The organism is Proteus sp. fly-1008 (genome assembly GCF_040140305.1).
In the GTDB taxonomy this organism is placed as follows: domain Bacteria; phylum Pseudomonadota; class Gammaproteobacteria; order Enterobacterales; family Enterobacteriaceae; genus Proteus; species Proteus vulgaris_B.
This window is the reverse complement of record NZ_JBEEWH010000007.1, coordinates 1-57671: the sequence shown is the minus strand read 5'-3', so window position 1 is coordinate 57671 and position 57671 is coordinate 1. Positions and strand designations below refer to the sequence as shown.

Sequence of the window (57671 nt, the reverse complement as noted above, 5' to 3'; positions counted from 1 at the left end):
GTTGCTCAGTGCGAACACTTCGTCTTTACCATCCACAGTAACCGTGATCATTTCGCCAGCGACAGACTTAATAATGCCCTGCCATTTACGGCGGTTTTGCATTGCAATTCGTAATACGATAGCGGCTTCTTCACCGATAAATTGCTCATAATGCATTGCAGTGAATAAAGGTCGTTCTAAACCAGGAGAAGAAATCTCAAGGTTATAAACTGTTTGAATTGGATCTTCAACATCCAGTACAGCACTGACCTGGTGGCTAACATCAGCACAATCATCAACAGTGATACCGTCTTCACTATCAATATAGATGCGCAATGTTGATTCTCGGCCACGAATAAACTCAAGACCGACAAATTCAAAGCCTAATGCTTCTACTGGTGCTGAAATCATCGCTGTTAATTTTTGCTCTAATGTGGACAAACCCACCCCCAAGGCATAAAAAAAGGGCCTATAGCCCAGTATTCTATTCTCTGATAACAAAAAACCCCGAAATTCGGGGCTTTATGCAACTGGACCCTGTAACTTGCCATTCGAGAATAACCTCTTCTTACAGCACATTCCACTCAGGATCATAATCGGTTCAAAAGATGATTAATGAGAAAAGTGCTGTATTATTAGAAGTGGTTGCGGGGGCCGGATTTGAACCGACGACCTTCGGGTTATGAGCCCGACGAGCTACCAAGCTGCTCCACCCCGCGTTCGAAAAACGTGGCAAATTTTACGCTGATAACAAGCAAAACGCAAGCTATCTGGAATAATGGTGCCGAGAACGGGACTTGAACCCGTACGCCCGTTTTATAGGCACTACCACCTCAAGGTAGCGTGTATACCAATTTCACCACCTCGGCACTTTAATGAGACTGTTATTGCGTAAATATTAACAATCTCATTTAAATATTTACTTAGTTTACTGCGGAATATCTGTATTTGCTGGCGCTACAGGCGCTGCTAATTGCTCAGCTTTTTTAGCTTCTTCTGTAGTCTGCTCGATAGACATCCATTTGCTGTCTTCACGCACAGTTTTATTGGCACTTAGATTACCTAAAATAAGGGCAAGTACAATAAAAGCTGTCGCTAAAACAGCGGTCATACGGGTCATGAAATTAGCTGAACCGCTTGAACCAAATACTGTACCGGAAGCACCTGCACCAAAAGAAGCGCCCATATCAGCACCTTTACCCTGCTGTAACAGGATCAAACCAACTAGCCCTGTTGCTACAATGATAAGAATAACAATGAGTGCCGTATACATTTGCGTTACCTTTTCTATGGAACTTATCGTATTAACGATAACCTTCGATTGCTTCACCCGCTTTAGTTCAAGACCTTACTAAGCGGGTGTGAATACTAACCAAAGCTGAACTGACAAGCAAGGTTATTTTGCGACAAAGTGATTGATTGAAGAAAAAATCATCAATTAGCCTACGTGCTTCACAGCGTCGGCAATACGATTAGCCATCGCTGTAACTTGTTCTTCATTTTCGCCTTCAACCATCACTCGAATTAAAGGCTCTGTGCCTGATTTACGTAACAGTACACGTCCTTTACCTGCAAGTTCTTCTTCAACCGCTTTAGCGACTTTCTGAACTTCAGGTGTTTGTAATGGATCATGACTTCCAGTGAAGCGAACATTCACTAAAATTTGAGGTAATAGTTTCATGCCACTGCATAAATCATGCAAACTCATATGGTTACGAACCATTGCACTTAAAACTTGTAAGCCTGCAACAATACCGTCACCCGTTGTTGTTTTATCCAATAAAATAATATGACCTGAGTTTTCAGCACCTAAACGCCAACCTTTTTCTTGTAATTTTTCAAGCACATAGCGGTCACCCACTTTAGCTCGTACAAAAGGAATACCTAGTTGTTTAAGTGCAATTTCCAATCCCATATTACTCATCAGTGTACCAACGGCACCACCACGTAATTGGCCTTGGCGCAACGCTTCTCTTGCAATAATATAGAGAATCTGGTCACCATCAACTTTTAAGCCTTGATGGTCAACCATAATAATACGGTCACCATCACCATCGAATGCTAAACCAACGTCTGCACCTTCTTCAAGTACACGTTGTTGCAACATACGAACATCGGTTGCACCGCATTCAGCATTAATATTAATACCTGTTGGTTCACAACCAATCGTAATAACTTCTGCGCCTAATTCACGAAATACATTAGGTGCAATGTGGTATGTTGCACCATGTGCGCAATCAACAACCACTTTTAAGCCATTTAGGTTATTTTCGTTAGGGAATGTGCCTTTACAAAATTCAATATAACGACCTGCCGCATCCACGATACGATTTGCTCGACCCAACTCTGCTGATTCAACACAAGTAATTGGCTTTTCCATTTCGGCTTCAATAGCTTCTTCTACTTCATCTGGTAATTTTGTGCCATCAATAGAGAAGAATTTGATCCCATTATCGTAATAAGGGTTATGAGAAGCTGAAATCACAATCCCTGCTTCAGCACGAAATGTACGTGTTAAATAAGCAACCGCAGGTGTTGGCATTGGCCCCGTAAATGAAGCTGATAATCCTGCTGCGGCTAAACCTGCTTCTAATGCAGACTCCAGCATATAGCCTGAAATTCGAGTGTCTTTACCAATAATGATTTTACGAGAGCCATGACGTGCTAATACTTTGCCCGCAGCCCAACCCAGTTTTAATACAAAATCAGGTGTAATTGGACTATCACCTACTTTTCCACGGATACCATCTGTTCCAAAGTATTTACGTTCGCTCATTCATTATTTTCCTTTGCAGAAAGAGTCGATTGTACGACTTTCATCGCATCAACTGTCTCTTTAACATCGTGTACACGAATAATTTGTGCGCCTTGCATTGCCGCAATAACAGCACAGGCCACGCTACCAGCAACACGCTCTTGTGGTGGCACATTCAATAGTTGTCCAACCATTGATTTGCGTGACATCCCAGCAAGTATAGGTAGACCAAAGTGATGAAGTTCACTTAAGTGTGCTAATAATTGGTAATTATGCGCTAAATTCTTACCAAAGCCGAACCCTGGATCAAGAATAATTTGATTTTTTTCAATACCAGCATCAACACAACGTTGAATATTTTCTCGTAAAAAACAATCCACATCTATCATCACATTCTCATAATGTGGTGATTGTTGCATAGTTTTAGGGTCGCCTTGCATATGCATAATACACACAGGTAAACCCGTTTTAGCTGCGGCTTCAAGCGCTCCGGGTTCTTGTAAAGAGCGAATATCATTGATAATTGAAGCCCCTACATTTGCCGATTCAGTAATCACTTGAGCTTTGGATGTATCAACAGAAATCCAAACATCAAAACGCTGACGAATTGCTTCAACAACAGGAACAACACGCTGTAACTCTTCATCTATAGAGACATCATTTGCACCAGGTCTTGTCGATTCACCACCTATATCGATGATAGAAGCCCCTTCAGCAATTAATTTTGCTGCGTGGTTAACCGCATCATTAAGTGAATTATGAGTGCCACCATCAGAGAAAGAATCCGGAGTGACATTCAAAATCCCCATAACTTGAGGTGTTGATAAATTAAGTTCTCTTCCTCTAGCAATTAATTTCATTTCATTGATACCTTCATAAAAAAACCCCAGAAACCTGGGGTTTGTATTTATAGCTTACTCAATATGTATAACCCAATGAGGATTAGTGAGTATTTTTATCAGAAGGCGTATCACTTTCTGACTCAGGCTTATCTTTTGGCTCACTTGCCACATGCGTTTGTGTCGGCTGGGCTGTAGTTGTTGCATTACTATTGCCATTATTGCCTTCCCAACCAGCAGGTGGGCGAACATCACGACGATTCATCAAATCATCAATTTGAGGCGCATCGATAGTTTCATAAGTCATCAGTGCATCTTTCATTGAATGAAGAATATCAAGATTATCCATTAAGATCTGACGAGCACGAACGTAGTTACGATCAACAATAGCTTTAATTTCTTCATCAATAGTACGAGCAGTTTCATCAGACATATGCTGCGCTTTCGCAACAGAACGACCTAAGAATACTTCACCGTCTTCTTCTGCGTACAGTAATGGCCCTAATTTTTCAGAGAAGCCCCACTGTGTCACCATGTTACGTGCAATATTTGTTGCTACTTTAATGTCGTTAGATGCGCCTGTAGAAACATGTTCAACACCATAAATGATTTCTTCTGCTAAGCGTCCACCATACAGTGTTGAAATTTGGCTTTCTAATTTCTGACGGCTAGCACTGATTTGATCACCCTCAGGTAAAAAGAAAGTCACACCTAAGGCACGTCCGCGAGGAATAATCGTCACTTTATGTACAGGATCATGTTCTGGTACTAAACGTCCAATAATCGCATGACCGGCTTCATGATAAGCTGTTGATGCTTTTTGTTCTTCCGTCATCACCATAGAACGACGTTCAGCACCCATCATTATCTTATCTTTTGCTTTCTCAAACTCGACCATTGAAACAACACGTTTATTACCACGAGCAGCAAATAAAGCAGCCTCATTAACTAAGTTAGCTAAGTCTGCACCAGAGAAACCTGGTGTACCGCGTGCTAAAATTGCAGGATCAACATCTGGCGATAAAGGTACGCGACGCATATGGACTTTAAGAATTTGTTCACGTCCACGAACATCAGGTAACCCTACAACCACTTGACGGTCAAAACGGCCAGGACGGAGTAACGCAGGGTCTAAAACGTCAGGGCGGTTAGTTGCCGCAATAACGATAATCCCTTCATTTCCTTCAAACCCATCCATTTCAACAAGCATTTGGTTCAGTGTTTGCTCACGTTCATCATGACCACCACCTAAACCAGCACCACGCTGACGCCCTACGGCATCTATTTCATCGATAAAGATAATACAAGGCGCGGTTTTTTTAGCTTGTTCGAACATGTCACGAACACGTGAAGCACCAACACCCACAAACATTTCAACGAAATCAGAACCTGAAATGGTGAAGAATGGAACTTTTGCCTCGCCTGCAATGGCTTTCGCTAATAACGTTTTACCTGTACCAGGAGGCCCCACCATCAGAATACCTTTAGGGATTTTACCTCCTAATTTCTGGAAGCGACCTGGATCACGTAAATATTCAACTAATTCGCTTACTTCTTCTTTTGCTTCATCACAACCAGCAACATCAGCAAAGGTTGTTTTGATTTGGTCTTCCGTCAACATGCGAGCCTTGCTTTTACCGAAAGACATCGCACCTTTACCGCCACCACCTTGCATTTGGCGCATAAAGAAAATCCAAAGACCAATAAGTAATAGCATTGGGAACCAAGACACAAAAATTTGAGTCAGAAGGCTTTGACCTTCAAGTGGTTCACCCGTTACTTTTACATTACGGTTCATTAAAGTGGTCAGCAGGTTATCATCACGCATAGGCATATACGTGCTGTACTTTGAGTTATCTGTTTTAGTTACATTAATATCATAACCACTTATGCTGACCTCGCGTAATTGGTTATTAGTTAACTCATTGATAAAGGTAGAGTAATCCACCTTACGACTATTCGAATCGCTGGGTCCGAAGCTCTGGAATAATGACATCAAAACGACTGCAATAACTAGCCAGAGGATCAGGTTTTTCGCCATGTCACTCAAGGGATTAACCTCATATTACAACTGTGTTAACAAATAGCTTTAGGGTACTAAAGTTTACGCCCTGTGGCTACAATATATACCTCACGAGAACGAGACCGCGAAGCGTCTGGTTTACGAACTTTCACTTTCGTAAACAGGGAGCGTATTTGCCCCAGGTACTCATCAAAGCCTTCTCCCTGAAACACCTTGACAATAAAACTTCCCCCGGGAGCCAGTACATCACGACACATATCAAGTGCTAACTCTACTAAATACATGGATCGAGGAATATCGACCGCGGGTGTACCGCTCATGTTTGGAGCCATGTCAGACATGACAACCTGGACTTTATTTTCACCTACTCTATCAAGCAATGCCTTCAACACAAGTTCATCACGAAAATCGCCTTGAAGGAAATCGACTCCGACGATAGGATCCATAGGCAAAAGGTCACATGCGATGATTCGACCTTTGCTTCCTAACTGCTGTACAACATATTGAGACCACCCACCTGGGGCTGCTCCTAAATCGACAACGGTCATACCTGGTTTAAAAATATTGTCACTTTGCTGAATTTCTTCCAGTTTAAACCAAGCACGAGAGCGAAACCCTTTTTTCTTTGCTTGCTGAACATATTTATCACTAAAATGTTCTTGTAACCAGCGACTAGAGCTTGCAGAACGTTTCTTATTGGCCATTGCGTTTTCCAACTATCATACACTTAGCTATCAAAATTTTTACTCTTTCACTCATTTAACCTCGTCTTAACGACATTTTATGGTGATAAGTGAGAGATGGCGTTAGAATAGTGTGTTTTCAATCCCAACAAAGCAAAAATTAATGATGACTCTTAACAAAAAACAAATTCAACACCTGAAAGGGCTCGCTCATCACCTGAATCCAGTCGTTATGATTGGTAACAACGGGTTGACTGAAGGCGTTCTTGCAGAAATTGAACTCGCTCTGGCACACCATGAGCTTATCAAAGTCAAAATCGCAGGCGAAGATCGAGATGTTAAAAACTTGATCGTTGCAGCGATTGTACGCGAAAGCGGTGCACAGAATGTACAAGTAATCGGAAAAATTCTTGTTCTTTATCGTCCTTCAGAAGCACGCAAGATTATTTTACCGAAATAATACTTGTATTTTTATATAAAAATGCCATAAGTAACTCTATGGCAAAAAAGGCCTTTTAAGGCCTTTTTTATATTACCACAGGATAGCGGCCTAGTTTTCTATAGAAACGTAAAATTATAAATTAAATGTATTCTACGTTTAAAACTTCGTACTCAACTTGTCCACCCGGTGTTGTGATAACGACAACATCATCTAACTCTTTACCAATTAATCCACGCGCAATCGGTGAATTTACAGAGATTAAGTTAACTTTAATGTTTGCTTCATCATCACCCACGATGCGGTAGGTCTGCTCTTCTTCAGTTTCAACATTTAACAATGTCACTGTTGAACCAAAAATAATACGGCCATTGTTATTCATCTTAGTAATATCAATAACCTGAGCATTTGATAATTTTGCTTCAATTTCTTGTACTCGCCCTTCACAGAAACCTTGTTGCTCTCTTGCTGCATGGTATTCTGCGTTTTCTTTTAAGTCTCCGTGCTCACGCGCCTCTGCAATAGCCGCGATAATTTCGGGACGACGAACACTTTTTAAATATTCCAGCTCTTCGCGTAGTTTTTCCGCACCAAGAACGGTCATAGGGATCTGATTCATGTGTTAATACCTCAATACTATTCCTAATAAAAAATAGGTATCATCCTGATTTTTTATACTAACAACACAGAGAAAAGGATCTATTTACTCTTCTCAAGACAAAAAAAGACACAGGCAACCTTAAATTGGGCCTGTCTCTACATATATTCGGTGAATAAGGAAAGACGTTTATTCCCTTATTCATGCTGTTGGGAAGCAAACTTAGCCCCCATACCTAAAACTAAATCTAACACAACAGACGCATTGCTTCACGCCTTATCTCTCTTTATAAATCAATAAACAGATATTTTCTGATAATGCAGTAATCACTCGTTATATCGTTTACTTTTGCCCTCATTGCCCTTTAGTATTAGCCTCTGGCAATCAATACTGTAACGTTTGTACGCTATAGTCACGGACAGAGAAATTATGCGCTTATTATCAACATTTCGACGGATACTTTACACATTAAGTATCATCAGTTTTTCAACCCAAGCAATACCCGTTGAAAACTATACATCCCTTCTTCCTGAAGGAACACAAGTGGGTTTGATTACCCAGCCTGTGGGCGCAGCTTCTCCTAATCTCAATTATCATGCAGATCAATTAGCTCTTCCTGCCAGTACTCAAAAAGTAGTTACAGCCTTGGCTGCATTACTTCAATTAGGGGGTGATTACCAATTCACCACAACAATGGAGACGGAAGGCAAAATAAAAAATGATCAACTCAATGGAGATTTGATCTTTCGTTTCAGCGGTGATCCAACATTAACTCGCCAACAGTTAAGAGGAATGATCGCTGTATTAAAACAATCCGGCGTCACTAAAGTTCATGGCGATTTACTGATTGATACTTCTGCTTTTTCGAGTCATGACAAAGCGCCAGGTTGGGTTTGGAATGATATGACTCAATGTTTTAGTGCACCACCTAGTGCCGCAATTGTTGATAAAAACTGTTTTTCTGTCTTATTGCAAAGTGGCAATAAAGATGGCGATATTGCAACAATACGCAAAGCTTCATTTTACCCAGTTACCGTTTTAAGCGAAGTTGAAACCTATGAGAAAGGCTCAACTCGCACACGTTTTTGCGAATTAGATGTCACTGTCCGTGATTTAAATACCTATGTGATAACAGGATGTATTCCTAAACGTGACGATGCAGTGCCTTTAATGTTTTCTATTCAAGACGGTGCGCATTGGGCAGGCACAATTTTAAAAGAAGAGTTACAAAGAGCTAATATTGAACTTGATGGTTATATAAAACGCCGCTCTTACGTTAAAGCACCTGTTACTGTATTAGCACAAACACAATCTAAGCCTCTACATAATTTGCTCACTACAATGTTAAAAGAGTCTGACAATATGATTGCAGACACTGTATTTAGAACCATTGGACGTGAATATTATGGTGTTGCAGGAACGTGGCGTTCAGGCGCGGAAGCAACTCGTACGATTTTAAAACAAAAAGCAGGAATTGACTTAGGTAATACAGTAATGGTTGATGGTTCAGGCCTTTCTCGCCATAACCTCATTTCACCTGCAATAATGATGCAAGTCCTTCAATATATTGGCCAACATGACAGTGAACTCAACTTTATTACTATGCTTCCCCTCTCTGGGCATGATGGAACGTTGCAATACCGTGGTGGTTTTCATGAAGCGGGTGTCGATGGCAAAGTTTCTGCCAAAACGGGTTCTCTAAAAGGGGTCTATAATCTTGCAGGCTTTATGACGACAGCTAATGGGCAAAAAGTTGCTTTTGTTCAGTATATATCTGCATATTCACCACCAACGCAAAATCGTAATGCAGGGCGCGCCTATTTAGTACGTTTTGAAACTAATCTGTATAAAGATATGTACAATAACCGTTAAGTCTATAATATCAGATAAAAGAAAACGCCTGATTAATCAGGCGTTTTTTTATTTTATTATGATAATAATGATAATTAACGTTGGTAGATAAACTCTATACCATCATCATCTTCTTCATCCCAATCATCATCATCATCTTCTTCAAAATCAGGGTTTTCAAGCTGTTCTTTGTGGTAATCATCCCACATAAAGTCAACTTTTCCTGGCTCTGCAACTGTCGCCACTAAATCTTGCTCACGTGGTGTTACGTTCAGGAATTCCATGATATTCCAGCAAAGTTTTTTCACACCTTCTTGGTTAATGGCCGCTATCATGTAATAGTTTTCATCCCAACCCAGTGCTTCAACAATCGCTTTTGCCTTCTCTTTTGCTTCTTCGGCATCAAGAAGATCCACTTTATTGAATACTAACCAACGTGGTTTTTGTGCTAATTTTTCGCTGTATTTCTCTAATTCAGAGACAATAATTTGCGCGTTCTCAACAGGATCTGATCCATCAATAGGATCGATATCGATCAAGTGTAATAACACACGACAGCGTTCTAAGTGTTTTAAGAATTGGATCCCAAGACCTGCACCATCAGCAGCACCTTCGATTAACCCAGGAATATCAGCAACAACAAAGCTTTGATGATTATCCATACGCACCACACCTAAGCTCGGTACTAAGGTGGTAAAAGGATAATCGGCAACTTTAGGTTTTGCTGCTGATACTGCACGAATAAACGTTGATTTACCCGCATTCGGCATACCTAACATACCAACATCGGCTAATAACATTAGCTCTAAAAGAACTTCTCGAGATTCACCCGGAGTACCCATAGTACGTTGGCGTGGAGCACGGTTAACCGAAGATTTAAAGCGAGTATTACCTAAACCGTGAAAGCCGCCTTTAGCGACCATCTGTTTTTGGCCGTGAACAGTTAAGTCAGCAATAATTTCATTGGTGGCTAAATCACGGACACGTGTTCCAACAGGAACACTAATTGTAATGTCTTGACCACGCTTACCGGTACAGTCACGACTGTGACCATTTTCACCACGTTCTGCGCGATAAGATTTTGTAAAACGGTAATCAATTAGAGTGTTGAGGTTTTCGTCTGCAATCATGTAGACATCACCACCATCACCGCCATCACCACCGTCTGGTCCCCCATTAGGGATATACTTTTCGCGACGAAAGCTCACACAGCCGTTACCACCATCGCCCGCGACGATCAGGATCTTGGCCTCATCAACAAATTTCATGATTTTACTCCGTATAGTAGCCATTAACGTGCTGGATGGCCGAAATTACCCAGAGATGGCCTTTTTTAAATATAAAAAGCCCCGCAACAGACTTGCAGGGCTTTTGACTCGGTGATTAAAGGACCGGTAATTATTCAGCTTCGATGCTGATAAATTTACGGTTGTTTGGACCTTTAACTTCGAACTTAATTTTTCCGTCAGCTAATGCAAACAGGGTGTGGTCACGACCACAACCAACGTTAGTACCTGCATGGAACTTAGTACCACGTTGACGAACGATGATGCTACCTGCTAATACAGCTTCACCACCGAAACGTTTAACACCCAGACGTTTTGCTTCGGAATCACGACCGTTACGAGTCGAGCCGCCAGCCTTTTTATGTGCCATTGAACTACTCTCCTAAACCTTAAGCGATACCAGTGATTTTAACATCAGTAAACCACTGACGGTGGCCCTGTTGTTTACGGCTATGTTTACGACGACGGAACTTAACAATCTTAACTTTCTCGCCGCGACCGTGAGCAACCACTTCCGCTTTAACTTTAACGCCCGCAAGGATTGGAGCGCCAATTTGAATATCATCGCCATTAGCGACCATCATTACAGTGTCAAACTCGATTGTTTCGCCAGTAGCTACTTCAAGTTTCTCTAAACGAATAGTTTGACCTTCGCTGACTCGGTGTTGTTTACCACCACTTTGGAAAACCGCGTACATATAAACTCCGCTTTCCGCACACTCCCAATATGTATAATTTGAGTGCACAATTAAAATATTCACATAGGGCGCGAATTCTACGCAAATTTAGTGCCGATGACAAGTACAGATCGCAAACTAGCGTTAAAAAAAAGAGTTTTTTATACGATATTTATTTCAGCCATTTTTAAAGTACAATCTAAATTATAAGAGAGTAAAATCTATGGCATGATCATTTTTTATTAATAATAACGCGCTCATTGGCGAGCCAAAGTCGAAAAAACATGAATTTAGAATCTATTATAAAACTAACATCCGCTGATATGGCTGCGGTAAATGAGGCAATCCTTTACCAGCTTAATTCAGATGTTTCTTTGATAAACCAACTTGGTTACTACATCATTAGTGGTGGTGGTAAAAGGATCCGACCAATGATCGCAGTGCTCACTGGACGAGCATTGGACTATCAAGGTGACAAACATATCTCGGTCGCAGCGCTTATCGAGTTTATTCATACTGCAACGTTGTTACATGATGATGTTGTTGATGAATCTGATATGCGCAGAGGAAAACAAACGGCAAATGCTGTCTTTGGAAACGCAGCAAGTGTGCTTGTTGGTGACTTTATCTATACACGATCTTTTCAGATGATGACGGATCTTGATTCAATGCGTGTATTAAAATTAATGTCTAGCGCCACCAACGTGATCGCCGAAGGTGAAGTCTTACAATTAATGAATTGTAATGATCCTAACATTTCTGAAGATGACTATATGCAAGTTATTTACAGTAAAACAGCGCGCCTATTTGAAGCAGCTTCTCATGCGTCAGCCATCCTTTCTGGAGCAACACCTGAGCAAGAAAAAGCATTCCAAGATTATGGACGTTATCTTGGTACTGCTTTCCAGCTCATTGACGATCTGCTTGATTATGATGCTGACAACAGTCAGTTGGGTAAAAACACAGGCGATGATCTTGATGAAGGCAAACCTACGTTGCCATTACTTCATGCCATGCATAATGGTAATGAAGAAGAATCTCAATTAATTCGCCAAGCGATTGAACAAGGTAATGGTCGCCATTTATTGGATACCGTTTTAAAGACCATGAAACAAAGTGGATCTTTGGAATATACCCGCCAAAAAGCAGAAGAAGAAGCAGACAAAGCAATTGAAGCTTTATCTATCATACCTGATTCACCTTATAAAGAAGCGCTTATTGGGCTTGCTCACGTTGCTGTACAACGTCAATCGTAATCCTAATAACACTACCCCATTAATGGTATAGAAAAGCCAGCCAGAGCGACTATGTCGACTCTGGTGGGTTTTTTAATTTATTGAGCACTTCTTCATTTTCTCGCTCAATTGCATCTTGATTATCAGCATCAATATAGCTAATGAGCTTTGCTAACCCTTCTCGAAGCACAAACTTCACAATTTTTTCACGTTCTGATTTAGTTAATTGATAATACGCTTCAACCCAAATCAAAAAAGCATCCTGACGCTTTGATAAATACTCGGCGGGAGGTTCATGTGCGGCTAATACACCAATAACCTCATCAGGTAGGCTTTTCACTGAATACTCGACAGCTTTCCCCTGCACACCTCGTTTACGGCGATTTTCCCACCCTTCACGACGCGCCATCAAGTTCACTCCCTGCGGTGAGTTAGGTAACCCCGCAAGCCCCACTAATTCTTTCGCTGTATACCATTCTTTTTTCATGATCTCATCTCACATTCAACTAAGAGGTTAGTCAGATAGATATCTGTTGCGGATAACGCAATAATAGATTCTTTAAACTCGCCTAATCATTGACGAGTTTTTCTAAAAAACTTCTAATACCATCCCGCAATATCAGCTCTGTTAATGTTTTTTGTTCACCATCATTTAGTTGTTGGAATGCTTTCACCCAGATAACGAGTGGCTCCTCTTTTTTATTTAGTTTGTAATGTGCTAATGGTTCATAAAGTTCCAGAGCAATTAAAGTTTTATCTGGTAAACAAGAATAATGATATTCAACACCATTACCTTGCTTATTCTTTATCTTTTGTTTTTGCCAAAATTCACGTTTAGCTTTTGCATTTACACCTTGTGGTGATTTAGGTAATCCACCTATACCCGTCAATTCCTTTGCCGTATACCACTCTTTTTTCATTATGTTTCTCTAAAATTGTTATCAACTTCAAAAAAGAAATTATTAAGAAAAAAATCAGAAATCTTTTTAGAAAAATAATGTTATTTTATTTTCTAAATAATCAGTTTAAATGCTTTAAGACATTTCTAATAAACTGTTATTTATACCACTAACACAGCAATTAATTTTATAGAAAAAGGATTAAAAATGATTTCAAGGAAATCTGATTGGCATCCTGCCGATATTATTGCCGCACTTAGAAAACGAGGAACAACACTTGCTGCCATCTCTCGCCAAGCAGGGTTAAGCTCTTCAACACTCGCTAATGCACTGTCACGCCCTTGGCCTAAAGGAGAAAAAATCATTGCTGATTATCTTGGTGTTGCCCCTTCTGAAATTTGGCCAAGCCGTTATTTTCATCCTGAAACAGGAGAATTACTTGAACGAAAGATACGTGACAAAACTAATAATTAACTAATAATTAACTAATAATTACATGCATTATAATTAATAAAAAAAACCGCTGATACTATATCAGCGGTTTTTATTTAATTTTGCATTATTTTTATAGCAAAAAAAGTATATCTTTATTTATTAATAAATTCTTCACCAAGAATTATATCTTTTTTCAATACGTCTAACATGCCATTAAGAGATTGTTTTTCAAAATCACTTAATTTACCAATAGATAAATATTCCTCTACACCGTTTTTACCTAAAAGAATAGGTTGTGCAAAGAAACGGGCATATTCTCCGTCACCTTCTGTATAGGTACATTCAATAACATTTTTCTCGCCATTTAAAGCGCGAATTAATGAAAGACCAAAACGAGCGGCTGCTTGTCCCATTGATAATGTTGCTGATCCGCCACCAGCTTTTGCTTCTACAACTTCAGTACCTGCATTTTGGATACGTTTTGTCAGTGCTGCGACTTCATCATCTGTAAATGATACACCAGCAACTTGAGAAAGTAGCGGAAGAATAGTGACACCCGAATGCCCACCAATAACAGGAACATTGGTTTTCTGAGGATCTTGGCCTTTTAATTCAGCAACAAAAGTATTAGCACGAATGATATCAAGTGTGGTGATACCGAAAAGACGTTTTTTATCGTAAACACCCGCTTTTTTAAGCACTTCAGCAGCAATAGCAACTGTCGTATTTACAGGGTTAGTAATGATACCGATAAGTGCTTTAGGGCAATTTTGTGCTACTTTTTCAATTAAGTTACGCACAATGCCTGCGTTAACATTGAAAAGATCTGAACGATCCATACCAGGTTTACGTGCAACACCCGCAGAAATCAGAACAACATCAGCGCCTTTTAATGCAGGAGATGGATCTTCGCCGGCAAAACCTTTTACAGTCACTTGAGTTGGGATATGGCTTAAGTCAGCTGCGACACCCGGTGTGACGGGAGCGATATCATATAAAGAGAGTTCACTACCAGCTGGAAGCTGATTTTTAAGAAGAAGTGCCAGTGCCTGACCAATACCACCCGCTGCACCGAGAACTGCTACTTTCATTCTGATACTCCTTAGTTACGAGATAGTGGAACGCCTTAGAGAGACTCACTATTACGCAATACACCTTTTGAAAAACAATTATTTAACAGCAATATTGCATAATAAGGCATTTACAGTGGAAAATAATACTTGGGTTATTCTAAACAAATTGCTTATCTGTTAATGAGATAGCGGGCACTCTTTTGATAAATAATTCCAATAAATTGGGCAAAGTGTTAAGTGGCTCTATCTCCTTACGATAATCATTTAAGCTTATCATTTATTTAACAAATATTTCACTTCCTTAAATTATCACATTCAAAGTCGATAAATAAAATTTTTTTGTAGTACATTCTACTTTACAATTTTCAGTAGATTACCTCTCACCTTTCATCGTCTTTTGTTGCATAAAAATTCACTCCTCTGCATAATACGCAGGTTATTGATAACTCACTAAAGGTGAACTATGCGCGTTCCTTCTAAGCAAGAAGACTTGGTTAAAGCGTTTAAAGCCCTGCTGAAAGAAGAAAAATTCAGTTCACAAGGCGAGATTGTGACGGCATTGCAAGAGGCTGGATTTGATAATATTAACCAATCCAAAATCTCTCGTATGCTAACAAAATTTGGTGCAGTAAGAACCCGAAACGCCAAAATGGAAATGGTATATTGCCTTCCAACTGAACTTGGCGTGCCAACAGCAAGTAGCCCATTAAAAAATCTGGTACTCGATATCGACCATAACCATTCGGTTGTGGTGATAAGAACTAGTCCAGGTGCGGCACAACTTATTGCACGTTTATTAGATTCATTAGGCAAAGCAGAAGGGATCCTCGGCAGTATTGCAGGTGATGACACTATATTCTCAACACCAGCGCCTGGATTTTCAACAGAAGAGTTGCGAGATGCGATCCTAAACCTGTTTGATCAGGAATTATAATCTCTTTACTCTAACGTCCTAAAATAAGCCACTAAACATTCAGTGGCTTATTTTTATTTATGACTAATACTGATCCTCTGATCCTTTAGGCTGAGCTAATTTTTTAAGCAGCTTTTCATGTATCCCACCGAAACCACCATTACTCATAATTAAAATATGATCGCCCGCTTGGGCTTCTTTCGCAATCATATCCACTAAGGCATCAAGGTCAGTACTCCAACGAGCTGGTTGTACGCAATGCTCTGCAATATCACTCACTAACCATTGAATATTCGGTGGCTGGAATAGAAACACTTCATCAGCTCGACCTAATGCTGGAGCGATATCATCCTTGCTAATTCCCATTTTCATGGTATTTGAACGAGGTTCTAACACCGCAATAATACGCGCGGTTCCACCGACTTTACTGCGTAGTGCTTCAAGCGTTGCTAAAATCGCCGTAGGATGATGTGCAAAATCATCATAGACACTGATCTGGTTTACTTCGCCACGTAACTCTAAGCGACGACGCGCATTAACAAACTTATCTAATGCTTCACAAGCGTCAGCAGGTAAAACACCAACATGATGCGCAGCAACTATTGCCATTAAGCCATTTTGCATGTTGTGTTCTCCAGAAAGCCCCCAACACACTTCTCCAACCTGCTCGCCTTTATGAAACACCTCAAAATGACTACTGTCATTAGTGAGTTTTTTAGCTTGCCAATCGCCTGTTTCACCCGTGAATTCTTGTTCGCTCCAACATCCCATTCCAATGGTCTGTTTTAAATTCATATCGTTGTCAGGCATGATGATTTTCCCACTGCCAGGAACGATACGAACTAAATGATGGAATTGTTTTTGAATTGCCGCTAAATCGTCAAAAATATCGGCATGGTCAAATTCAAGGTTATTTAAAATCAGTGTGCGAGGCGAGTAATGCACAAATTTAGAACGCTTATCAAAGAAAGCGCTATCATACTCGTCGGCTTCAATCACAAAGAAAGGGCTTTCACCTAATTGCGCTGAAACTTGGAAATTACCGGGCACACCACCAATCAAAAAACCCGGCTTATAACCACAATCTTCTAAAACCCAAGCTAACATACCTGCCGTTGTTGTTTTGCCATGGGTTCCTGCAACCGCTAATACCCAACGTTCTGGTAAAATATAATCATGTAGCCATTGAGGGCCCGAAGTATAAGGCAGACCTTTTTCAAGTACAGCTTCAACACAAGGATTTCCTCGTGTCATTGCATTACCAATAATTACCATGTCAGGAGCAGGTTCTAATTGTTTAGGGTCATATCCCTCAATCAGTTCAATTCCCTGCTTTTCTAATAAGGTACTCATTGGTGGATAGACATTAGCATCAGAGCCTGTGACTTTATGTCCCTTCGCTCGAGCTAAAATGGCAAGACTTCCCATAAAGGTGCCACAAATACCAAGAATATGAATGTGCATGAATTTCTGTCCAATAGCATGAAGTTGGTCACTATTCTAACGATCAAAAAGCAGATAAGGAACGGATTAACCTTTGAATCATTCGATTCTTTGGCTAAACTTGCCACCACCAAGGAGATTTTCCTCCTTTTTTACTTTACCCACTCACATTCAGGACCTGCGTCATGAAAACATTAGGCGAATTTATCGTCGAGAAACAACAAGATTTTCCCCATGCAACTGGCGAACTTACTGCATTGCTTTCGGCAATTAAGCTTGGGGCTAAAATTATCCACCGTGATATTAATAAAGCAGGGTTAGTCGATATTTTGGGTACTAACGGTGTTTCTAATGTTCAAGGTGAAGCCCAGATGAAACTGGATCTTTACGCGAATGAGAAACTAAAAGCGGCATTAAAAGCACGTGGTGAAGTTGCGGGTATCGGATCAGAAGAAGAAGATGATATTGTAATCTTTGAAGGTGATCGTGCTGAAAATGCTAAGTATGTTGTACTAATGGACCCTTTAGATGGTTCGTCGAATATTGATGTAAACGTTTCCGTCGGGACAATTTTCTCTATTTACCACCGTATTACGCCTATTGGCCAATCTGTAACATTAGATGACTTCTTACAACCTGGTCATCGTCAAGTTGCAGCTGGCTATGTCGTTTATGGCTCATCAACCATGTTAGTTTATACAACAGGTTGTGGTGTTCACGCCTTTACATATGACCCTTCTTTAGGTGTATTCTGCCTATCTCATGAAAGTGTACATTTCCCACCAACAGGAAATATGTACTCTATCAATGAAGGTAACTACATCAAATTCCCATTAGGTGTCAAAAAATACATTAAGTATTGCCAAGAACAAGATGCAGCCACTAATCGCCCTTATACCACTCGTTATATCGGTTCTTTAGTCGCTGATTTTCACCGTAACTTACTAAAAGGCGGCATTTATATCTATCCAAGCACTGCAAGCCACCCTACTGGTAAATTACGTTTACTCTATGAATGTAACCCAATGGCGTTTTTAGCAGAACAAGCTGGCGGTAAAGCAAGTAATGGTAAAGAACGTATTCTTGATATCGAACCTAAAGAGCTTCACCAACGTATGCCTTTCTTTGTAGGTACTAAATCGATGGTTGAGCAAGCTGAAAGTTTTATGGCGCAATATCCAGACGAAGAATAATTCATTGGTCTAGCACCAACATAGATAAACCGGGCTTCTTTTTCGTCCGGTTTTTTCATCTTTGAAAATAGAACTTCTTTTTATTTACTGCTTATTTTTACGTCATAACGCAACATGTTCGGCAAAAAACGGGTATTGTTAAAAACTTTTCGCTATACTACAGGCCACGTAAAATTAATTTTTTTATAGGAAATTTTTTATGAGCCTGAATCATGTTCCTGCTGGTAAAGAACTACCAGAAGATATCTATGTTGTTATTGAAATCCCAGCAAATGCTGATCCTATCAAATACGAAGTTGATAAAGAAAGTGGCGCACTGTTTGTTGACCGTTTTATGTCAACCGCAATGTTCTACCCATGCAACTACGGTTACATCAACAACACATTATCTTTAGATGGTGACCCAGTAGACGTTCTGGTTCCAACTCCATACCCATTACAACCAGGTTCAGTTATTCGTTGCCGTCCTGTTGGCGTACTGAAAATGACTGACGAATCAGGTGAAGATGCAAAACTGGTTGCAGTACCACACACTAAACTGAGCAAAGAATACGATCACATTAAAGATGTGACTGATTTACCAGAACTGTTAAAAGCACAGATCAAACATTTCTTTGAGCACTACAAAGATTTAGAAGCTGGCAAATGGGTTAAAGTTGACGGTTGGGAAGGCGTAGAAGCTGCTAAAGCTGAAATTCTTTCTTCTTTCGAACGCGCTAAAAAATAATTCTGACACTATCAGAATAACTAAGTAAGTTATTATTTAATAATTTACTGATGAAAAAGCTCTTCATTTTATTGAAGAGCTTTTTATTATGGTACGACTCTTTTCTTCAAACACATTATAAGCAATCCACCACTTATCAATGTAATAGCAATGGCGGCTATCATTAATGTATAAACCACTGAAACATCCCCTGTTGAAAAAAATAAAAGTCCTCCCACAATCGGTAAGATCAATTGATTCAATAAGATGATTAGAGATGACACACTTGCTAATTGATTGAGAGGAATAATCTCAATTCTAAGCATTCTTAAAATATTTCCTGAAAAGACTTTCCCAATAATTGAAATTGCATAACTAATAAAAAACAAGATCATGGAACCTTGGAAAAATACTAGGAAAGAAGAGCTGATAGCAATAATCAAAATTGAAATAATGGTGAGTGGCCTTCTACTTATATATTTACTTAAATAGCTATATAAGTATGTACCTAATACACCACAGATCCCCGCTGCAATATCAATAAAACCATAATATTTTATAGGTAATTTCATAGAGCGATCAATTAACGCTGTACCACTAGATTCAATTAAGCCATCAAACATATTGTTACCAAGAGCAACAAAAATAGAAAATAGAATTATCGGTGATGATATAATGTAAGTAATCACCTTATTAGAAAAAGTTATTTTTTCAGAATTATTTTCATTAATTCTATTTTTTTCCTTATAAAGGAACAAAAAGAAACAAGCATTAATAAAATAAAATATAATTGGTATAACAAGTAAATATTTATAGCCATAATCAATAAAAAAAATGCCAATGAGAGGGCCGATAATCATCCCTAAGAAATCCATTCTAGACATCATATTAATATGGTGTTCTTTATTATTACTTATCGATGCTATGATTTTTTCATACGAAATAAGCGTTTGAGAATTTCCAATCGAAATTAAACTTCCAACTAATCCAAAACTTACTGCTATCATCATTTCAGACGTAAAATCTGCATATAATAAAAATAAGCATCCTGTTATTTTAAAACCATCAGAAATAATAGATATAGGACGAACACCTAGGCTATCTATATATTTACCAAGCAGAGGAATTAAAAAAATCCGAGGTAACCACCATAGTGCGTATGTCAATCCTGCATATTCAATACTCGTTGTTAACTGATAGACAATAACAGGGGTAAGAAAAACCATTAACCCATCAGCAGTTAATACAAAAAAAAGCATATAAAAAAAGACAATACGCATAATGAATACTAAACCTTTTCTTTAATTAACACTTTAATTGGCTGGTTATTTTCATCATAAACAATAATTGATTTTGGCGTATGATGAGTGGGCTTATGTTTCATTAACTCTTGTTGTTTAGAAACAAGGAATTGATAATAACTTAAATCTGCTGCTATTTTATTAACACGATAAGATTGATAATTTTTATTAGCAATTTTCCAGTCGATCACATCATGGCCTGGAATATATTCTTTTTCTTTGTCTAAATAGATAACCGGCCGATTAACAGTAATAATATTCGCCATATTAAATAAAGCATGAGCAACACCACAGGGGATCACTAATTCAATATTTGGTGCAGGATTAAAAACAATTTTATCTTCATAAAAAAGCGTGGGTGAATTTTCACGCATATCCACCAGCTTAACGGTAATTTCATGAGATATATCGCCTAAAAAAGTTAAATGATCTTCTTGCCCTAAATGTAATCCATAAGAGTCAAAATCATAATCCTCATGACCATGCTCAACCAGATACATAGGGGATTGCCGCGTTAATGGGACAATCCCACTCTCTTTGCCAGTATGTAGAGTCGCCATTTTACAAAATTTAACACCTAAAATAGTCGATATAGGTAATTGTTGTTTTTGAGCATCTACCATTTTTTCTCGAAACCTTAAATTAATCTCATCGCCATTATCTAAGCGGATTTTACGGGTTTCAGAGTGTAGAAATCGATGTTGACTTAACCATTGTTGTTGTATCTCTGCAATCCGATGATAGACCAGCGCAGAGGCTTCTTCTGTCATTGGTTCATAGCCTTCAATCTCATTAATATCGACATTTTCAGGGAGGTTTATCACATCATTATTAGGTGACCAATTTAATGTTTCATTTGCTAATTGCTCGATTGTGGGTAAAAAAAGAGAATAGCTATTTAAGGTAAAAACATTCTCTAGATGAGAAAAAGTATGAGCGACCCCAGGGGGAATAATGAGTGTTCTTGCGGATGATGGCGTTATCTCAAAACTTAATTCTGATTTAAATGTTGGTGAGTTTTTACGACAATCAATAAATTTAGCTAATATTTTTTGTTTTTCATCACCTAAAAAAGTTAATGTATCTTGTTGACCAAGATGAATGCCATACTGCCCATAGTTAAATTCACTTTTACCATGGTAAACAATATTAATAGGATAGGTTGTTGCGAAAGGAATAACATAAGATTGTTGTTTTCCATTATTTACTCGCCAGCGAGCAATCCAATATAATCCTACAATATTAATATTTTTATTTAATTCATTAATATCCTTATTCACTACTGCCTCCTATGCAGTTAAAAAAGCAGCCTTATGGCTGCTTTTTTTATTAAATACTGACAATTTCAATATCATATCCAAGTAACTTTGCACTTTTTTTTAATGCATCTAAATTAGTTGTATTTAATTTTAAATACTTATCATCGGCGGGTGCATTTTTAATACCGGCAAGATAGGCGAGTTTATCTAATGCATCTGTTGTTACCGTTTTTGTTTGTAATATCATGTCAGTAAAACGATTATTTACTATATTATGTTTTACGTCTTTTGGTGGATTATTATAAAGTTGAGTAATATCATTTAATTTATCCATAAAATTACCTTATTTCACTATATTAATAATAGGAGATTTATCTCTGTTCCTCTTAAGCAAAACTGTTTTAACATTAAATTTATTTTGTTGTCAATCGGGTCTACTATTAATAATATTCATATCATTATAGATAAAAATAAAATAAATAATTACCAACTTAAATTTTAAAGTAAAACAATATAAATATTTATGAGCATTATAAATATGACTACCTCTACTATAAATAATAAAATAGTAATAAAAATTAAAGCTTATTATTAATTTTATAGAAATTATATTTTCACTAAAAATAAAAAACGCGATATAAATATCGCGCTTTCTATCATTACTGAGTCATCTATCGTAATAGCTAAAATTCGCCAATTACTCTTCTTCGTGACGTTTTAGCCAATCTCCGCTTTTGATTTCTCTCAACCCATCAACTGGCTTTTGATACAGATAGATCCAAGCACTGCCATAAGGCGTTGAAATCAATTGTCGCTTGTAATCCTGATCATTCTTTTTCAATTCATCAAGCTCTGTCAAGATAGAGGGAGTTATCCGATAGACTTCGCACTCTATCTCTCCTTCACCTTCAACAACCGCAGGATAGAACCCTAAATCATAGAGTTTGTACCCCACTAACGTATGCTCACCTAAAAGTTGCGCATACGTCATCCAGTGATGGTTACCTTGGTTCTGCCGTAAACTTCCATAAACAATAATTCGCATATAATTTAAAACTCAAATTGATAAAGCAGATCTATTGCCTGATTCATACCAGACACTGCTTGTAAATACAACCTGGGCATCAAGCGATAACGTAAGGTTAACGTCGCTAGCGAATCAAATATACCCACTCCATACTTCACTTGTAGATCGTTCGTTATCTTACCGCTGACCACGACTTGTGAGTTATCCCCCACACCTTGTGTATCAAGCGCTAAATCCGAAACACCAAAGGTTTCACCTATGCGCCCTACAAGCTGGCCACTCTGGCCAACGCCTAATCCTATCAACATTGCTGTCATTTGTGATGAATCAGCATCACCACTGTCTAGACCTTCGCCTCTTAACAAATAAGATAATGCTTCTTGTTGTGTTTTAGCAGGCTCAGAGAAAATCTCCACTTTAGGCTGGTCAGCAAGCCCAGTTACTCGAACCCCCGCAATCACATTATCTGCGGTATTATCTGGGTTACGAATAGCCTCGATATTTAAGTAAGGTTGATCAACGGGTCCAGAGAACAAGATTTGGCCCTTACGGACTTGTAAGTCTTGCCCATAGGCTTTGAATTCCCCTCTTGGAATATCAACTTGCCCATTTAAACCTAGTCCTTGTTTATTCTGATTGACTTTAAGTGTTCCCGTCAATCTTGCTTTAAGCCCAAATGCGTCCAGCGTCACATCATCACCAATATTAATCGCTAAATTGCTTTGAATTGGAATCGATGCCTCTTTTGGTGCTATAGGTTGTAAGTTTTTATCTAGCATCACTTCATCAGAAGATGCCGATACTGCTGATTCTGGTAATTCTTGAACCACAATACGAGCCCAAGGGATATCAATACGACCATCTAATTTCAGTAAATGAGGGCTAGCCTCAAAGACGAGATCAGGATTAACATCAATACGCACCATTGGAGGTAATGACACGCGTAGTTTATTACCATTAGCGGCTACCACTGCGCGCCATTCATCTAACTGACGCCAATCTGCATTCCCAGTAAGGTTTAAGTAACCTTCTGGTGTCTCAATTCTGCCGCCTAAGTCCGATGTTGCGCCATTGAATCGAACATCAACATTACCTTTCGTAATATCAAATGGGATCCAATGCCCGACCACTTTTAATTGATTAATCCCGAATTGACCAAATAACAGTGGCGATTGAGCACTTCCTCCTAAACGTAATTGGGCACCAATATTCCCTTGAGCAATTTCACCTTTACCTAAGAACGGTTTGATTAAATCTAATGTCAAATTATCAATATCAACCGTACCTGATAGTTGGCGCTTTTTCTCAAGATCGGCAACATGTACGTTACCTTTAAAATCACCATTACCTGCAATGCTAATCAGCCATTGCAATGTGGCTTTACCATTATTCATACCTGCATTTAAGGTAATAGCATCAAAATCAATAGGTAAAATCGTTCCTTCAATATTCTGTTTTACCGCAACACCTTGCCCTTTTAGATTGACAGATGCTTTCGGTAATCCACCTTTTGAATTCCATGTTGCAGTGGCATCCCCTGTAAATACGCCTCGAACAGAAGTTTCAGGTGGTAAGAACGGCTTTATCATTGCTAAATCAAAACGTGTTAGCGTAATTGCAGCAGTTCCACTTTCACCCACAGTTATCGCTTTAGGAACACAGACTTGTGCATTTGGGTTCACCCAGCAATGAGAGCCAATCGTAATCTCTTGCTTTTCTGCCAACAAATTCAGCGCCATTGCTTTATTTAAACGCCACTCACCCACTGGGGTATCAAAAGCCGTATTATTTAGCGTTCCTTTCCACTGTTGGTTCTCCTTATCGAATGATCCTGCTAATGTCAGCCCACCAGAAACAGGTTCGCCATCCATTTTCAACGTGAGTTTATGTTGTTTTTCTGTACCTGCTGCATCTAACGTTAAATTACGGATAATTAAATCTGCTTGTCTTAACTGACGTGCAGTAATAGCCAGTTTGCCACCAATCTCTTTATCAGACTGAACATCGCCTTTAATCGTAATAGATCCAACACTCACTTGATCTTGCCATTTAATGCCCTGAGCGTTGATATCAGCAATAATCTTCGGTGCATTAATGTCACCTCGAATATTCACCTTACCTTTTACAACACCAGCAAGTCCTGGCACTAAACCATTTAATCCTGGTGCATTAATATTGGCATCTAATGCCCACTTGTCACCTAGATGTCCTTCTATATCAAGCTTATTCTTACCCAGTATCAGATTTAATTGAGGAATATTCCATTGCCCAGAATCATTACCATAGGCATTCCCTCTCGCCTTGATAAGATTATTTTTAATATTGCCATCTAACGTAATTTCAGGAACACGTAATTGCCAACTTCCACCATACAGGCTTCCCGTTGTAGCAATACGCCCATCTAATTTGGCAGGCATATCAGGATACTGTTTTGCGGTATTAATTCCTGAAATAGTGAGCAACGCATTCCAACTAATTGCTTTACTCCAATCAGCCACACCTGTGATATCAGCGTGGCCTTGTAATGCAGCTAAACGCAGGCGTGTTAACTCTATTTTTTCTTCATTACCTTTTGCATCCAACATTAATTTGGCTGGCGGGATCTCCTGACCTTGGATATCAGAACGCAATGAAAGGGTATAATTATCCGTCTGACCATTGAGACGTAGTCGAGTGTCATTAAGTTGATACTGTACATCCCCAGTTAATGGCCAACGTACTTTTTGACTCTCTAAGGTCAGTTTTAATGGAAGATGTGGCTTGGCGAGCTCAGCCTGTGCATCAAGTGTAGCAGTTACTGTTCCAGTTAAAGAAAGTGCTAATTTAAGCTCTTCGAGCAACGCACCTTGTAAAGAAAGTGTCGCTTTTTGATCTTTAAAATCTTCCAAGCCCACAACATCACGAATGGTAGCGTTGATATCTAAATTAACAGGCCATTGTTTATCAAGCGTGATCCCCCCTTTTAAACTGACCTCACCTTCTGACGCATCAACACGTAATTTAGTGAGATTAACTTGCTTACCTTGAGTATTCGCTTCAAAAGATAATTGTTTGATAGTAACTGGGGCATCCCCACTCACTTGTAATTGCTTACCTTCAATACCTTCAATATTGATATCTACAGGAATAATAATTTCAGGTAATTCAGCCAATAATGGCTTAGCAAAGATCGTTTTAATTGTGTCTGCTAATGCCTGTTCTTTTTCTTCTGGTGTTTTAGGTTCAGCTTTAGGTTTTGCAGTTACGACTTCTTTTACATCTTGGGTAACCGCTTCAACACTACCTTCTTCCGGAGTCTTAGGTAACGCCACCAGCAAATCATTAATAACAGTTGGATTTAATGTGACTTGGCGACCTTCCCACTGTGCACCTGTTTTAAACTCATCCAGCGAGATTGCCATATCGTCAATCTTCACATGCGTATTTTCTAATGAGAGCGAGTTTAAATAGATAGGTAACGGAGCATTAAGCTCAGTTAAAGGATCTGATGGTGGGGTTTCTTCAGAGGGTGGGAAAGCACTAGTATCAACATTAACAACCACATCGCGTGTCGCCAATGTATCAATGCAAACTTGTTTATCCGTTAGGCATGCTAAACGTAATCCTAACGATAACTCACCCACATTCACATCAACTCCGGGCATTTGATATTCAACACCCGTTAAACGCAGATCTTTCCAGCCACCATTAACATCTTTGATAACTAAGCCTGGAACCCAGCGAGCCGCACTATTAATGGCAAAATGCAAACCTGATTGTGTTCCTAAGATCCAAGCTACAGCACCAAATGTAAGCAAAATAATGATAAGGAGTGTTAACGCAATCCATTTCAACCACTTTTTTATCATAACTCTGCTCCTAACCCGATATAAAACTGGAGTCTACGTTTATCAACGTCACTCACAGGTAGTGCTAAATCAAATTTAATTGGCCCAACAGGTGATGCCCAACGTACACCTGCACCAGCACCGGTTTTAAAATCGCTGCGAGTAAAATCATTAACGGCTTCACCACTATCAATAAAGACAGCACTCCACCAATTACCCGTAACGTTATATTGATATTCTACCGATCCAACGAGCATCCTTGATGCCCCTGTTAAATTACCTTTACTATCTTCTGGTGAAATACTTTGGTATTTAAAGCCTCGAACACTTCTATCACCCCCTGCAAAGAAACGTAATTCAGGAGGTACTCGTTCAAAAGCATTGGTTTCAATCCAACCAAAATTGCCTCTTACAACAAAGCGGTGCCCTTCCCATGGTGTACGTATCCACACCTGTTGCGCTTGGAATGCAGCAAACTCAACATCTGAACCCCATATTTTATTGGAGTAGTCTAATGAGTAACGTTGGCTATCTCCCCAATAAGGCATCATACCGCCACGTTGACGTACTCGACTGGCAGTTACACCGGGATAAAGCAACATGGTGGTATTTGTGACTTCACCTTGGGTAAAGTGGCTGAGACTCCAACGTGTATTCACACTGTATTGCCAGCCTGTAGACATATCCCAGTTACGAGACACATTTAACGTTGTGGTATCAGAGCGAGTATCATTTAAATCAGTACGTTTAAAACCACCTTGAACACCATAATATTGCTCTAATGGATTGACCTTAAGTGGAATTTTATAGTTTGCTCCAATAGATTGTTCAGGCTGAGAAACACTAATGTTGGAGGTTAAACTATGGCCACGCGAATTCATCCATGGTTTATCCCACTGCATATTAAGGCGAGGACCAACATCGGTGGCATAACCGCCACCAAGCTCTACATAGTTACGAGAACGAGGTGTTACAACTGCGCTCATCGGTAAAAGATGAGAACCTTCAGCCCGTGCTTTTGCAATATCAGGAGTAACAACCGCAGAGTTAAACCATCCTGTTGCGGCTAAGCGTCGGTTGAATTCAGCCAGATCTTCAGAGGCGTAATACTGTCCTTCTTTAAAAGGAACAATATTTTGCAAATAGTCTTCGCGGATTTGAGAGCCAGTATAATTTACTTTGCCAAAACGATAACGTTCACCACTATTAAAGACAAAATCCCAATATGATGCATGGTTATCTAACGAGACGCCTAGCTGGCTTTTATCCATTTCTGCATCAAAGTAACCACGACGGATAGCAAGTCCTGTTAATGAACCTTTGAGCTTTTCATAATCACCATGGTTTAAAACACTATCAAGAGGAGGAGTATTTTCTTTAATTACTTTTGCGTATTGTTCGTCTGTTTTAGCACCACCTTCAAGAACAATATCGACCCCTTTAAGTAAAATAGGAATGCCTGGTTCAACTTTAGCGGTTAATACAGAGCGCGTTGGTGGTGTATTTTCTTGGTAAGAAAATGTCACACTAGGCTGATAATAGCCTAAAGGGCGAAGTCCTTCTTGAATTGCTTTTTCAACACGCGCACGAAAACGCCCGTCAGGTGCAACTTCTTCTGTTGTAATGTTTGATAGCTGGACTCGTGCATTTTTTTCGAGTTGCCCTTCTAAACCTTCTACTTTTAAACGCAAACTTGCCCCATAAGCAACAGGTGCGATAAAAGACAGACAGAGAACGTAGATAACGGAGTATCTCGGCACGTTTTCTCCTCAATATGATTTAATCCATGTGATAAATTGACGACAAACTGTTTTAAGCTTTATTGTAGATTTAGTTTATAACAATATTAAGCCTTTACCATAGTAAAGCGTTTACAAATATAAAAAATGGAGTCTACCTTGCAACATAAAGCTTACCAACCAGAGAATGCCTTAAGGGGTACCTCGACACCATTAGAAATATCTGCTAATCATGCAGTAAATGGGCATTCTATTAATGACATTCCTGAAAAGATGAGTGTCGCTTATTTTGCCATGGGTTGTTTTTGGGGCGTAGAACGTCTGTTTTGGCAACAACCCGGTGTTTACTCAACAAGTGCAGGTTATAGCGGCGGTGTAACAGAAAATCCAACCTACCAACAAGCTTGCCAAGGTTTAACTGGCCATAGTGAAGTGGTGAGAGTTGTTTTTGATCCCACAATAATTAGCTACCAACGACTTCTAGCTCTTTTTTGGGAAAATCATAATCCATCACAAGGTATGCGCCAAGGTAATGATATTGGCAGCCAATACCGCTCTGCCATTTATACTGTTAACGCAGAGCAATATAAACAAGCCATTGAGTCAAAAACACGTTATCAACAAGCAATGAATGCTCAAGGTGCAACAACGGAAATTACGACAGAAATACAGCCAGCTGGCCCTTTTTATTTTGCTGAAGATTACCACCAGCAATATTTACACAAAAACCCACAAGGTTATTGTGGATTGGGCGGGATTGGTATCTGTTTTCCACCTGAAAAGTAACACTAGCAGAAAATAGTAGGGCGATGATATAATTACGCCCTCTTATCTATCTTTGTGAATAATTTCATCACAATATATTGATTTATCTTCTATTTTTAACACTCTAGTATTGCCCTTTGGATTGAATACTCGGGGTGATGTGAGCCTTATATGCTTAATAGTTTACTCATTGTGCTTTTGCTTTGTGCCATCAGCGCCTTTTTTTCGCTGTCTGAAATTTCTCTTGCCGCCTCTCGTCGAATTAAACTCAAACAACTCGTTGATGAAGGTAATATTAACGCTGCCCGCGTCTTAAAAATGCAAGAAATGCCAGGCATGTTTTTTACTGTCGTTCAAATTGGATTAAATGCAGTTGCCATTTTGGCGGGTATCGTTGGCGAATCTGCATTCTCTCCTTCACTAAAAAGTTTCTACCTACAATTTTTTGAAGAGCCTCTAGCTCAACAACTTGGATCTATCTGCTCTTTTATTATTGTCACATCAATGTTTATTTTACTGGCTGACTTAACCCCAAAACGTATTGGTATGATTAAGCCTGAAGCCATCGCATTAAGAATTGTGAATCCAATGCGTTTCTGCCTTGCCTTTTTCCGTCCTCTGGTATGGTTATTCAACGGCATGGCTGATCTCATCTTCAAGCTGTTTAAAATCCCGATGGTCAGAAATGAAGATATTACTTCTGATGATATCTTTGCCATTGTAGAAGCCGGCGCTGTTGCAGGGGTTTTACGTAAACAAGAACATGAACTTATTGAAAATGTCTTTGAATTAGAATCACGCACCGTTCCTTCGGCAATGACTCCTCGGGAAGATGTGGTTTATTTTGATCGCGAAGAAACTGAAAGTGATATTAAAGAAAAAATTGCCACCCAACCCCACTCTAAATTTTTAGTTTGTGAAGGTGATATCGACCATATTATTGGTTATGTGGATTCTAAAGAGCTTCTTAATCGAGTTATTAATGGACAAAGCCTAAATCTCAATGAAGGTGTTCATATCCGCAAAGCACTCATTATTCCTGATACATTAACACTCTCAGATATGTTAGAAAGTTTTAAAACATCAGGTGAAGATTTTGCCATCATCCTCAATGAATATGCCATGGTAATGGGCGTTATTACGCTAAATGACGTGATGACAACATTGATGGGCGATTTAATTGGACCAGGACAAGAAGAGCAAATTGTCAGTCGTGATGAGCATTCATGGTTAGTTGAAGGTGGTACACCAATTGATGATGTGATGCGCGCACTTGATATTGATGATTTCCCTGATTCAAGTAATTACGAAACTATTGCTGGTTTTATGATGTTTCGCTTACGCAAGATCCCAAAACGTACAGACTATGTGAAGTTCTCAGGGTATAAGTTTGAGGTTGTCGATATTGATAATTATAAAATTGATCAATTACTTGTGACAAAAATTGATGATATTCCTCCCGTTAAACCCGTCTTACAAGAGCATGTTCCTGTTACACAGACAACAACGACGGAAGTAGAAATCAAAAAAGATGAAAATAAAATTGCAGATTAGTAACTAAATGAAATTAATAACTGAGTCTTATCTGAAAACTCAAAGAGAAAGACTCAGTTATCTATCAGATAAAGTTAACCCATTTCAGCCTTAAGCAAAATAACCTGCTGGTTTACTTCACTCATAACATTAAAATGTAGCTTATCTTTTATTTTAGGCAGTAAAATTTTGCCGTAATCAAATTCAAATGCACCCATTCCTTTGATGTAAAACCGTCCACGAAATAACGTCTTAACGTAGAGAGCAATTTTTTCAGGGTTATAGCGATTGAAGATTTTCATCTTTCAGTTAGTCTCCCATGCTCGTTGTTGAGTTTAATAAGTCATAAAGACTTATCTTTATATATCAAATTTAAAGACCTAATTATAAGTACTAGGTTCAACTTATTTAAATTTCTTATCTATTTTTACATTTATTGACAGTAAAGAATATAAATCAAGATAACGTAAGCAATATCTTACCCACTCAATGTTAAATAAATGTATCAAAAATGCAGTATTATTCTTCACTAGCTTCTATGCTTAAATAGAACCTAACGTCATCTCAATCATAGGACAATGGCTATGCACAAACTCACCTTAGCTGTACTTTTACTTAGCACATCAACATGGGGATTTGCTCATAACATCACTGAAAATACCGTACTACCAGCAGTCACCATCAATGACAAAGGTGAACTGCTTTATGACACAACTAAAGATAAGTTTAGCTACCAAAATTGGAACAGTGGTCTGCTTAGTGGAAAAGTACGAACAGTTCAGCATATAGCAGGACGTAGTAAGGCAAAGGAGATGAATGCACCGTTTATTGAAGCGGTTAAATTGGCCAAATTCCCGCAAGCGAGTTATCAAACAACGACAATCATTAATACAGATGATGCCATATTTGGTACCGGTCCCTTTGTACGTGGCAGTGTTGAAGACAGCAAAAAAGAGTTTCCTTGGTCACAATTTATTGTTGATGCTGATGGTATTGCACAAAAAGGATGGGGATTAGAAAAAGAGAGTTCAATGATTGTCGTACTTGATAAACAAGGTAAAGTCCGCTTTGCTAAAGAAGGTGTTTTGAGTGGTGCTGAAATAACGACGGCAATTAATCTTATCAACGATTTAATAAAAGAGTAATTTTCTGTGTCAGAGCCCTCATGAAACAAAGGGCTCCAACTTCATTTTATTACACTAAAATATTGAAACTCTAAACCCCGGGTTAATCAGAGACTCTTTAGGAGAATAATCCAACGTTATGCCTTTCCAATCTGTGACATGTGCGCCAGCAGCAATCGCTATGGCATGACCTGCCGCCGTATCCCATGTATGTGTTGGTCCAAAACGAGGATAAAGCTGTGCTTTACCTTCCGCAACAAGACAAAATTTTAGGGATGAACCAACGGCGACCGTTTGATGTTCACCTAGCTGTGATAAATATTCTTTTAACTCGTCATCTTGATGAGAACGACTGATCACTATCACAGGGGGTTCTGCTCGACTTGCATGAATGGGTAATCGCTGGCCACACTCCTCTTTCCACGCTTTTTTATTGGCAGCTGCATATAACACATTTTGCACTGGTGCATAAACTACCCCTAAAACAGGAATGCCTTTTTCGATTAAGGCGATATTCACCGTAAACTCACCATTTTTACTAATAAATTCTTTAGTACCATCTAGTGGATCAATTAGCCAATACCGCTCCCAATGACGGCGAACTTCCCATTCAGGTGGATCTTCTTCAGATAATTGAGGTATATCAGGAGCAATAGAAGCAAGTCCTATTTTGATAATTTGATGAGCTGCTAAATCTGCTTCTGTAACAGGTGAATTATCACTTTTCTCCTGCACTTGAATTGGCTCGGATTGCTGATAAATCTGCATTATCGCCATACCGGCTTGGCGAGCTAATTTGCTGACTTGTTCTAACATAATGCACCTCTCTTATTTCTATAAGCATGATCACTTCTCTTATAAAAATCAATTACCCTACGATCTCTTTAGTTTAGTATAGAGACAAAAATAGCCGGCAAAACCGGCTATTTTTTTACTCTGATTTACCGCAGAATAAGAAATTATAAAATTTCTAATAATTCCACTTCAAATACTAATGTTGCGAATGGAGGAATAGCCGCACCTGCTCCGCGTTCGCCATAAGCTAATTGATAAGGGATATAGAGTTCCCATTTAGAGCCTACTGGCATTAATGTTAATGCTTCAATCCAACCTGCGATAACGCCATTTACAGGAAATTCTGCTGGCTGACCACGTTGAACAGAACTATCAAATACAGTGCCATCAATTAAACGACCAGTGTAGTGAACACGAACATGATCAGTTCGTGCAGGGATCGTACCTTCACCCGCTGTCAGTACTTTATACTGTAAACCTGATTCTGTAACTTGAACGCCTTCATTTTTCACATTTTCTTCTAAGAAAATTTTACCAGCATCAGCCAGCTCAGCTTGACGTTCTTGACGAACAGCTTCAGCACGTTCATGCATAGTACGTAAGGCATTGTGTAATGTTTCAACAGGTACAGAAGGCGCATTACCTTCTAATGCATCGGTCAAGCCAGCTAACAGTGCTGCGGGCTCTAATCCTTGAAGACCTGATTCAGTCAGTTGTTGACCGACTTGCAGACCAATACCGTAACTTGCCTGTGATTCGATAGAATCAAATGATGGTTTTGACATGAAAAATACCTGTTTTTTATGAAAGTTAGTCCCAAGAATAACAGTGGTAAGGTACAGCGTAAACCTTCTGTCTTGAGTAATGGGAATTATTCATTAAAAACCTAAACAATTGACTCTATTTATCCTATTTTTAGCACTTTTTTAGTGTGATTTGTCATACTTATTTTCACAACATCGCAACACAGGCATATACTTATAAATAGGCTCAAAACTGCCTAAATCTATAAATATCAATATATATACTCTAAATAATTCAAGTGGTAGTCAGGTGGGAGTGCATAGAAAACGATGTCATTCGTCTCACTAAGCATAGTCAATCCTCCTGGAGTTTGAAGTATGACAAGTATAGATGTGTTCAGAGAGGTATTAAGTGAAGATAACGACAAACCCCTATTTCCGCGAACAAGGCTATATTAATGGCCTTTGGTGTAACGCTAAAAATAACGACACGGTTGATGTCATTGATCCCGCAACTGACACACTTCTGGGTACTGTTCCTAATATGGGAACACAAGAAGCAATAATGGCGATTGATGCTGCACAAAAAGCCTTACCCGAATGGCGAGCACTAACAGCCCATCAACGTAGCGCATTATTACAAAATTGGTTTAAATTAATCACTGAAAACAAGAGAAAACTTGCTGAGTTAATGACATTTGAGCAAGGAAAACCTGTTGCTGAAGCTGAAGGCGAAATTACTTATGCGGCTTCTTTTATTGAGTGGTTTGCTGAACAAGGTAAAAGAACCAACGGTGAAATCATCCCCTCACCTTCTGCTGATAAACGTTTGATGGTGATAAAACAAGGTATCGGCGTTTGTGCCGCCATCACACCTTGGAATTTTCCTGCTGCTATGATCACCCGTAAAGCCGCACCGGCATTAGCCGCGGGTTGTACTATGGTAATTAAACCAGCCAATGAAACACCTTATACCGCACTAGCTTTAGCTGAATTAGCAACTCAAGCCGGTATTCCCGCTGGTGTTATTAATATTGTCACTGGTGATGCTATTAAAATTGGTGAAGTCTTTACCTCTGATAATCGTGTTCGCAAATTAAGTTTTACTGGTTCTACGGGTGTTGGACGTTTATTAATGCGCCAATGTGCTGATAGTGTCAAAAAAGTCTCTTTAGAATTAGGCGGTAATGCACCATTTATCGTGTTTAATGACGCAGATATTGATAAAGCGGTTGAAGGAGCCATGGGTGCTAAATTCCGTAATGCAGGGCAAACTTGTGTTTGTGCTAACCGTTTCTATATCCATAAAGATGTTTACCAACAATTTAGTGAACGTTTTGTCACAGCTGTTAAAAAACTTAAAGTCGGTAACGGTTTTGAAGAAGGAGTCACTATTGGGCCTCTAATTAACCGTAAAGCTATTGAAAAATCACAATCATTGCTTGCCGACACACTAAAACGGGGTGCAACACTGCTTTGTGGTGGAGAACGTGATAAAGCAGGTGAAAACTTTTTCCAACCTACTGTTATCGGCAATGTTCCGGCTGATAGCCATATTCTTGAAGAAGAGATCTTTGGCCCTGTCGCACCTTTAGTTATTTTTGAAAATGAAGATGAAGTGGTGCATTTAGCCAATAACACTATTTATGGTTTAGCTGCTTATTTTTACAGTGAAAACCCACAACGTATTTGGCGTGTTGCTGAAAATTTAGAATACGGCATGGTGGGAATTAATACCGGTTTAATTTCCAATGAAGTGGCACCATTTGGCGGTATTAAACAATCAGGTTTAGGTCGTGAAGGCTCTGAACATGGCATTGAAGACTATATGGAGATGAAATATCTCTGCCAAGGATTATAAATAATCGCTATCCCCCCTATAAAAGTAAGTCAGCATGGATGCTACTGCTTTTTCCTTTACTATTTTCTCTTATTATCGAAAAAATCTAGCATTCCTTTGCTAAAGATTTTTTATTATTTTATTTTCTATTTATTTTGCTTAAATCAGTGATAAAGCATGTCATGAACAATATCATCTGCTTTCATTGAATAAGGGTAATATGTTGGCCAGTTGCTTAATTCTTTAAGTAATTCATCTTGCGATGTATTGCCCATATATAAATGGAAGTGCTCTGCTTTCTCTGGTGCAATAATGTGGTCGCTAAATTGAATAAATTTGGGCGCTTGGCTTTTGGCATCATCACAGCGAAAAAGATAACGTACTCCTTTTTTACCTGATTCATAATGTAGAATACGATAACCGTCATAGTGATATTCACAGCTATCTACGTTTTCACCACGATGGAATTCAATGATGTTATTTTCAATACCAATCATATCAATGTCTGTTTTATACCCTTGTGTGTAATAAGCACGATATTCTTCAATTGTCTTATCTTTTTTCACTTCTGCTTTTTTCTGTAAGACAATATCGAGTTCGCCACTATGAAGGTAAGGCTCCACTGATTGCCATACACCTTCCCAGTCACTAAGCTGGCGATTGAGAACATCCTTGTCCTCAAAAATTCCGTTAGCAGCATCGCGTTGTGCTTGTGTTTTTACTTTTTCATGATGATGCCCATGAGCTAAAACAGACATCGCACTACTCAACAATCCCATAATTAAAACACAAGAAAGTATCGGACTTTGCATAATCTTACCCCTGAACTGCTTTAAAACGTGGATTTGACTTACAAATCACATAAAGACGACCACGGCGACGCACAACCTTACAATCAGGATGACGCTGTTTTGCACTTTTTAATGAACTTAATACCTGCATTTTTCTTTCCTTTTTATTTAACAAAACGGCCAAAACGTTTATTAAAGCGCGCCACATTACCTTCTTGAGAATGTGTTTTTTGCTTACCGGTATAAAATGGATGAGATTGAGAAGAGACATCTAACGTGACATAAGGATACATCTGCCCTTCATACTCTACCGTTTTTTCCGTCTTAATGGTTGAACCAACTTTAAAGTAAGCATCTGCACTTGTGTCATGAAAAATGACAGTTCGATATTGTGGATGAATGCCTGGTTTCATATAAAACTCCAATTCATACATGTAATGTTATAATGTAACAATATTGAATTGCAGTAATGTAGCGCTTTTTAATTTCCTTGACCAGTTTTTTTTAGTCTGTTTTTTATCTTAGGAAAAAGTAGGTTGTTTTAGGTATGTACTTTTTAAGTGATATAAGTGGATTTTCTGGCCTTTTTTTATCCAGCTTTTCTATTTTCCGCTAGAGTTATACTAAGACGGCAAAACAAATAGGACATATTATGACTAATTGGCGCGATAAGCTTTTCAGTAAGTCACCTCTGTCTATCGATCTCAACATAGACTTTCCTAATGTTTTTCCTGCTTCTACTCCTTCACTTTTTTCACTATTAATTCCTTATGAAATAGGCGATGTACCTTTACCTGATGAATTAAATCTATTGTCAGAAAGCCACTTAAAAGAAAAATCAAATAATGAGTCTATTCCTTTCAGTTGGTCAGCAGGAGCTCGTGAAGGCATTATTCTGCATCAACGGATAGGTCGTGCGATCGAACAGCAACCTTCACAACAATCATGTGAGGAATTTGCCCTATCACTCTATAACGCCATCAAACATGTTGTGCTTTTACCCGATAAAGATCATATTACTTCTTTTTATGCAATTGCCTGTCAGGATAAACTCGCCCCGATAACTTATCTTTCCCAGTTGAACGAGCAAATAGAACAAGATGAAGCACTGTTTAAAAATGAGATCTATTTTCAGTTGATCTTATGGATCTTGAAACTGAGCCCTGATAAGAATCCAGTTAAAATCGCTTTAGGATTATTAAGATCATTTCGTGATAATACATCTCAACGTTTACTTTTATTGTTTGCTCTTCATCCTGAATTTACACTCTATGCTATTCGTTCACTAAAAAAACGCCTTCCCTGTGAAGAATTTGAGCCTTTTTTATATTCATTTGGTCAACGTACTAAGGGTTGGGGACGAATTCAATTTATTGAATATCTGCCAACAATGCTTTCGGTGAATAACCGTTATTGGTTACTCACGGAAGGCTATAAGAATAATGTAATGACAGAATATGTTGCCTATGACTGTGTAACGAAAGGCAAACTTTTAGAGATGCTCCATACGCATCCTTTAGATAACACACTGCTACTAGGTTGTAGTGATTTACTGCGTGCATTGCTTAATGGTGGCCCAGCAAAAGATATTTATGATTACATTGAAGGAGCTCAGGTTTGCAAAGCGTTTATTTCACAAGTCGATGTGTTGCCACCCAAAGAGCTAAAATTGCTTCATTGCGTTTGTGAAATCGCTGATTTTGTACAAAATAGTGGTGAAGATTGGTTATTACTCGAAACATTAGGGTGGGATGACCATGGCCAACAGCAAATTATGTCTGTTTCACAAAATATTATTCAAAAACCAGAGTGGTCAACACTCATTATTGAAGCATTACAACATCCCTCTCGCTCAAAAAATTACCAAGCAAGTTTGGTTGCAAAATCTCTTCGCCTTGATATTTGGGAATTGCTCTTTTCACTGCAAAAAGATAATCCCAATGCAGACTGGTGGCATCAATTAATGCAAACAGATGCTTCTCATAAAATAGAAAGAGTAGTTAAACTTGCAGAACAACAAATTGAATTAACAGCATTCGATAGCACAGATGATCCATTAATAACTACCTACTCTGAATATCAGCCCCATCATGCCGTTGAATATATTATGCAAGATCTTGGTGGTTTTCCTGGTATCGGCTGGTCACTCATCAAACGGCAGTTACGTAGCCCGACATTGCGTGATAGAAATATGGCGCTAAATGTTCTTTCAACTTGGTCTGATACTTTATTGCCTCATGATCTTTATGGTGAATTAACACAAGCCTTAACCATAGAAACCGATAAAAATGCTTATCAACGTATAAAGTTATTTTTAGTTAACCATCAAGGAAACGAAGAACATTAATGGTTAGAGTGAATAGATAATTCTGAAAAGAATTCAGGGAGCAGGTTAGGATCATGGTTCGTGCTAGTATGGCTACAAGGAATAAAAAAGATGTTACAGCAATTCATAATACTGATTCACAGATCAATAATGAGGTGAATATGGGCAAATTCCCTGGCTTACATCGTCGAGCAATACTGGTTATTGCCGTGGTTTTGTTGGTCGTATTTTTTTGGCCAACAAGTGAAAATAACGGTGAGCCACCTCAACCGTCATCATCGACGCAAGATCTTCCGGTACCCATTGCACCATCAGTCACTAGCGATGATCCAATTTATCAAGCACCGATCCCTCAAGCACAAGATAGCTTAGATGCCGATCAAAGAACGGAGCTTCCTAATGAGAACTCAACGACAAACAATATAGATGAAGGTGTTGCTCAAACAACACAACCACAAGGTTCTGCTTCAATATCCGCACAAAAATGGCAAACATATACCATTAAAGAAGGGCAGACCTTAGCGCAGCTCTTTAGAGATAATCAACTTCCAGTAAATGATGCTTTCTCTATGGCAAAATCTGAAGATCAACAAAAATCATTAAGCCAACTACGTTCAGGGCAGGCAATTCGATTACAACGTAGTCCACAAGGTGATGTAAGTATGCTGGAAGTCACAAACAGTGCTGGCACAGTTATCACTTATACACGTTTAAGTGATGGTAGTTATTACCGAACACCTTAGTCAAAAATTGAGTTAAAAAAAACGCCAGCTAAGCTGGCGTTTTTCTTTATCAACATTCACTGTTTAATCAAAGATTATTCAGCAACGATGATAACATTCAGTTCAGCGAATACGTCACTGTGAACTTGGAAGTGAACTTCGTGGTCACCAGTAGTACGCAGAACGCCATTTGGCAGGCGAACTTCGCTCTTACACATTTCAACGCCAGCTGCAGTTACTGCATCAGCGATGTCACGAGTACCGATTGAACCAAACAGTTTACCTTCGTCACCCGCTTTAGAGCTGATAGTGACAGAACCCAGTGCATTGATCTTCGCTGCACGAGCTTCAGCTGCTGCTAAAGTTTCAGCTAATTTAGCTTCTAACTCAGCACGACGCGCTTCGAAAAACTCGATGTTTTTCTTAGTCGCAGAAACAGCTTTACCCTGTGGGATTAAATAGTTACGAGCATAGCCCGATTTTACGTTAACCTGATCACCCAGGCTACCCAGATTCGCTACTTTATCAAGCAGAATAATTTGCATTACCTTATCCTCTACAAGTCATTAATGGACTATATACCTATTACTGATGACGATCAGTATAAGGTAATAAAGACAGGTAGCGTGCGCGCTTGATAGCACGAGCCAGCTGACGCTGGTATTTTGCACGAGTACCGGTGATACGACTTGGTACAATTTTACCACTTTCAGTGATATAGTTTTTCAGCGTAGCGATATCTTTATAATCGATCTCTTGTACGCCTTCTGCTGTGAAACGGCAGAACTTACGACGACGGAAATAACGTGCCATATGGCTAGTCTCCAGAATCTATCAATTCAATCTGCTCGGCATGAAGCACCAATTTAAACAATCCATTTCGCGCCTGATGGCTACTAATGAATCCTGAAACGGTGATTTGGCTGCCGACCGTTATACTGTGAGTAACTGCTTGTAACGCTTTCCCGCTAGCAATAATGGGCATTCGACACCATGATTGTCTTTTTAATCCCGCCTCTTCTTGCATTGAACGATGTTCAATAACAAATTGACAGTGCGGGATCCCAGCGGGGCTAACTTTTCGTATTAATGCTTTGCACACTGTGCCAGTTAGCACCAAATGATTATTAGCCGTCACAGCACTAATTACTCTTCAGAATCCTCTGCTACATCATCAACTTCATCTTCTTCATCGAGGTCATCAGCGATATCACGACGGCGTTCGTCTTTTGCTTTAACCATTGGAGAAGCTTCAGTTACTGCGTGTTTAGTACGCATGATCATGTTGCGGAGAACGGCATCGTTGAAACGGAAAGTAGTTTCCAGTTCATCAATCACTTCCTGCGGAGCTTCAACGTTCATCAGAACGTAGTGTGCTTTGTGCAGTTTGTTGATTGGATAAGCTAATTGACGACGACCCCAGTCTTCTAGACGGTGGATCTGACCATTTGCATTAGTGATAGCGGTTTTATAACGCTCGATCATGCCCGGAACTTGTTCGCTCTGGTCAGGATGAACCATAAAAACGATTTCGTAATGACGCATTTGATATTGCTCCTTACGGATTTATCAGCCTCCTGTCAGGGTCAGTCACCACCCATGGAGGCAAGGAACTTGTTTAAGTTGTGACTGAAAAAATTGACGCGTAACTATACCCCCGCGACCAATAAAACTCAAGGGAGTATAGAGAATAAAATAAGCTAAGCGATTATTTCACAATAATACGCTGACGCATTGCTTCAAATAAGCAAACACCCGTTGCGACAGAAACGTTGAGCGAAGACACCGTACCCGCCATTGGAATACTAATAAGTTCATCGCAATGCTCACGCGTTAAACGGCGCATTCCTTCACCTTCAGCCCCCATCACCAAAGCCATAGGACCGGTAAGTTTGCTTTGATATAAAGTATGGTCTGCTTCCCCTGCTGTGCCAACAATCCAAACGTTCTCTTCTTGCAAAAAACGCAATGTACGAGCAAGGTTAGTCACTTTAATTAAAGGAACACTTTCCGCTGCACCACATGCGACTTTTTTCGCTGTAGCATTTAATTGTGCGGAACGATCTTTGGGAACGATGACAGCATGTACACCGGCTGCATCTGCGCTACGTAAACATGCGCCTAAATTATGCGGATCTGTTACGCCATCTAACACTAATAAGAAAGGTGTACCGACTTTAGCTAATAAATCGGGTAAATCTTGCTCTTGGTACTGACGACCAGGTTTCACTTTTGCAATGATACCTTGGTGAACAGCACCTTCCGTTTGGCTATCTAACCACTGACGATTAGCCACTTGAACTAAAATCCCTTGGGATTCTAATTCATGGATAACGGGAGTTAAACGGCGATCTTCACGCCCTTTTAATACATAAACTTCTTTAAATCGTGCAGGATCACGCTCAAGTAATGCTTTTACTGCGTGAATACCATAAATAATTTCTTCGCTCATAGCGGTGATTACTCATTAAAAAAATAAAAGGTACAAAACAGATAAAAGGCGGGGTCTCCGCCTTTTAAAAAAGAACTAGAAGAACAAATCTTATGCTTTATCGCGTTTAGCCGCGCGCTTAGCTTTCAGCTTTGCTTCTATCTTTTTGGTTTGTGATGATGCTTTCTTGCGCTTACTACTCGCTTTATCTTTAGCAACTTGGTCTTTTACAGCTCTGTCTTTGTTTGCATTACTTTTAGCTGATTTTCCTTTTTTAAAGGCGCTATCTGGCTCAAAGTTTTTATCTTTGCTTGCATCACGACGTCGAGACTTACTAGAACTTGCATTTTTCTTGTCTTTTTCGCCCTTTAAGCCACGAACTCGTGCTGTTTTACCAGGGTTACGCGCTGTGCGTGTTGTTGAAATTAAGGAGAAGTCGATAGTACGTTCATCCATACTGACGGCTTCAACTTTAACTTCAACTTCATCACCGAGACGATAGACTTGTCCTGAAGACTCGCCAATTAAACGCTGCCCCACATTATCATATTGATAGTAATCATTATTTAATGTAGAAACATGCACTAATCCATCGATAAATAGATCATTTAAGCGAACAAAGAAACCAAAGCCCGTTACACTAGTGATAATACCGGTAAATTGTTGACCAATTTGATCCAGCATAAAGTCACATTTTAGCCAATCAGCCACATCTCTTGTTGCTTCATCAGCACGACGCTCCGTTAAAGAACAGTGCTCACCTAATTGCAACATAGTATCCATATCACTATGGTAGCCGCCTGTTGGGGTCCAACGCTGTGAGCCGTGACCTTCTTGTTTAGCAATTTGATATTTAATTGCTCGGTGCAAGGCTAAATCAGGATAACGACGAATTGGCGAAGTAAAGTGCGCATAAGACTTCAATGCTAAACCAAAGTGTCCACGATTTTCAGGATCGTAAATCGCCTGTTTCATTGAGCGCAAGATCATAGTTTGTAGCATTTCACGGTCTGGTCGGTCTTCAACCTCTTTCATGACACGTGCATAATCTGCTGGTTCTGGTGTTAATCCACCCGGCAATGTTAAACCTAATTCATTAAAGACTGAACGTAAATTCAGTACACTTTCTTCTTTCGGTTTATCATGAATACGGTATAACGCAGGCTCTTCATTTTTCTCAACAAAACGAGCTGCGGCGATATTCGCTAAGATCATGCACTCTTCAATTAATTTGTGTGCATCGTTACGAACAACAGGCTCGATACGTTCAATACGGCGCTCTGCATTGAAGATAAATTTCGCTTCTTCAGATTCAAACCCTATTGCACCACGTTGCTCACGCGCTTTATCAAGCGCTTGGTATAACTCATATAGATGCTCAATATCTTTAACGATAGGCTTATAATGTTCACGTAACTCTTCATCGCCTTGAATAATCTTCCACACTTTGGTGTATGTCATTCGTGCATGAGAGCTCATCACCGCTTCATAGAATTTATAAGAAGAGAGACGCCCTTGCTCAGAAACGGTCATCTCACAAACCATACATAAACGATCAACTTGTGGGTTTAGTGAGCACAGCCCATTAGACAGAATTTCTGGCAACATTGGGACAACTTGAGAAGGGAAATAAACGGAGTTTCCTCGACTACGTGCTTCTGTATCTAATGCCGTTTGTGGACGCACATAGTAACTAACATCAGCAATTGCGACCCATAAACGCCAACCACCGCCTTTTTTACGTTGGCAATACACTGCGTCATCGAAATCTCGCGCATCTTCACCATCAATTGTAATTAAAGGCAAGCCACGTAAATCAATACGACCTTCTTTGGCAGAATCAGGTACTTCTTCTTTTAAATCAGCAACTTCCTTTGTGACTTTTGCAGGCCAAGTATAAGGGATTTCATGAGTACGTAATGCGATTTCTACCGCAATACCCGTTCCCATCGTTTCACCTAAAATCTCAACAATACGACCTACAGCTTGAGTCCGTCGCGTTGGTCTTGTAGTGACTTCAACCACCACCACATTACCCATACGCGCACCCATGATATCTTCTTTAGGAATAAGAATATCAAAACTTAAACGGCTATCGTCCGGTACAACAAATCCCATACCAGATTCAATAAAATAGCGACCAACAATTTGGTTATTTCTTGGTTCAATAACACGCACTACGCGACCTTCACGACGACCTTTTCTATCCATACCTAAAGGTTGCGCTAAAATCACATCACCATGCATGGTTTTTTTCATTTCATCTTGTGAAAGATAAAGGTCATCTTTTTGACCTTCTGCACGTAAAAAACCATAGCCGTCACGATGACCGATAACCTTACCTTTCCATAAATCAAGGCGTTCAGGCAATGCGTAACACTGACGGCGAGTAAACACTAACTGACCATCACGCTCCATCGCTCTTAAACGACGACGTAACGCCTCTAGGTCTTCTTCTCCAGAAATTTTTAACGCCTGCGCTAAATCTTCACGGCTCATTGGAGCCGTGCGTTTTTTCATTTCTTCTAAAATATATTCGCGACTAGCAATTGGAGAGGCGTATTTCTCAGCTTCTCTATCTTGAAAAGGATCTTTTGACATTATGACCTCCAAGCTATCAGATTTAATGAAATAGTAGACTCAAATATCTTCTAATAACAATTTATATAAGGAGCTATTGTTTTCAACTAGCTCTGCGAGTGTGTGACGGTCTAACTCTTTCAAAAACTGCTCAATCGCCTGATTTAAAACCAGTTTTAGCCGACAAGCTGGGGTAATGTGACAAAACTCAGCACTACAGTTTACTAATGAAAGTGGCTCTAAAGCACGGACAACATCACCGACAATGATGTCTGTTGCAGGCTTGCCTAAACGGATCCCTCCATTTTTACCGCGAATAGCCTCAACAAATCCCAAATGGCTCAGTTGATTAATAATTTTCACCATATGATTACGTGAGACACCATAAACTTGCGTCACTTCTGTGATGCTCGTCATTTTGCCTTCTGGCAGTGAAGCCATATATATCAATGCTCGCAATCCATAATCTGTAAAACTGGTTAATTGCACAATGACCTCTGAAAAGTGGTTTTCCCTATTAAATGTGTTAAGGGATAAGTAATTAGTAATGAGAATATCATTTTATTAAGCAATATTATGTTTAATTTTTGGACATTTAGCAAAGATATGCTCAAAAGTGAGTCATTTCCGTCTCTCACTTGACTACTAACAAAATAATAGCGACATCACAGGCAAAGAAAAAGCGATACTGTCGATTTTCAACAGATCGCTTTTCTATTTCTGGCGTTACAATAATAACATTGTCTTATTGTTTTTACTCATTACAGACAAAACAGAAGCAAAACCGAGTGTAAAGCTGTCTTATCTTATTATGTAACGTGTATTTTTGTCTTTAATTCACTAACAAACAGATACGAAAAAATCGCCCCTGTCATTTTCAGGGACGATTTTCACATCAAACCTATTTAATGCAAATTAAGCATCAAATGGATGACGGAGAATAATAGTCTCGGAGCGATCTGGTCCTGTAGAAACGATATCAACAGGAACACCAGTCAACTCTTCTACACGTTTGATGTAGTTCAGTGCTGCTTGTGGCAATTGAGCGTGATCTTTCACACCAAATGTCGTTTCGTTCCAACCCGGCATTGATTCATAGATAGGCTCAATACCTTCCCAATCATCAGCAGCTAAAGGCGTTGTATCAATCACTTCACCATTTGGTAAGCGATAACCTACGCACAATTTCACTTCTTTCAGACCATCTAATACATCCAGTTTAGTCATGCAGAAGCCAGACAGTGAGTTGATTTGAACAGCGCGACGAATAGCGATGATATCTAACCAACCAGTACGACGGCTACGACCAGTGGTTGCACCAAACTCTTGGCCTTTCTCACGCAGGAAGTCACCCACTTCATCAAACAGTTCAGTTGGGAATGGACCTGCACCGACACGGGTAGAGTACGCTTTGATGATCCCTAATACGTAACCAACATAGCGAGGGCCTAAACCTGAGCCAGTTGCCACGCCACCTGCTGTGGTGTTTGAAGAGGTTACATACGGATAAGTACCATGGTCGATGTCTAATAAAGTACCTTGTGCACCTTCAAACATCACTAACTCACCGTTTTGTGTTGCTTTGTACAGTAAGTCAGAAACATCAACAACCATACCTGTCAGAATATCAGCGATTGCCATGATATCGTCTAAGGTTTTTTGGTAATCAACCGGTTCAACTTTGTAGTAGTTCACCAGTTGGAAGTTATGGTATTCGATGATTTCTTTGAGTTTTTGTGCAAATGCTTTTTTATCAAACAGATCGCCAACACGTAAACCACGACGAGCAACTTTATCTTCGTAAGCAGGGCCAATACCGCGACCTGTTGTACCGATAGCTTTCTCGCCACGTGCTTTCTCACGCGCATTATCTAATGCGATATGATAAGGAAGGATTAATGGGCAAGCTTCAGACAGAAGTAAACGAGAGCGAACAGGAATGCCACGATCTTCAAGTTGGGTCATTTCCTTCATCAGTGCTTCTGGTGATAAAACGACACCGTTTGCTATGATGCTAACAACATTTTCACGGAGAATGCCTGATGGGATTAAATGAAGAACGGTTTTTTCACCGTCGATGACTAGAGTGTGACCCGCGTTATGGCCACCTTGGTAGCGAACAACATACTTAGCGCGTTCTGTCAGCAAATCGACTATCTTGCCTTTGCCTTCGTCACCCCACTGGGTGCCCAATACGACAACGTTATTACTCATTTCAAAATACACTCGGTTGCTTAAAAAAGGATTCTACCATCTCAAATCAAGAGTTACAGTAGATTTTATCTAATTATGTCATCCCCGCTTTTAAGCAATAGATTATCTTGCCATTGTCAATATTTTTGCCCGAAAAATCCGCACCACAAACATATTGTGACTTTCATCAACAGTTTTGATCGCAAAAATAGGAAGCAGAGTGACATAAAAGTGAAAATGGCGAAGAAGACGCTTCGGAATTGCCGAAGGTTTATCTTGAAATGCAATTTTCACTTTATACTATCCCAGCTAAAGCCATTTTGGAAACCATTAAGGGTAATTTTTCATCTTAATAAGCACAATTATTTATTTTGCTACTAAGTAATTCTTTTTATCTTATTGATATCAAAAAAAACCTCCACTTATTAAGGTGGAGGTTTTTTATTATTTATTCAGTCAACCTAACGCGTTTTAATTACTCTTCAATCGCACGCGCTTTGGTTGGTGCTTTCATATAGCGTAAGAAATCGCTATCTGGGCTTAACACCATGACGTCATTGCCGTCTTGATTAAAGCTCTTCTCATAAGCACGTAAGCTACGAATGAATGCATAGAAGTCAGGATCTTGGTTGAATGCATCAGCAAACAGTTTTGTTGCTTGTGCATCACCTTCACCACGAAGACGTAAAGATTCACGCTCAGATTCAGCTAATGTTTCTGTTACTGTCTTATCCGCCGCTGCACGAATTTTCACCGCTTGCTCTTGGCCTTGTGAACGGTGACGACGAGCAACCGCTTCACGTTCTGCACGCATACGTTGATAAATCGCCTCAGAAACTTCCATAGGTAGGTTGATTTGCTTGATTCGAACGTCAATCACTTCAATACCTAATGCCGCCATACTGTTCATATTGATAGCAGGAGCTTGACCTTTAGTTTCTTCAGCTACTTTCTTCGCTGCAATGGCAATTGCATCATCAGCAGCACTTGTATCTCGCGAAGGTGTACCTTCATTCAGTGCATTACGAACATCAATGGTTAAACGACCACGAGAATCCGTAATAATTTGATTTACGCTCATACGACCAATTTCAGAACGTAAACGGTCACTGAATTTACGACGCAGTAAAGTTTCAGCTTGCGTTGTATTACCACCACCTGTTGCCAGATAGTAAGTACTGAAATCACTGATACGCCATTTTAGATAAGAGTCAACTAATAAGTCTTTATTCTCACCAGATAAGAAACGGTCTTGCTGGATATTCATAGTTTGAATACGCGCATCCAGTTTTTTCACATTCTCAATGAATGGAATTTTAAAATGAAGACCTGGCTCATAAACAACAGGTTTATTTTCAGCATCACGAACAACTTTTGCGAAGCGTAAAATAATACCACGCTCATATTGTTGAACGACAAATACAGAGGAGTACAACAACGCTAAAATAATAACTGCAACAACAGCGATAACTTTACGCATGATTATTGTCCTCCTTGATTATTGCCGTAAGGCTGACCATAACCGCCATTATTACTACCATATCCACCATTACCATAAGTCGTAGTTGCTGGTTTTTGTGTCGGTGTTGGATTTACAGTTGGAGCTGGTGCGGGCATACGAGCCGGCGCCTCAAGGGTATTTGATGCACCCGATTGAGATGGCTGACGTAGCATTTGCTCTAAAGGTAGCACTAACATGCTGTTACCTTTATCATTTGCAATGACTTTACGTGTTTTCGATAGCACTTTTTCCATCGTTTCAATGTAAAGACGCTCGCGAGTAATTTCAGGAGCTGCACGATACTCAGGTAAGATTTTAGCAAAGCTAGCTACCTCACCCTCTGCTCTCATCACCACACTGGTTTTATACGCTGTTGCTTCTTCAATCATACGTTGTGCGTTACCTTTAGCTAACGGTAACACTTCGTTTTTATAAGCTTCAGCTTGACGAATTGTTTTTTGTTCTTCTTCACGAGCCGCAATTACGTCATCGAATGCCGCTTTTACAGCTTCTGGAGGACGCGCTACTTGGAAGTTGACGTCCACAATAGAGATACCCATATTATAAGGGCGGATAGTCTCTTCTAATTCTTGACGCGTCTGGTCACGAATTTCTGAACGGTTTGAAGTCAGAATTTTTTCCATTTCTGAACGACCAATAACACCACGTACAGCACTGTCAGTTGCTTGACCTAAGCTGTTAATAGGTGTTGTGAGGTTAAACAGAAATGTTTCTGGATCAGAGACAACGTACTGCACGTTTATCTCAACTTGAACCATATTTTCATCTGACGTTAACATCATGCCACCCGTGGTTAAATCACGGATAGTTTTCACGTTAACAGGCTGAACCTCATCAATAAAAGTCGGTTTCCAGTTCAGACCAGGTTCAACGATTTGGTAAAATTTACCAAAACGAGTCACAACACCCTGTTCTGCTTCTTTAATGGTATAAAAACCACTGGCAGCCCAAACTACGACAACCGCACCTAATGCAAGAGAAATCAAAAGATTTCCAGCATTACCACGAGGCCCGCCATTTTGCCCAGAAGAGGAGTTCCCACCTTTTTTACCGCCGAAACCACCAAGTTTTTCACTCAGTTTACGGAACATATCATCGAGATCTGATGCTCCACGATTCCGACCTCCTTGATTGCCGTTGGAGTTACCGTTACCATCGCCATTATTATTGCCGCTGTTTCGGTTACCCCACGGGTCGCGGTCTTGTCCGTTGTTACCGGGCTGATTCCACGCCATGTTCTAGCTCCATTATTATGATTAGATTTATCAGGCTTAAGAGCCGATTTCGTCGCCAGCTCTCAGTTAATGTTCTTTTTTATGGCCGAATATCAGACCACGTAATCCAATAAATTGGGTTCCTGCTTGCAAAGGCGATGCCAGTCTACCATAGGCATACGTATGATTAGCCCAACTTTACCGTCTTTTTCAATCCATTCACGTTCTATTGACTGTAATTGATAAAAACGACTACGCAAGCGCCCTGTATCTTCTGGCGGTAAACGTAATTCAAAGTGTGCGATCTCACCTGAAAGACGTTCTGTCAACGCCTGATATAACAGAGGAATACCTTCACCTGTTTGTGCTGAAACCCAAACCCTAATGGGTAAGTTTTCTTCATTTCGATCAATTCTTGGAGTGAAATCTTCAAGAAGATCAATTTTGTTCATGACATGCAGTGTGGGTATTTCTTGAGCATCTATCTCTTCTAATACACTTTCAACTGCATGAATATTATCCTCAAAACGACTATCCGCCGCATCAATAACATGAAGAAGTAAGGTTGCTTCTCGTGTTTCTTGCAAAGTCGCTTTAAAAGCAGCAACAAGATCATGAGGCAAATGTCGAATAAATCCAACGGTATCAGCCAATACAACTGTTCCTACATCATCAACTTGAATACGCCTTAATGTGGGGTCCAATGTTGCAAACAACTGATCTGCTGCATACACATCAGAACAGGTAATATGATTAAATAAACTCGATTTCCCTGCATTTGTGTAACCAACAAGGGATAATGTTGGAATATCAGCTTTACTCCGCGCTTGTCTTCCTTGTTCACGCTGACGCTCAACCCTACCCAATCGCATTAGAATTTGACTAATTTTACCTCGGAGTAAGCGGCGGTCTGTTTCTAGCTGAGTTTCACCCGGTCCTCGTAACCCAATCCCTCCTTTTTGTCTCTCAAGGTGAGTCCACCCTCTGACTAAACGAGTTGATAAGTGACGTAACTGGGCGAGTTCTACCTGTAGCTTTCCTTCATGAGTTCTTGCTCTTTGAGCAAAAATATCAAGGATAACTCCCGTGCGATCAACTACACGGCATTCACAAAGTCTTTCCAGATTTCGTTCTTGTGCCGGTGTCAGTGCATGATTAAATAAAACAACATCTGCACCACTTGCTTTTACAGCCTCGGCAATTTCTTCTGCCTTACCTTCACCCACATAATATTTGGGATGAGGCGCTTTACGATTTCCTGTAATAATCTGAACTGGCTTAACACCCGCAGATGTCACCAAGGATTCAAATTCTTGCAAATCATCAACATCCTTTTCTTGAGAAAAGAAGACGTGCACTAAGACGGCGAGTTCGCCACCTTCATAACGATCAAACAAAGGCGAAACCTCTTGGACTTTATAAAAACAGGAAAAAACATAGGTAAAGTCTCCCTACCTATGTTTTTCTTATATCAAGAATAATAGTGGATAATTATTCTGCAACATCATCCTGCTGAGTAGCGCTACCGCTGTAACCTGTACCAGTTTGATTCGTACCTGTATTGCTATGATGAGAAACAGGACGCGAAGGTACCACGGTAGAGATAGCATGTTTATATACCATCTGGCTTACTGTGTTTTTCAGCAAAATAACAAATTGGTCAAAAGATTCGATCTGACCCTGCAATTTAATACCGTTTACCAAATAGATAGAAACGGGAACCCTTTCACGACGTAATGCGTTCAGGAAAGGATCTTGCAAAGATTGCCCCTTAGCCATTCTATGTTTTCCTTATTTTGTTGTTTTATATTAGAACCCAATTGGTTCGAAAAATGAACTACTCAAAAATTGCGCTTTGGCAACTATCAATTTTACACAAACCTACCATCTATGCACTAACTACCTGCAAAACAGTGTCAAGAGATTGTTTCGGTTCTTCACTATCAAGCCAGTGAATATCATTCCAGCCTCTTAACCAGGTGATTTGTCGCTTCGCTAATTGCCGGGTAGCACAGATCCCTCGATAAACCATCTCATCATAATCTATTTCGCCTGATAAATATGACCACATCTGGCGATAACCGACACAACGTACAGAAGGTAAATCTTCATGCAAATCACCCCGTTCATATAATGCTTTTACTTCATCTTCAAATCCACACGTTAGCATCTGTTTAAAACGTGCTTCAATGCGCTGGTGAAGAACATTTCTATCTTTCGGAGCAATCGCAAATTGATAAACATCATAGGGCAAAGATTCGCCTGATATTTTTGTCAACTCTGTCATTGTTTTACCTGAAATCAGGTAAACTTCTAGCGCACGAGAAAGCCGCTGAGGATCATTAGGATGTATTCGTTGCGCAGCAACGGGATCGACTAATCCAAGCTCTTTATGTATTGCCTCCCATCCTTGCTCTGCTGCTTTTTTCTCTATTTCAGCACGAACCTCAGGATTGGCACTAGGCAAAGGCGATAGGCCATCAAGTAACGCTTTAAAATATAGCATAGTCCCACCCACTAATAGTGGAATTCGCCCAGCAGCTGTAATTTCTTCCATTGCACTTAATGCATCTCGGCGAAAATCTGCTGCTGAGTAAGGTAATGCCGGGTCTAGAATATCAATTAATCGATGTGGCGCAAGCGATTGCTCTATCGCATCTGGCTTAGCTGTTCCAATATCCATTCCACGATAGATAAGAGCAGAATCCACACTAATAATATCTACAGGTAATTTTTGTCTTAGTGCTATTGCTAATGCTGTTTTACCTGACGCTGTAGGACCCATTAAAAAAATAGCTTTAGGTTTTATTTGTATGTTTACATCGCTCATTATTTAATGCCGCTACCACCGGTTGTAATTCTATTAATTGTAATAAGTTTTTTGCTGGCTGTCTGACATATTGAGGACAAAGTCTTTCAATATCGGCCAATAGCCCAACCGCTTGAGCTTGTGACCATATTGCTTGCTCTACGCTTATCTGTTTTGCAAACCATTGCCCAAGCTGTTGTTTTGTACATAATTTTTCAATCGACAAATACGCCAATAATGCGGTCAGTAACGCGGGTAAATTTTGCTGACGCAAAGGCAACGGTACTGCATATATTGTTGCTTTACCTTGTGAAATTTCAATAGTAATACCAAATTCACTGATTAATGCGTGAAACTGATTGAATACATTAATTTCTTCTTTACTTAATGCTAATTTTAAAGGCACTAACAAAGGTTGGGGCTTTAATGTTTCATCTTTAGGCAATAATTGCGCACATTTTAACAGAAAATCAGCTTGTTCCAATGATAACAGCCCAAGACCTTGTGAAGATTCTATTAACGCATATTTCTGCTGATAAATTGCCAATACTCGCCCAAAAGTATAATCAGTTTGCCCTTCTTTCGCATTGACAGAACGAGGCATCACCGAAATCGCATCTTCTTTAATATTATTAGTTGTATGAACGATTTCATCTAAATTCAATGGGGCACGCTCAGGAAATAATGGTATTTTTTCTTTATCATTTAATGTAGAAGCACTTTCTTGCATCATTTTTTGATAAAGCGCACCTTGTGTACGTTGATAGCTTTCACCAAACTGACGATTTTCACCGAATTGGTGAGATTGTTTTTGATGATGAGTCTCCCGCTCATTAACTTGATGTGACTGGGATCTATTGGCGGGGTTCTGACTAACTGGTGCTTGATAAGGCTGTGAGAATACGTTTTCACCTGCAACTTGACGATTTTCAGGAAAACTCAACGCGATTTCATTATCTTCTTCATCTAAAGTCTGTGATAAAGGTGTCTGCGTGGCTTGTCGTAAAACACTCAACACACCCTGATAGATAAAATCATGCACTAAACGTGATTCATGAAAACGGACTTCATGTTTCGCCGGATGAACATTAACGTCCACTTGATGAGGATCAACGCTCAAATAGAGGATATAAGAAGGCTGTTGTTCTTCTTTCAAATATCCATCATAAGCCTGGCGAATAGCATGATTAATCAACCTATCACGCATCATTCGCCCATTAACATAACAATATTGAATATCACTACATTGTACTGGCGATAAGGGGTGTTCCACCCAACCTTTTATTGCTAAATCACCGTGTTCCCACGATAAATGCATTGATTGATTGACAAAATTATTACCGCAAATCGCACTCAAACGGCGATTTTGCTGGCTTTCATCTTTTACTGCACGGTATTGACGAACACGTTTACCATTATGGGTAAGATTAATAGAGACATCAAAGCGCGACAACGCAATTCTACGAACCACTTCATCAATATGTGCAAATTCTGTTTTTTCAGTGCGTAAAAATTTTCGCCTTGCTGGTGTGTTATAAAACAGATCAAGGACTTCAACCGTACTCCCCACAGGATGAGCTGCTGGTTTAACGGTAACGGTCATATCTCGGCCTTCAGCATAAGCTTGCCACGCTTCATCTTGAGATTGAGTACGTGAGGTCAGCGTTAGGCGAGAAACAGAGCTAATACTGGCTAATGCTTCTCCACGAAACCCCATACTTATTATGGCTTCAAGATCATCAAGACTTGATATTTTACTAGTTGCATGGCGAGCAAGTGCTAACTTCAAATCATCACGAGTGATACCACATCCATTATCACGAATGCGGATAAGTTTGGCGCCACCTTTATCGATATCAATATCAATTGTAGTCGCCCCCGCATCTAAACTATTTTCGAGTAACTCTTTGACCACAGATGCAGGTCTTTCAACAACTTCCCCTGCGGCAATTTGGTTTGCAAGCTGAGGAGGTAATAAATTTATCGCCATTACCTTTTATTCCTTTTACTCAATCAATTGGGTGCATTTTGTAAAGGATGAGCCAGAAAATAATTTCTTAAACCCGCATGAATAGAAGCAGCAAGTTTTTCTTGATAAGCATCAGAAATCAGTAACTGCTCTTCAGCTGCATGACTAATAAAGCCCGTTTCAACTAAAATTGAAGGGATATCCGGTGAACGTAACACGCCTAAACTCGCATGTTCTGGTGTCTTTTTATGTAAAGACCCCACTTTTCTCAATTCAGATAACACAGCAACTGCAACGTCATAACCCACACGCTGTGAATTACCAAATTGTAAATCAAGTACCGTTTGACTTAAATAAGGATCAGCCCCATCTGATAAAGCATCACCTGCACCACCCAGTAATTCAGATTGCTTTTCACTTTGTTCAAGCCATTTACCTAATTCACTGTTTGCTCGACGATTAGAAAGCACCCACACAGAAGCACCTCTTGCACTGCGATTAGGGGCCGAGTCTGCATGGATAGAAACTAACATATTCGCATTTTGCTTACGGGCAACTTCCGAACGTCCAGCAACGGAAATAAAATAGTCACCATTACGCGTTAATACAGGTTTAAACATCGGATCGTTATGTAAACGAGTTTCTAATTTTCTTGCCACACTTAAAGTGACATCTTTTTCACGATTACCTTTCTGGCCTATCGCACCAGGATCTTGTCCACCATGACCTGCATCTATCGCAATAATAATTTGACGAGAGCCCACTTGTGGTTTTGATGAAGTGGTACGTGGTTTCACAATAGGAGCAACTGGGGCAACCTCTGCTTTGGGTGTCATGGTTAAAGGCGCCATTTCTCTATTTGTATTTGAGGCTGACGCCGTCATTGTTGTCGGTGCTAAAGCGACCACATTCACGGTGGATTGAGAGTGATTATTTTGTCGAGCATTTATTGGCTTGATAGTAAGCACTAACTTATAATTTCCGCTTACATTCATTAGCCTTTCAGTCGCAACAACTGGCTGGGCAAGTTCCACGACCATACTTTGGTATTGGCTATCTTTTGATTGCGTTGCACGAATTTTATGAACTAACTGCCCATTGCCTAATGTTGCAGGCAACCCTGTAATTTTTGTGCTCTGTTTAAAATCCATCACCAAACGGTCAGGATTTTTTAATGAATAATATCGATAGCTAGGCTTCCCACCACTAAAAGAGAATGTGAGGGTTGTTACTGAACTACCATTTTCTGCTTTTACTTCTGTCACAGTGGCAGCTTGCGCTATTTGCACAAAGAAAAAAGATAAAACAACCAACAGAAAGGCAACAAAATAGCGCTGACTTTGACTCACAATAGTGATGAGACTCGACATAATCAATATTCCTTTATGCAGACTGAATATGGGATAAAACAGTATTCCCTCTTTGTGAAAGGGCAACAAAACGCGCTTTTCGACCTTCATCTTCATAGCTTAAATGAAGTTCTAAATCGGCATTAGGTAAAAAGCCTTCGCCTTGCGATGGCCATTCAATAAGGCATAACGCGTCTTGCTCAAAATAGTCGCGTATTCCCATAAATTCCAGCTCTTCAGCTGATGCTAAACGATAAAGGTCGAAATGATAAACAGGATTTGGCGAAAGCATATAGGGCTCAACTAATGTATATGTTGGGCTTTTAACATGCCCTTGATGACCAAGCGCTTGCAAAAAGCCTCGGCTAAAGGTTGTTTTTCCAGCACCAAGATCGCCATATAAATAAATGATCAATCCGCTATGATTAGTCGCCATTGCAACAGTACGCCCAAGTTCAACTGTTGCCGCTTCATCTTCTAATGTAACAACCCATTCTTTCATATTTATATAATCTATTGTTAAGTTATAACGGCTTAATAAAGAGAGATCGTTGGATAACCTCAAATACCAAGCTTTATATGTTCTCTTAAGGCAAATAGTTATCGAAATAACTATCAAATAACCATACCATAAATCTATTTATTGCGAGGATTTTTCCTACTGACTCACTATGATACACTGCGCGCTCTTAGGACTCACCTCTTACCTATTGATTCGGTTTATTCATGTCATCACTCGATCTTAATCTTCTCGCTCAAAACATTAAATTATGGGGTTTTGAGTTAGGTTTTCAACAAACAGGGATATGTGATACTGACTTATCACTTGAAGAGCCTCGCTTACAAGCTTGGTTAGATAAACAATATCATGGCGAAATGGCATGGATGGCGAAATATGGCATGACACGCGCAAGACCTCATGAGCTTGTGCCTGGCACATTACGGGTTATTAGCGTGAGAATGAATTACCTTCCCACAGATGCCGCTTTTGCTCGAACATTAAATAACCCAGAACAAGGCTATATTAGTCGTTATGCACTAGGTCGGGATTATCACAAAGTATTAAGACAGCGTCTTAAAAAACTCGGCGAAAAAATTACACAATATTGCCAACAATATGAATACCAAGGGATCGTCAATTTTCGTCCTTTCGTTGATTCAGCACCTATAATGGAACGCCCTTTAGCGGTTAAAGCTGGGCTTGGCTGGGTTGGTAAACACTCACTTGTTATCAACAACCAAGCTGGCTCTTGGTTTTTTCTAGGTGAGTTACTTATCGATTTGCCTTTACCCACAGATAGCCCTGTCGAAGAACAATGTGGTAAATGTGTCGCTTGCATGACAACGTGCCCGACTGGCGCCATTGTCGAGCCTTATACTATCGATGCACGGCGGTGTATTTCGTATCTTACAATAGAGCTTGATGGCGCGATCCCTGAAGAATTTCGCCCATTAATGGGTAACCGCATCTATGGTTGTGATGATTGTCAGCTTATTTGTCCTTGGAATCGCTTCTCATCATTGACAGGTGAAGAAGATTTCTCTCCCCGCCGAGCACTCCATACACCTGAATTACTCGATCTTTTTCAATGGAGTGAAGAAAAATTTCTTCGTATAACAGAAGGTTCACCGATCCGTCGTATTGGTTACTTACGCTGGCTTAGAAATATTAGCGTAGCGTTAGGAAATGCACCTTATCAAGATAAAATTATACTTGCCTTGAAAGAGCGCTTTGGATTAAGTGATGTTTTAGATGAACATTTGAATTGGGCAATAGCCCAGCAGACAGCAAAACGAAATGAAAAAGAGGTAAAAATACAGACTTCGCAACAAAAACGTCTAGTAAGAGCAATAACTAAAGGCTTACCGAGAGATGCTTAGTTTTTAACAGAATAAACATATAATGAGTAATCTTTAATTTTACCTGTGAATAAAATAAAAAACCCTTGCCTATCAACATGAAAAAAAAATTCAAGCGAACTAAGACCCAAATTTAAAAAAATTAAAATAAACTTAGTTATCAAGTAGATATAAAATCCAATTGATTTATTAAAGAGAATAGTATTCTTATCACTTAATGATAAGTCTCTGTGGATAACTCTGTGCAGTAAAAAAATAAATAATGCTTAGATGCAGTGGTTATTAGCATCTCTCTGTGGATAAATCAATTTGGGAAGATTTTAAGAATAGTAGAATATTTATTACATTTTTTTAAAGAAAAGCGCCTAAAACCCTTTCTTTTTTCTAAAATACTATTCAATGCGTGTTTAACAGAATAAAGGCCTAAAACCAAAAAAGTGATCTCGCCTTTTATTTCCCCCTTAAATGAGGAAAGGCGCACATTCTAGTGCCGTCAAAATAGAAAAGCAAGCAAAGATCAAAGATAGATCACAAAAAAATAGCTTGATCTTACATGCATTAACGGCATTTCTTTTTTTGCACAATAATCACTCACACTCTCTTTACGTGTATTAAGTAAAATTCCCTAATTTAGGATCCTAAAACAGTGTAGTCGATATTTAAAAAAGCGAGAGGAAAAACTTAAAATTTTCTTTATGAGGATTAAAAAATGAGATTTGATAAAACAGAATAGGAAAACTTGGAGCGGGAAACGAGACTCGAACTCGCGACCCCAACCTTGGCAAGGTTGTGCTCTACCAACTGAGCTATTCCCGCGTCGCATAATACTACTAACAATTGTCTAAGAAAGATTGGAGCGGGAAACGAGACTCGAACTCGCGACCCCAACCTTGGCAAGGTTGTGCTCTACCAACTGAGCTATTCC

General features: G+C 39.5%; 57 protein-coding genes and 3 tRNA genes (1 of these 60 running past the window's edge). 14 read left to right on the top strand and 46 right to left on the bottom strand.

Going from position 1 to position 57671, the window contains the following annotated elements:
* From rimP to rlmE, 8 genes are all read right to left on the bottom strand, one after another.
* Positions 1–420 carry the 5' portion of a ribosome maturation factor RimP gene (rimP, locus tag ABN256_RS12775; RefSeq protein ID WP_196554270.1) on the bottom strand. 33 nt of this gene lie to the left of the window's left edge, so only the first 420 of its 453 coding nucleotides appear in the window; the start codon lies at positions 418–420; its stop codon lies beyond the left edge, outside the window.
* Positions 421–621: 201 nt separating this feature from the next.
* Positions 622–698 (bottom strand) — tRNA-Met (locus ABN256_RS12770).
* A gap of 60 nt (positions 699–758) precedes the next feature.
* Positions 759–848: transfer RNA gene (locus tag ABN256_RS12765), tRNA-Leu, on the bottom strand.
* A gap of 59 nt (positions 849–907) precedes the next feature.
* Complete coding sequence (gene secG / locus ABN256_RS12760) at positions 908–1252, bottom strand: preprotein translocase subunit SecG (protein ID WP_036914692.1); 345 nt, start codon at positions 1250–1252, stop codon at positions 908–910.
* Positions 1253–1417: 165 nt separating this feature from the next.
* The gene (glmM, locus tag ABN256_RS12755) at positions 1418–2755 is read right to left on the bottom strand and encodes a phosphoglucosamine mutase (RefSeq protein ID WP_109408500.1); all 1338 of its coding nucleotides are present in this window, start codon (positions 2753–2755) and stop codon (positions 1418–1420) included.
* Positions 2752–3594, bottom strand: a complete 843-nt coding sequence (gene folP / locus ABN256_RS12750) for a dihydropteroate synthase (protein WP_196554269.1) — start codon at positions 3592–3594, stop codon at positions 2752–2754. Before folP ends, glmM begins: the two co-directional genes overlap by 4 nt.
* Positions 3595–3676: 82 nt before the next feature.
* Complete coding sequence (gene ftsH / locus ABN256_RS12745; protein WP_072069571.1) at positions 3677–5623, bottom strand: ATP-dependent zinc metalloprotease FtsH; 1947 nt, start codon at positions 5621–5623, stop codon at positions 3677–3679.
* 47 nt (positions 5624–5670) lie between these two features.
* A complete protein-coding gene (rlmE, locus tag ABN256_RS12740; protein WP_036939360.1) occupies positions 5671–6300 on the bottom strand; it encodes a 23S rRNA (uridine(2552)-2'-O)-methyltransferase RlmE in 630 nt (209 codons plus the stop codon).
* Positions 6301–6445: 145 nt separating this feature from the next.
* On the opposite strand from rlmE, the gene yhbY reads away from it, so the two are divergent.
* Positions 6446–6739: a ribosome assembly RNA-binding protein YhbY gene (yhbY, locus tag ABN256_RS12735; RefSeq protein WP_036914752.1), complete on the top strand. Its 294-nt coding sequence runs from the start codon at positions 6446–6448 to the stop codon at positions 6737–6739.
* Positions 6740–6860: 121 nt separating this feature from the next.
* Here the strand turns inward: yhbY and greA are convergent, their stop codons facing one another.
* The gene (greA, locus tag ABN256_RS12730) at positions 6861–7337 is read right to left on the bottom strand and encodes a transcription elongation factor GreA (protein ID WP_072069572.1); all 477 of its coding nucleotides are present in this window, start codon (positions 7335–7337) and stop codon (positions 6861–6863) included.
* A 408-nt stretch (positions 7338–7745) separates the two neighbouring features.
* Here greA and dacB point away from each other — a divergent pair, with 408 nt between their 5' ends.
* Positions 7746–9188, top strand: coding sequence for a serine-type D-Ala-D-Ala carboxypeptidase (gene dacB, locus ABN256_RS12725; RefSeq protein ID WP_196554268.1), 1443 nt, complete (start codon positions 7746–7748; stop codon positions 9186–9188).
* Between the two features lie 74 nt (positions 9189–9262).
* Here dacB and cgtA read toward each other — a convergent pair whose 3' ends face one another.
* From cgtA to rplU, 3 genes are all read right to left on the bottom strand, one after another.
* Positions 9263–10435, bottom strand: coding sequence for an Obg family GTPase CgtA (gene cgtA, locus ABN256_RS12720; RefSeq protein WP_109408496.1), 1173 nt, complete (start codon positions 10433–10435; stop codon positions 9263–9265).
* 130 nt (positions 10436–10565) lie between these two features.
* Positions 10566–10823, bottom strand: coding sequence for a 50S ribosomal protein L27 (rpmA, locus tag ABN256_RS12715; protein ID WP_006535706.1), 258 nt, complete (start codon positions 10821–10823; stop codon positions 10566–10568).
* Between the two features lie 19 nt (positions 10824–10842).
* Positions 10843–11151 (bottom strand): 50S ribosomal protein L21, encoded by a 309-nt coding sequence (rplU, locus tag ABN256_RS12710; RefSeq protein WP_036939370.1) that lies wholly within the window; start codon positions 11149–11151, stop codon positions 10843–10845.
* Between the two features lie 263 nt (positions 11152–11414).
* On the opposite strand from rplU, the gene ispB reads away from it, so the two are divergent.
* Entirely contained in the window at positions 11415–12386 is a 972-nt protein-coding gene (gene ispB / locus ABN256_RS12705) for an octaprenyl diphosphate synthase (protein ID WP_072069575.1), read from the top strand.
* 49 nt (positions 12387–12435) lie between these two features.
* On the opposite strand, the gene ABN256_RS12700 is transcribed toward ispB, so the two are convergent.
* Both ABN256_RS12700 and ABN256_RS12695 read right to left on the bottom strand, forming a co-directional pair.
* Entirely contained in the window at positions 12436–12852 is a 417-nt protein-coding gene (locus ABN256_RS12700) for a DNA-binding protein (RefSeq protein ID WP_036939375.1), read from the bottom strand.
* Between the two features lie 82 nt (positions 12853–12934).
* A complete protein-coding gene (locus ABN256_RS12695) occupies positions 12935–13285 on the bottom strand; it encodes a DNA-binding protein (protein ID WP_072069576.1) in 351 nt (116 codons plus the stop codon).
* A gap of 186 nt (positions 13286–13471) precedes the next feature.
* Here ABN256_RS12695 and ABN256_RS12690 point away from each other — a divergent pair, with 186 nt between their 5' ends.
* Positions 13472–13738, top strand: coding sequence for a helix-turn-helix domain-containing protein (locus ABN256_RS12690; protein ID WP_072069577.1), 267 nt, complete (start codon positions 13472–13474; stop codon positions 13736–13738).
* 113 nt (positions 13739–13851) lie between these two features.
* Here the strand turns inward: ABN256_RS12690 and mdh are convergent, their stop codons facing one another.
* Positions 13852–14790, bottom strand: coding sequence for a malate dehydrogenase (gene mdh / locus ABN256_RS12685; protein ID WP_072069578.1), 939 nt, complete (start codon positions 14788–14790; stop codon positions 13852–13854).
* 445 nt (positions 14791–15235) lie between these two features.
* On the opposite strand from mdh, the gene argR reads away from it, so the two are divergent.
* A complete protein-coding gene (gene argR / locus ABN256_RS12680; RefSeq protein ID WP_006535714.1) occupies positions 15236–15706 on the top strand; it encodes a transcriptional regulator ArgR in 471 nt (156 codons plus the stop codon).
* A 63-nt stretch (positions 15707–15769) separates the two neighbouring features.
* On the opposite strand, the gene mpl is transcribed toward argR, so the two are convergent.
* On the bottom strand, positions 15770–17149 hold the full coding sequence (gene mpl / locus ABN256_RS12675; RefSeq protein WP_196554266.1) for a UDP-N-acetylmuramate:L-alanyl-gamma-D-glutamyl-meso-diaminopimelate ligase: 1380 nt from the start codon (positions 17147–17149) through the stop codon (positions 15770–15772).
* Between the two features lie 164 nt (positions 17150–17313).
* On the opposite strand from mpl, the gene fbp reads away from it, so the two are divergent.
* Both fbp and ppa read left to right on the top strand, forming a co-directional pair.
* Positions 17314–18321 carry a class 1 fructose-bisphosphatase gene (gene fbp, locus ABN256_RS12670; RefSeq protein ID WP_023583589.1) on the top strand — a complete coding sequence of 336 codons (1008 nt, stop codon included), beginning with the start codon at positions 17314–17316 and terminating at the stop codon, positions 18319–18321.
* 199 nt (positions 18322–18520) lie between these two features.
* Entirely contained in the window at positions 18521–19048 is a 528-nt protein-coding gene (ppa, locus tag ABN256_RS12665; RefSeq protein ID WP_072069581.1) for an inorganic diphosphatase, read from the top strand.
* An 86-nt stretch (positions 19049–19134) separates the two neighbouring features.
* Here ppa and ABN256_RS12660 read toward each other — a convergent pair whose 3' ends face one another.
* The 6 genes from ABN256_RS12660 to tamA all read right to left on the bottom strand — a co-directional run bounded on the left by ABN256_RS12660 (position 19135) and on the right by tamA (position 28201).
* Positions 19135–20307 carry an MFS transporter gene (locus ABN256_RS12660; protein WP_340894766.1) on the bottom strand — a complete coding sequence of 391 codons (1173 nt, stop codon included), beginning with the start codon at positions 20305–20307 and terminating at the stop codon, positions 19135–19137.
* 8 nt (positions 20308–20315) lie between these two features.
* Positions 20316–21608 carry a dTDP-4-dehydrorhamnose 3,5-epimerase family protein gene (locus ABN256_RS12655; protein ID WP_340894763.1) on the bottom strand — a complete coding sequence of 431 codons (1293 nt, stop codon included), beginning with the start codon at positions 21606–21608 and terminating at the stop codon, positions 20316–20318.
* Positions 21609–21657: 49 nt separating this feature from the next.
* Entirely contained in the window at positions 21658–21921 is a 264-nt protein-coding gene (locus ABN256_RS12650) for an XRE family transcriptional regulator (RefSeq protein ID WP_340894760.1), read from the bottom strand.
* A gap of 363 nt (positions 21922–22284) precedes the next feature.
* Positions 22285–22632 carry a gamma-glutamylcyclotransferase family protein gene (locus ABN256_RS12645; RefSeq protein WP_340894759.1) on the bottom strand — a complete coding sequence of 116 codons (348 nt, stop codon included), beginning with the start codon at positions 22630–22632 and terminating at the stop codon, positions 22285–22287.
* Between the two features lie 5 nt (positions 22633–22637).
* A complete protein-coding gene (gene tamB, locus ABN256_RS12640; protein ID WP_425355526.1) occupies positions 22638–26462 on the bottom strand; it encodes an autotransporter assembly complex protein TamB in 3825 nt (1274 codons plus the stop codon).
* Entirely contained in the window at positions 26459–28201 is a 1743-nt protein-coding gene (gene tamA, locus ABN256_RS12635) for an autotransporter assembly complex protein TamA (protein WP_072069587.1), read from the bottom strand. The genes tamB and tamA overlap by 4 nt, the downstream gene beginning before the upstream one ends.
* Before the next feature lie 126 nt (positions 28202–28327).
* Here tamA and msrA point away from each other — a divergent pair, with 126 nt between their 5' ends.
* Both msrA and paeA read left to right on the top strand, forming a co-directional pair.
* Positions 28328–28966, top strand: a complete 639-nt coding sequence (gene msrA, locus ABN256_RS12630) for a peptide-methionine (S)-S-oxide reductase MsrA (RefSeq protein ID WP_349439525.1) — start codon at positions 28328–28330, stop codon at positions 28964–28966.
* 150 nt (positions 28967–29116) lie between these two features.
* Positions 29117–30499, top strand: coding sequence for a polyamine export protein PaeA (gene paeA / locus ABN256_RS12625; RefSeq protein WP_115351217.1), 1383 nt, complete (start codon positions 29117–29119; stop codon positions 30497–30499).
* A gap of 74 nt (positions 30500–30573) precedes the next feature.
* Here the strand turns inward: paeA and ABN256_RS12620 are convergent, their stop codons facing one another.
* A complete protein-coding gene (locus ABN256_RS12620; protein ID WP_036939412.1) occupies positions 30574–30780 on the bottom strand; it encodes a DUF1107 domain-containing protein in 207 nt (68 codons plus the stop codon).
* A gap of 282 nt (positions 30781–31062) precedes the next feature.
* Between ABN256_RS12620 and ABN256_RS12615 the strand changes: the two genes are divergently transcribed.
* Entirely contained in the window at positions 31063–31623 is a 561-nt protein-coding gene (locus ABN256_RS12615; protein ID WP_340894750.1) for a YtfJ family protein, read from the top strand.
* Between the two features lie 54 nt (positions 31624–31677).
* Here the strand turns inward: ABN256_RS12615 and cysQ are convergent, their stop codons facing one another.
* A complete protein-coding gene (gene cysQ, locus ABN256_RS12610; protein WP_072069591.1) occupies positions 31678–32418 on the bottom strand; it encodes a 3'(2'),5'-bisphosphate nucleotidase CysQ in 741 nt (246 codons plus the stop codon).
* Between the two features lie 143 nt (positions 32419–32561).
* Positions 32562–33182 (bottom strand): BamJ family beta-barrel-assembly machinery protein, encoded by a 621-nt coding sequence (gene bamJ / locus ABN256_RS12605; protein ID WP_072069592.1) that lies wholly within the window; start codon positions 33180–33182, stop codon positions 32562–32564.
* Positions 33183–33552: 370 nt separating this feature from the next.
* Here bamJ and ABN256_RS12600 point away from each other — a divergent pair, with 370 nt between their 5' ends.
* Entirely contained in the window at positions 33553–35001 is a 1449-nt protein-coding gene (locus tag ABN256_RS12600) for an NAD-dependent succinate-semialdehyde dehydrogenase (protein ID WP_196554259.1), read from the top strand.
* A 143-nt stretch (positions 35002–35144) separates the two neighbouring features.
* Here the strand turns inward: ABN256_RS12600 and zinT are convergent, their stop codons facing one another.
* Genes zinT through ABN256_RS12585 form a run of 3 tightly spaced genes read right to left on the bottom strand, consistent with a single transcriptional unit; the run spans position 35145 to position 36184 of the window.
* Positions 35145–35792: a metal-binding protein ZinT gene (gene zinT / locus ABN256_RS12595; protein WP_196554258.1), complete on the bottom strand. Its 648-nt coding sequence runs from the start codon at positions 35790–35792 to the stop codon at positions 35145–35147.
* Positions 35793–35796: 4 nt separating this feature from the next.
* Entirely contained in the window at positions 35797–35922 is a 126-nt protein-coding gene (gene ykgO / locus ABN256_RS12590; protein ID WP_006535739.1) for a type B 50S ribosomal protein L36, read from the bottom strand.
* A 13-nt stretch (positions 35923–35935) separates the two neighbouring features.
* The gene (locus ABN256_RS12585; RefSeq protein ID WP_196554257.1) at positions 35936–36184 is read right to left on the bottom strand and encodes a type B 50S ribosomal protein L31; all 249 of its coding nucleotides are present in this window, start codon (positions 36182–36184) and stop codon (positions 35936–35938) included.
* A 239-nt stretch (positions 36185–36423) separates the two neighbouring features.
* Between ABN256_RS12585 and ABN256_RS12580 the strand changes: the two genes are divergently transcribed.
* Both ABN256_RS12580 and ABN256_RS12575 read left to right on the top strand, forming a co-directional pair.
* Entirely contained in the window at positions 36424–38118 is a 1695-nt protein-coding gene (locus tag ABN256_RS12580) for a hypothetical protein (protein WP_196554256.1), read from the top strand.
* Between the two features lie 53 nt (positions 38119–38171).
* Complete coding sequence (locus ABN256_RS12575) at positions 38172–38840, top strand: LysM-like peptidoglycan-binding domain-containing protein (protein ID WP_349439524.1); 669 nt, start codon at positions 38172–38174, stop codon at positions 38838–38840.
* A gap of 74 nt (positions 38841–38914) precedes the next feature.
* Here ABN256_RS12575 and rplI read toward each other — a convergent pair whose 3' ends face one another.
* From rplI to tsaE, 17 genes are all read right to left on the bottom strand, one after another.
* Positions 38915–39364, bottom strand: a complete 450-nt coding sequence (gene rplI, locus ABN256_RS12570; protein WP_023583606.1) for a 50S ribosomal protein L9 — start codon at positions 39362–39364, stop codon at positions 38915–38917.
* Positions 39365–39404: 40 nt separating this feature from the next.
* On the bottom strand, positions 39405–39632 hold the full coding sequence (gene rpsR, locus ABN256_RS12565; RefSeq protein ID WP_000135199.1) for a 30S ribosomal protein S18: 228 nt from the start codon (positions 39630–39632) through the stop codon (positions 39405–39407).
* Between the two features lie 4 nt (positions 39633–39636).
* Entirely contained in the window at positions 39637–39957 is a 321-nt protein-coding gene (priB, locus tag ABN256_RS12560; protein ID WP_036939458.1) for a primosomal replication protein N, read from the bottom strand.
* A gap of 8 nt (positions 39958–39965) precedes the next feature.
* Positions 39966–40364, bottom strand: a complete 399-nt coding sequence (gene rpsF, locus ABN256_RS12555; RefSeq protein WP_072069598.1) for a 30S ribosomal protein S6 — start codon at positions 40362–40364, stop codon at positions 39966–39968.
* A 163-nt stretch (positions 40365–40527) separates the two neighbouring features.
* Positions 40528–41271 carry a 23S rRNA (guanosine(2251)-2'-O)-methyltransferase RlmB gene (rlmB, locus tag ABN256_RS12550; protein WP_196554254.1) on the bottom strand — a complete coding sequence of 248 codons (744 nt, stop codon included), beginning with the start codon at positions 41269–41271 and terminating at the stop codon, positions 40528–40530.
* Between the two features lie 90 nt (positions 41272–41361).
* Positions 41362–43851 carry a ribonuclease R gene (rnr, locus tag ABN256_RS12545; protein ID WP_197269652.1) on the bottom strand — a complete coding sequence of 830 codons (2490 nt, stop codon included), beginning with the start codon at positions 43849–43851 and terminating at the stop codon, positions 41362–41364.
* Positions 43852–43890: 39 nt separating this feature from the next.
* On the bottom strand, positions 43891–44319 hold the full coding sequence (nsrR, locus tag ABN256_RS12540) for a nitric oxide-sensing transcriptional repressor NsrR (RefSeq protein ID WP_115351225.1): 429 nt from the start codon (positions 44317–44319) through the stop codon (positions 43891–43893).
* A 426-nt stretch (positions 44320–44745) separates the two neighbouring features.
* Entirely contained in the window at positions 44746–46044 is a 1299-nt protein-coding gene (locus ABN256_RS12535) for an adenylosuccinate synthase (protein ID WP_072069601.1), read from the bottom strand.
* Positions 46045–46146: 102 nt separating this feature from the next.
* The gene (locus ABN256_RS12530) at positions 46147–46317 is read right to left on the bottom strand and encodes a hypothetical protein (protein WP_164525857.1); all 171 of its coding nucleotides are present in this window, start codon (positions 46315–46317) and stop codon (positions 46147–46149) included.
* A 181-nt stretch (positions 46318–46498) separates the two neighbouring features.
* Positions 46499–47503 (bottom strand): protease modulator HflC, encoded by a 1005-nt coding sequence (hflC, locus tag ABN256_RS12525; RefSeq protein ID WP_069369876.1) that lies wholly within the window; start codon positions 47501–47503, stop codon positions 46499–46501.
* A gap of 2 nt (positions 47504–47505) precedes the next feature.
* Positions 47506–48780, bottom strand: a complete 1275-nt coding sequence (hflK, locus tag ABN256_RS12520; protein WP_196554252.1) for an FtsH protease activity modulator HflK — start codon at positions 48778–48780, stop codon at positions 47506–47508.
* Positions 48781–48872: 92 nt separating this feature from the next.
* The gene (gene hflX, locus ABN256_RS12515) at positions 48873–50156 is read right to left on the bottom strand and encodes a ribosome rescue GTPase HflX (RefSeq protein WP_072069603.1); all 1284 of its coding nucleotides are present in this window, start codon (positions 50154–50156) and stop codon (positions 48873–48875) included.
* Positions 50157–50250: 94 nt separating this feature from the next.
* On the bottom strand, positions 50251–50538 hold the full coding sequence (gene hfq / locus ABN256_RS12510; RefSeq protein WP_072069604.1) for an RNA chaperone Hfq: 288 nt from the start codon (positions 50536–50538) through the stop codon (positions 50251–50253).
* Positions 50539–50647: 109 nt separating this feature from the next.
* Positions 50648–51589: a tRNA (adenosine(37)-N6)-dimethylallyltransferase MiaA gene (gene miaA, locus ABN256_RS12505; RefSeq protein ID WP_072069605.1), complete on the bottom strand. Its 942-nt coding sequence runs from the start codon at positions 51587–51589 to the stop codon at positions 50648–50650.
* On the bottom strand, positions 51558–53558 hold the full coding sequence (mutL, locus tag ABN256_RS12500; protein WP_349439523.1) for a DNA mismatch repair endonuclease MutL: 2001 nt from the start codon (positions 53556–53558) through the stop codon (positions 51558–51560). Before mutL ends, miaA begins: the two co-directional genes overlap by 32 nt.
* Before the next feature lie 23 nt (positions 53559–53581).
* Complete coding sequence (locus tag ABN256_RS12495; protein ID WP_349439522.1) at positions 53582–54907, bottom strand: N-acetylmuramoyl-L-alanine amidase; 1326 nt, start codon at positions 54905–54907, stop codon at positions 53582–53584.
* A gap of 13 nt (positions 54908–54920) precedes the next feature.
* Positions 54921–55388, bottom strand: coding sequence for a tRNA (adenosine(37)-N6)-threonylcarbamoyltransferase complex ATPase subunit type 1 TsaE (gene tsaE / locus ABN256_RS12490; protein ID WP_072069608.1), 468 nt, complete (start codon positions 55386–55388; stop codon positions 54921–54923).
* A 224-nt stretch (positions 55389–55612) separates the two neighbouring features.
* On the opposite strand from tsaE, the gene queG reads away from it, so the two are divergent.
* Positions 55613–56767, top strand: coding sequence for a tRNA epoxyqueuosine(34) reductase QueG (queG, locus tag ABN256_RS12485; RefSeq protein ID WP_349439520.1), 1155 nt, complete (start codon positions 55613–55615; stop codon positions 56765–56767).
* A 719-nt stretch (positions 56768–57486) separates the two neighbouring features.
* Here queG and ABN256_RS12480 read toward each other — a convergent pair.
* Positions 57487–57562: transfer RNA gene (locus ABN256_RS12480), tRNA-Gly, on the bottom strand.
* Positions 57563–57671 lie beyond the last annotated feature (109 nt).

What these genes read in the sequence shown, in the direction of transcription:
- ABN256_RS12650 (WP_340894760.1), bottom strand. Translation starts at nt 21,921, where the DNA reads ATGGATAAATTAAATGATATTACTCAACTTTATAATAATCCACCAAAA.
- mutL (WP_349439523.1), bottom strand. Translation starts at nt 53,558, where the DNA reads ATGGCGATAAATTTATTACCTCCTCAGCTTGCAAACCAAATTGCCGCA.
- yhbY (WP_036914752.1), top strand. Translation starts at nt 6,446, where the DNA reads ATGACTCTTAACAAAAAACAAATTCAACACCTGAAAGGGCTCGCTCAT.
- mdh (WP_072069578.1), bottom strand. Translation starts at nt 14,790, where the DNA reads ATGAAAGTAGCAGTTCTCGGTGCAGCGGGTGGTATTGGTCAGGCACTG.
- msrA (WP_349439525.1), top strand. Translation starts at nt 28,328, where the DNA reads ATGGAGTCTACCTTGCAACATAAAGCTTACCAACCAGAGAATGCCTTA.
- argR (WP_006535714.1), top strand. Translation starts at nt 15,236, where the DNA reads ATGCGCGTTCCTTCTAAGCAAGAAGACTTGGTTAAAGCGTTTAAAGCC.
- ABN256_RS12615 (WP_340894750.1), top strand. Translation starts at nt 31,063, where the DNA reads ATGCACAAACTCACCTTAGCTGTACTTTTACTTAGCACATCAACATGG.
- tsaE (WP_072069608.1), bottom strand. Translation starts at nt 55,388, where the DNA reads ATGAAAGAATGGGTTGTTACATTAGAAGATGAAGCGGCAACAGTTGAA.
- rpsF (WP_072069598.1), bottom strand. Translation starts at nt 40,364, where the DNA reads ATGCGTCATTACGAAATCGTTTTTATGGTTCATCCTGACCAGAGCGAA.
- rlmB (WP_196554254.1), bottom strand. Translation starts at nt 41,271, where the DNA reads ATGAGCGAAGAAATTATTTATGGTATTCACGCAGTAAAAGCATTACTT.
- glmM (WP_109408500.1), bottom strand. Translation starts at nt 2,755, where the DNA reads ATGAGCGAACGTAAATACTTTGGAACAGATGGTATCCGTGGAAAAGTA.
- paeA (WP_115351217.1), top strand. Translation starts at nt 29,117, where the DNA reads ATGCTTAATAGTTTACTCATTGTGCTTTTGCTTTGTGCCATCAGCGCC.
- miaA (WP_072069605.1), bottom strand. Translation starts at nt 51,589, where the DNA reads ATGAGCGATGTAAACATACAAATAAAACCTAAAGCTATTTTTTTAATG.
- rlmE (WP_036939360.1), bottom strand. Translation starts at nt 6,300, where the DNA reads ATGGCCAATAAGAAACGTTCTGCAAGCTCTAGTCGCTGGTTACAAGAA.
- cysQ (WP_072069591.1), bottom strand. Translation starts at nt 32,418, where the DNA reads ATGTTAGAACAAGTCAGCAAATTAGCTCGCCAAGCCGGTATGGCGATA.
- mpl (WP_196554266.1), bottom strand. Translation starts at nt 17,149, where the DNA reads ATGCACATTCATATTCTTGGTATTTGTGGCACCTTTATGGGAAGTCTT.
- hflC (WP_069369876.1), bottom strand. Translation starts at nt 47,503, where the DNA reads ATGCGTAAAGTTATCGCTGTTGTTGCAGTTATTATTTTAGCGTTGTTG.
- rpmA (WP_006535706.1), bottom strand. Translation starts at nt 10,823, where the DNA reads ATGGCACATAAAAAGGCTGGCGGCTCGACTCGTAACGGTCGTGATTCC.
- hfq (WP_072069604.1), bottom strand. Translation starts at nt 50,538, where the DNA reads ATGGCTAAGGGGCAATCTTTGCAAGATCCTTTCCTGAACGCATTACGT.
- rplU (WP_036939370.1), bottom strand. Translation starts at nt 11,151, where the DNA reads ATGTACGCGGTTTTCCAAAGTGGTGGTAAACAACACCGAGTCAGCGAA.
- ABN256_RS12700 (WP_036939375.1), bottom strand. Translation starts at nt 12,852, where the DNA reads ATGAAAAAAGAATGGTATACAGCGAAAGAATTAGTGGGGCTTGCGGGG.
- tamB (WP_425355526.1), bottom strand. Translation starts at nt 26,462, where the DNA reads ATGATAAAAAAGTGGTTGAAATGGATTGCGTTAACACTCCTTATCATT.
- ABN256_RS12580 (WP_196554256.1), top strand. Translation starts at nt 36,424, where the DNA reads ATGACTAATTGGCGCGATAAGCTTTTCAGTAAGTCACCTCTGTCTATC.
- zinT (WP_196554258.1), bottom strand. Translation starts at nt 35,792, where the DNA reads ATGCAAAGTCCGATACTTTCTTGTGTTTTAATTATGGGATTGTTGAGT.
- ykgO (WP_006535739.1), bottom strand. Translation starts at nt 35,922, where the DNA reads ATGCAGGTATTAAGTTCATTAAAAAGTGCAAAACAGCGTCATCCTGAT.
- rnr (WP_197269652.1), bottom strand. Translation starts at nt 43,851, where the DNA reads ATGTCAAAAGATCCTTTTCAAGATAGAGAAGCTGAGAAATACGCCTCT.
- ABN256_RS12695 (WP_072069576.1), bottom strand. Translation starts at nt 13,285, where the DNA reads ATGAAAAAAGAGTGGTATACGGCAAAGGAATTGACGGGTATAGGTGGA.
- ABN256_RS12645 (WP_340894759.1), bottom strand. Translation starts at nt 22,632, where the DNA reads ATGCGAATTATTGTTTATGGAAGTTTACGGCAGAACCAAGGTAACCAT.
- ABN256_RS12575 (WP_349439524.1), top strand. Translation starts at nt 38,172, where the DNA reads ATGGTTCGTGCTAGTATGGCTACAAGGAATAAAAAAGATGTTACAGCA.
- ABN256_RS12535 (WP_072069601.1), bottom strand. Translation starts at nt 46,044, where the DNA reads ATGAGTAATAACGTTGTCGTATTGGGCACCCAGTGGGGTGACGAAGGC.
- queG (WP_349439520.1), top strand. Translation starts at nt 55,613, where the DNA reads ATGTCATCACTCGATCTTAATCTTCTCGCTCAAAACATTAAATTATGG.
- ispB (WP_072069575.1), top strand. Translation starts at nt 11,415, where the DNA reads ATGAATTTAGAATCTATTATAAAACTAACATCCGCTGATATGGCTGCG.
- ABN256_RS12620 (WP_036939412.1), bottom strand. Translation starts at nt 30,780, where the DNA reads ATGAAAATCTTCAATCGCTATAACCCTGAAAAAATTGCTCTCTACGTT.
- dacB (WP_196554268.1), top strand. Translation starts at nt 7,746, where the DNA reads ATGCGCTTATTATCAACATTTCGACGGATACTTTACACATTAAGTATC.
- ABN256_RS12585 (WP_196554257.1), bottom strand. Translation starts at nt 36,184, where the DNA reads ATGAAACCAGGCATTCATCCACAATATCGAACTGTCATTTTTCATGAC.
- secG (WP_036914692.1), bottom strand. Translation starts at nt 1,252, where the DNA reads ATGTATACGGCACTCATTGTTATTCTTATCATTGTAGCAACAGGGCTA.
- hflK (WP_196554252.1), bottom strand. Translation starts at nt 48,780, where the DNA reads ATGGCGTGGAATCAGCCCGGTAACAACGGACAAGACCGCGACCCGTGG.
- rplI (WP_023583606.1), bottom strand. Translation starts at nt 39,364, where the DNA reads ATGCAAATTATTCTGCTTGATAAAGTAGCGAATCTGGGTAGCCTGGGT.
- greA (WP_072069572.1), bottom strand. Translation starts at nt 7,337, where the DNA reads ATGAATCAGATCCCTATGACCGTTCTTGGTGCGGAAAAACTACGCGAA.
- ABN256_RS12690 (WP_072069577.1), top strand. Translation starts at nt 13,472, where the DNA reads ATGATTTCAAGGAAATCTGATTGGCATCCTGCCGATATTATTGCCGCA.
- ABN256_RS12660 (WP_340894766.1), bottom strand. Translation starts at nt 20,307, where the DNA reads ATGCGTATTGTCTTTTTTTATATGCTTTTTTTTGTATTAACTGCTGAT.
- folP (WP_196554269.1), bottom strand. Translation starts at nt 3,594, where the DNA reads ATGAAATTAATTGCTAGAGGAAGAGAACTTAATTTATCAACACCTCAA.
- ABN256_RS12495 (WP_349439522.1), bottom strand. Translation starts at nt 54,907, where the DNA reads ATGTCGAGTCTCATCACTATTGTGAGTCAAAGTCAGCGCTATTTTGTT.
- rpsR (WP_000135199.1), bottom strand. Translation starts at nt 39,632, where the DNA reads ATGGCACGTTATTTCCGTCGTCGTAAGTTCTGCCGTTTCACAGCAGAA.
- ppa (WP_072069581.1), top strand. Translation starts at nt 18,521, where the DNA reads ATGAGCCTGAATCATGTTCCTGCTGGTAAAGAACTACCAGAAGATATC.
- cgtA (WP_109408496.1), bottom strand. Translation starts at nt 10,435, where the DNA reads ATGAAATTTGTTGATGAGGCCAAGATCCTGATCGTCGCGGGCGATGGT.
- fbp (WP_023583589.1), top strand. Translation starts at nt 17,314, where the DNA reads ATGAAAACATTAGGCGAATTTATCGTCGAGAAACAACAAGATTTTCCC.
- bamJ (WP_072069592.1), bottom strand. Translation starts at nt 33,182, where the DNA reads ATGTCAAAACCATCATTTGATTCTATCGAATCACAGGCAAGTTACGGT.